Source organism: Amnibacterium sp. CER49, from assembly GCF_029846255.1.
GTDB lineage: Bacteria > Actinomycetota > Actinomycetes > Actinomycetales > Microbacteriaceae > Amnibacterium.
This window is the reverse complement of record NZ_JARVWQ010000001.1, coordinates 1,955,595-2,010,867: the sequence shown is the minus strand read 5'-3', so window position 1 is coordinate 2,010,867 and position 55,273 is coordinate 1,955,595. Positions and strand designations below refer to the sequence as shown.

The following is a 55,273-nucleotide window of genomic DNA, read 5'->3' as shown; positions in this document are numbered from 1 at the left end:
GGAGGGCGCCGCGGACCGGCACGACGGCGACGACGCAGCTCGCCGTTCGGCCGGCGTCGCGCTGCCCCGCGTCGCACCGCACCGGTGCGACGAGCGCACCACGTCCTCCGGAGGAAGGGATGCACATGAAGGTCACGGTCGTCGGTGGCGGGTCCACGTACACACCGGAGCTCGTCGACGGGTTCGCGCGGATGCGCGACATCCTCCCGATCGACGAGCTCGTGCTCGTCGATCCGGATCCCGAGCGGCTGCGACTCGTCTCGGGCTTCGCGCGCCGCATGTGGGCGCACGCCGGTCACCCCGGCACCATCACCGCGACGGACGACGTCGTGCGCGGGGTCAGCGACGCCGACGTCGTGCTGCTGCAGCTGCGCGTGGGCGGGCAGGCGGCTCGGCACGGCGACGAGACGTTCCCCCACGAGGTCGGCTGCATCGGCCAGGAGACGACGGGTCCGGGCGGGTTCGCGAAGGCGCTGCGCACCGTCCCGGTCGTGCTCGACATCGCCGACACGGTGCGCCGGCACGCGAAGCCCGACGCGTGGATCATCGACTTCACGAACCCGGTCGGCATCGTCACGCGCGCCCTGCTCGAGGCGGGCCACCGCGCGGTCGGGCTCTGCAACGTCGCCATCGGCTTCCAGCGGCGCTTCGCGAAGCTGCTCGACGTGGCGCCCGGGGCCGTCTCGCTCGGCCACGTGGGGCTGAACCACCTCACGTGGGAGCGGTCGATCACGGTCACGCGCGACGGGGTCCAGGAGGACGTGCTGCCCTCCCTGCTCGCCACGCGCGTCGACGAGCTCGCCGACGAGGTCGGCTCGCCGCGCGCCCTGCTCGAGCTGCAGGCGGCGGTGCCGTCGTACTACCTCCACTACTTCTACGCCCACGACGAGGTGCTCGCCGAGCAGCTCGTCGCCCCCACCCGCGCGGAGGCGGTGCAGGACGTCGAGCGGCGGCTGCTCGCCCAGTACGCGGACGAGTCCGTGGTCGAGAAGCCCGCCGAGCTCGCGCTCCGCGGCGGCGCCTTCTACTCGGAGGCCGCCGTCGACCTCATGGCGTCGCTCATCACCGACCGCGGCGACGCGCAGGTGGTGAACCTCCGCAACGACGGCGCCCTGCCGTTCCTGCCCGACGACCACGTGATCGAGGTCCCGGCGACCATCCGCACGAGCGGTGTGGAGGCGCTGCCGATCGCGCCGCTGTCGGCCGAGATGGAGGGGCTCGTCGCGCACGTCGCGGCCTACGAGCGCCTCGCGCTCGACGCGGCGGTCCTGGGCGGGGTCGACCGGGTGCGGCGCGCGATGCTCGCGCACCCGCTCGTCGGGCAGTGGGACAAAGCGGTGCGGCTCACCGACCTGCTGATCGCGCGCAACGCGCAGCACCTCGCGTGGGCGCGATGAGCGCACCCGTGATCGTCGCCGTCGACGGCGGCGGCTCGAAGACGGACGTCGTCGCGGTCGGCCTCGACGGGAGCCTGCGCGCCCACGTCCGCGGCCCCGGCTCGCAGCCGCAGGTGATCGGGCTCGAGCCGGCGCTCGCGATCCTCGATCGGCTCGTCGGCGAGGTGCTCGCCGCGGCGGGCGACGCGCCCCTCGCCCGTGCGGGCGTGTACCTCGCGGGGCTCGACCTGCCCGCCGAGTACGCGGCCGCTCGCGCGGGCATCGCCGCGTGCCCGGCGTTCGGCGACGCACCGGTCGAGGTCGAGAACGACCTGTTCGCGCTGCTGCGCTCGGGGGCGGCGAACCCCGACGCGGTCGCCCTCGTCTGCGGCACGGGCATCAACGCGATCGCCCGGCGCTCCGACGGCGCGACCGTGCGCTACCCGTCGCTCGGCACCATCTCGGGCGACTGGGGCGGCGGCGGCGACCTCGGCCCGCAGGCGCTCTGGCACGCGGCGCGGTCCGCGGACGGCCGGGGGCCGAAGTCGCTGCTCGAGGAGCTCGTCGCCGAGGCGTTCGGCCTGCCCGACATCGCCGCGGTCATCGAGGGGCTCCACTTCGGCCGGATCCCCGAGCGGTCGCTCGTGCACCTCACGCCCGTGCTCTTCGAGGCCGCGCACCGCGGCGACGCGCCGGCGCTCGGCGAGGTGCGGCGCCAGGCCGAGGAGATCGTCGTCATGGCCGCAGCGGCGATGCGGCGCCTCGGTCTCGAGCAGCTGGCACCGCAGGTGGTGCTCGGCGGCGGCGTGCTCGCGGCCGCCGACCCGCTGCTGCTCGACCCGGTGCGGGAGGGTCTGCTCGCGGTCGCCCCGAGGGCCACCGTCGACCTCGTCCACGTGCCGCCGATCCTCGGCGCCGTGCTCCTCGTCCTCGAGGCGGCGGACGCCGAGCAGGCGGTGCTCGACACCGCACGGCGGGCGGTCCTCGAACGGTTCGCGGCGGGGATCACCGACTACGCGGACAGCGCCCCGCTGGCGCGCTAGCGCTCAGGCCGGCAGCGGCTCGACCCGCTGCCACGACGGCTTGTGCTCCCACACGAACCGGTAGTAGTCGGCGAGCTCCAGCTCGGCGGCGGCGGCCTCGTCGACGACGACCGTCGCCGCCGGGTGGTGCTGCAGGATCGACCCCGGCCAGCGGGCCGAGACGGGTCCCTCGACGATCTGCCCGATCGCGGTCGCCTTCGCGGCGCCCTGCGCGACGAGCACGACGCGGCGCGCGGCGAGGATCGTCGCGAGCCCCTGCGTGAGGCAGTGCGTGGGCACCTCGTCGGGAGAGTCGAAGAACCGGGCGTTGTCGGCCCGCGTGCGCTCGGCGAGCGTCTTGATCCGGGTGCGCGAGCCGAACGACGACGTCGGCTCGTTGAAGCCGATGTGGCCGTTCGCGCCGACACCGAGGATCTGCACGTCGACGCCGCCGGCCGCGGCGATCGCCTCCTCGTACTCGCGGCAGGCCCGCTCGAGGTCGTCGGCGCGGCCGTCGGGCACGCGCACCCGCGCGGGGTCCATGCCGAGCGGCTCGACGACCTCGCTGCGGATCACGGCCGCGTAGCTCTGCGGGTGGTCCTCGGGGATGCCGACGTACTCGTCGAGGGCGAACCCCGAGGCGCGGGAGAGGTCGAGCGCGCCCGACTCGACGAGCCGCCGCAGCTCGCGGTAGGTGCCGAGCGGCGAGGAGCCGGTGGCGAGCCCGAGCACGGGCTCGGCCTTGCCCCGCACGGCGTCGGCGACGAGCGCCGCCGACAGGCGGGCGACGGAATCCGGGTCGGGCAGGACGACGATCTCCACGAGAGGAACCTATTGGGCTCCCGGCTAGAAGTGCGTCTGCACCAGGTCGACCACGCGGGGGTCGGGCAGGGCGGTGGACTCGAGCACCGGCACGAGGCGCCACTTGTCGAAGGCGGTGCACGGGTGCGAGAGCCCGAACCGCACGACGGCGCCGACGGGCAGGGCGGCCCGGCCGGGCTCGAGCCGGAGGAAGGCGTGCTGGTCGTTCAGCGCGACGACCGCGGCGCCCGCGACCGCCTCGTCCGGCGCACCGAGCACCGCCTGCGGCACCGGCAGGCCGAGGTCGAACGGCACGTCGCGGCGGCCCGCGTCGAGGATCGCGAGCCCCGGCTCGGGCCGCGACAGCACCCGGGCCCAGGCGTGGATGCCGGCCTCGAGCCGCATGCCCGTGCCGGCCGCGCCGAACGGCGAGAGCGCGGCGTAGTGGCCGTCGTCGTGCACCTGGTAGGCCCCGGAGCGGAGGATCGCGCGGGCCGCACCGGCCTCCGGCGCGAGCGCGTCGGCGACGAGATCGGGGTAGGTGCTGCCGCCCGCGGTGAGCAGCGGCACGCCGTCGATGCGCTCGCGCAGCCGGGAGTGCAGCGCGACGAGGTCGGCGAGGAACGCGCGGACAGCGTCGACCGAAGCGCTCCCGCGGTCGGAGCCCGCGGGTCCCTCGTACCCGGCTGCGCCCGCGAGCCGCAGGGCGGGCGCGGCGGCGACCGCGTCGGCGACGTCGAGCGCCGCGTCGAGGCCGCGGGCACCGGCGCGGCCGCCCGGCACGCCGAGCTCGACGAGCACGGGCAGCGGGCGACCGGGCCCCAGCCCGGCGGCGAGCAGCGCGACGCCCTCCCGGCTGTCCACCCAGCAGGCGATCTCGAGGTCGGGGTGCGCATCGAGCGCGGCCCGCAACCAGCGGATGCCGACCGGGTCGGTCACCTCGTTCGCGATCAGGATGCGCCGCACCCCGGCCTCGACGGCGACCTGCGCCTGCCAGGCCGTGGCGAGCGTGACGCCCCAGGCGCCCGCGTCGAGGAAGCGCCGCCACAGCGCGGGCGCCATCGTCGTCTTGCCGTGCGGAGCGAGCAGCAGGCCGCGCTCCGCCGTCCAGGCGGCCATCGCCGCGGTGTTGTGCCGGACCGCTTTGTCGTCGACCGTGAGCAGCGGGGTCTGCAGGTCGGACAGATGCGGCCCGGTCGCGAGGAACGCGGCGACGGTGCTCCCCCACGCGGACGGCGGCAGCGACTTGTGCTGCGGGCCGAGGACGAGGTCGGCGGGGTCGGGAAGCGGCATCCGGCCATCCTGCCGCCGGTAACGTGCGAGCCATGACTGAGAAGCAGCGGATCGTCCCGCCCGGCACCGGATCGGCCCTCCCGTTCAGCGCGGGCGTGCGGAAGGGGCCGCTGCTGCAGGTGTCGGGCCAGGGCCCGACCGATCCGGACTCCGGCGAGTACCTGTTCCCCGGCGATGTGGCCGGGCAGACCACCCGGGTGCTGCAGAACGTGCAGGCCGTGCTCGAGGCGGGGGGCGCGACGTTCGACGACCTCGTCATGCTCCGCGTCTACCTGACGACGCGCGACCACTTCGCGCCGATGAACGAGGCGTACGGCGCCTTCGTGCGGGAGCACAGCACGAGCGGCGTGCTGCCCGCGCGCACGACCGTGTTCGTCGACCTGCCGCACCCCGCGATGCTCGTCGAGATCGACGGGCTCGCGGTGACGGCCACGTCCTAGGCTGCGGCGATGGACCGCGGTCGCTTCTACGAGATCGTCGAGACGGCGCGCGAGGGCATCGTCCCCGAGTCGCCGAGCGCCGACGGCGAGTCGCTGCGCACCGCGCTCTCGAACCTGTCCGACGACGAGGTCGCCGACTTCGTGCGCACGTTCGAGGAGGAGCTCGTGCGGCTGAACCGCTGGTCGGTGCGGGGCGCCGGCGCCGCGGCGAGCGGCGGGATGAGCGACGACGCGTTCCACTGGTTCCGCTGCTGGCTGATCGGCAAGGGCGCCGACGCCGTCGACACCGCGCTCGACGACCCCGACGGCCTCGTCGCGTACCTCGACACCCGGATGGAGAACGAGCCGCTCGAGTACGCGGCGCTCGAGGAGCTCGACGAGCGCGGCCTGCCCGACCCGCGCACCGAGGACGGCCCGCGCCCCGACGACGAGCCCGAGGGCGAGCGCATCGACCCCGACTCCGTCGAGGAGCGCTACCCGCGGATCACGGCAGCGGTCACCGGCTCGGGTCTGTGACCCCGTCCGCCAGGATGGGATCGTGACCGCCATCCAGAGCACGCTGCCGCCCGTCGCCGCCGACGTCCCCGCCGCGGTGGTCGAGGAGAACGTCGCCGAGCTCGACGAGATGAACAGCGACAGCTGGTCGTCGCTCGAGTCGAGCGGCATCGACGCCGAGACCGAGCTCGAGCTCGAGTTCGCCTTCTCCGCGCCGAACGAGGCCGCCGCGCGGGAGCTCGCGGAGTACCTGGAGAACGCCGACTACGACGTCGAGGTCGGCGAGCCGGGCGGCGAGCTCGACGAGTGGGCCGTCACCGGCACCACCCCCGACGTGACCGCCGACGAGGACGGCCTCGTCGAGTGGGTGCGGCGCATGGTCGCGATCGGGTGGGAGCACGGCGAGTGCCGCCTCGACGGCTGGAGCGCCGCGGTCGTCTGACAGCCTGGGGCGCGTGTGGATCGGCTGGATCGAGTTCGACCTGCTGCTCGGCGACGTGCACTCCCTGAAGGGCAAGCGCTCCGTGGTGCGCCCGCTCGTCGCGGAGCTCGACCGTCGCTTCCCGCTGTCGGTCGCCGAGGTCGGCGACCAGGATCTCCACCGCAGGGCCCGGATCGGCGCGTCCGTCGTCTCCGGCGACGGTGGGCGCGTGCAGCAGGTCCTCGACGAGGTGGAGCGGTTCGTCGCCGCGCGGCCCGAGGTCGACCTGCTGTCGGCGCGCCGCGGACTCGCCTCGAGCGACGACTGAGCGCGGGCGCGCTAGGGCCGCAGGTACGCGTCGACGAGCAGCCCGCCGCGGATGGCGCGCAGCTCGTCGAGGATGCGCCCGGTCAGCCGCGCTGAGACGCCGGCAGCCTCGACGTCGTGCGGGCCGATCGCCGGCAGGTGGCCCGTGCGGATGCGCACGACCTCCCAGCCCGCCTGCCGCAGCAGCCGGTCCTTGCGCGCGTCGACCTGCTCCCGGCGGCCCGTGTGCTCGAGGCCGTGTCGCCCTGTGGTGTCGTACTCGATCGCGACCCGCAGCTCGGGCAGCAGGATGTCGGGCCACGCCTCGAGGTGATCGAAGAACGGCTGCCGCAGGCGCACCGCCGTGAAGCCCTGCTCGAACTCGAGCCGCTCGACGAGCCCGGCGCGCAGGTCGGCCTCGGCGGCGGAGGCGGGCGCGGGCGCACAGGTGCTGACGAACGGCTCGCCGACCGGCAGGTCGGGCGTCCTCGGGCAGAGGTCGCGCGGCTTCCTGGGCTTCCGCGGCGGGGGCTGGACCCGGACCGCCTCGCGGACGACCGGTCCCTCGGCGAGCGGCGTCGGCACCATGGGCAGCGCCCGCGGTCGCCTCCCGTTCGCCTGGTCGGAGCAGGTCGGGCACCAGGAGGAGCGACGCCGCTCGCGGCCCGGCCGCATGCGCTGCTCCTCGGGCGTCGCGACGAAGTGGTGGCCGGCCTCGCACTCCCACTGCAGCCAGACGTCGGCGGCGAGAGGCACCTGGCTGAGCACGATCCCGCGGTTCAGCTCGGGGTGGTACTGCTTCACGAGCGCCGGGTAGCGCGCCCACTGCTCGCGGTATGCGCCGACCGCGTAGGGCACGTCGCGCCCGGTGGAGGCGCGGCGGCGCTCCCACCAGGCGTCGATCGGCTCGGGCACCGCGGCAGGCTACGTCGCCGCACCGTCACCGGTGCGCGGGCGGATCCTCGCGGTGCCCGCCTACCGGCCGGCGTCGCGCGCCTGCGCCGCGAGCACCCGCTCGACGTCGGCGAGGTGCTCCACCACGATGCGGCGGAGCGGGGTCGCGTCGGGGTGCGCGTCGAGCCAGCTCCGGGTCGCCTCGACGAGCCGCGGCGACGCGGCCGCGCCCGGGTAGAGCCCCTCGGCGAGCGCCTCGGCGATCGCGAAGCTGCGCGTCTCCCACAGCCCGTCGACCGCGCTGAAGTAGCGCTCGACGTACGGCTCGAGCAGTCCGGGATCGCTGCCGCGGCCGAGGCCCGTCGTCACGGCGCGCACCTGGCTGTTCGGCAGGGCGTCGGAGTCGACGACCGACGCCCAGGCCGCGGCCTTCGCGTCCGCGGTGGGCCGCGCCGCGCGCGCCGCGAGCGCGGACTCCCGCCCCTTCGCGGTCGCGTCCCGCGCGAGCTCGGCGTCGACCGCCGCGTCGTCCGCCCGGCCGCCGGCAGCGAGGCCGGTGAGGAGCCGCCAGCGCAGGTCGGTGTCGACGTCGAGCCCCGGCAGGATCGCGGTGCCGTCGAGCAGCCCGGCGAGCACATCGAGCTGCGCGGCGCTGCGGGCGGTGCGCGCGAACGCGCCGACGAGCTGCAGCTGCGCGTCGGATGCCGGCTCGGCGGCGCGGGCGAGCCGCAGCAGGCCGTCCGCGAGCGCCTCGAGGGTCGCGGTCCGGTGCTCGGGGGCGACGAAGTCCTCGGCGGCCGTCACGACCTGCCCGAGCAGCGACTCGAGCACCGGCGACGACGTCTCGACGCCGGCGTGGTCGAGCACGAGCGCGACGAAGTCGCGCGCGGGCAGCTCGGCGTCGCGGGTGGCGTCCCACACCGCGCCCCAGACGAGCGCGCGGGCGAGCGCCGAGTCGATGCGCGAGAGGCCGGCCGTGGCCGCCTCGAGCGACGCGGGGTCGAGCCGGAGCTTCGCGTAGGCGAGGTCGTCGTCGTTCAGCAGCAGCAGCGCCGGGCGCTCGCGGCCGGCGAGCTGCGGCACCTCGGTGCGCTCCCCGTCCACGTCGAGCTCGATCCGATCGGTGCGGACGAGCCGGCCGTCGCGCTCGTCGTACAGCCCGACGCCCACGCGGTGGGGCCGCAGCGTCGGCTGCGCCGCCGAGGCCTCCTGCCGCACCGCGAACCGGGAGATGCGGCCGTCGTCGCCGACCTCGAGCTCGGGCCGCAGCGTGTTCACCCCGGCGGTCTGCAGCCAGACCCGGCTCCAGGTGTCGAGATCGCGCCCGCTGGAGCTCGCGAGCTCGGCGAGCAGGTCGGCGAGCGTCGCGTTGCCCCAGGCGTGCCGCTTCAGGTACGCGGCGACACCGGCGAAGAACGGGTCCCGCCCGACGTAGGCGACGAGCTGCTTCAGCACGCTCGCGCCCTTCGCGTAGGTGATGCCGTCGAAGTTCACCTGCACGTCCTCGAGGTCGCGGATCTCCGCGACGATCGGGTGCGTCGAGGGCAGCTGGTCCTGCCGGTAGGCCCAGTTCTTCTCCGTGACCGTGAAGGTCGCCCAGGCGTCCCGCCAGGCCGTGACCTCGGCGGTGGCGAGGAACGACATGAACGTGGCGAACGACTCGTTCAGCCACAGGTCGTCCCACCAGCGCATGGTGACGAGGTCGCCGAACCACATGTGCGCGAGCTCGTGCAGCACGACCATGGTGCGGGCCTCGCGCTGCGCGTCGGTCACCTTCGAGCGGAAGACGTACGCCTCGTTGAAGGTCACCGCCCCGGCGTTCTCCATGGCGCCCCAGTTGTACTCGGGCACGAAGATCTGGTCGTACTTCCCGAACGGGTAGGGGATGCCGAAGGCGCTCTCGTAGAAGGCGAAGCCGCGGCGGGCGGCCTCGAACATCGCCTCGGGCTCGACGAACTCCGCGAGCGACGCCCGCGCGAGCACCCCGAGCGGCACCGCGCCCCCGGCGCTCTCGAGCTCGCCGTCGAACCGCACGTACGGCCCCGCGATCAGGGCGACGAGGTAGCTCGACAGCGGCGCGGTCGGCTCGAACGCCCAGGTCGCGGCGCCCTCCCCCGTCGGCCGCGGCTCGGGCGTCGGCCGGTTCGAGACGATCGTCCAGCCCGCGGGCGCCGTGACGGTGAGACGGTAGGTCGCCTTGAGGTCGGGCTGGTCGAACACGGCGAACATGCGCCGGGCGTCCGGCACGGCCATCTGCGTGTAGAGGTACGTCTCGCCGTCCGCGGGGTCGACGAAGCGGTGCAGCCCCTCACCCGTGTTCGTGTAGCGCATGTCGGCGACGACCGTCACCTCGTTCTCGGCCTCGAGGCCGTCGAGGCGGATGCCGGCGGCGTCGGCGACCTCCGCCGGGTCCAGGTCGCGGCCGTTCAGGCGCACGGCATGCACCTGCGCGGCCAGCGCGTCGAGCACGGTCGACGCACCCGCTTCGGCGCGGAAGCGCACGGTCGTGGTCGAGCCGAACAAGGCGTCGCCGCGGGTGAGGTCGAGGTCGATGTCGTAGCCGTCGATCGAGAGCAGGCGCGAGCGCTCCTCGGCCTCGTCGCGGGTGAGGTTGGTACCGGGCACGGGATCAGTAGAGCACCACCGCCGCGGCTGCCCGGAATCGGGCGACCGCCGGACGCGAGGGGCAGAATGCGCCGGTGACCCTCGACTACGCAGCCGCCCGCGACCTGCTGCTGCGCACCCGCACCGACTACGCCGCGGCGCGGACGGCGTTCGCGTGGCCCGAGCTGCCGGACCGGTTCGACTGGGCGGTCGACTGGTTCGACCGGCTCGCGGAGGGCCCCGCCGGGCAGCGGCTCGCGCTGCGGATCCTCGAGGCCGACGGCACCGAGGAGCGCCGCACCTTCGCGGAGCTGTCCGCGTCGTCGGAGCGGGTCGCCGCGTGGCTCGCGGCGCAGGGCGTGCGGCAGGGCGACCACGTGCTCGTCATGCTCGGCAACCGGGTCGAGCTGTGGGAGTCGATGCTCGCGCTGATGAAGCTCGGCGCGGTCACCTGCCCGACCTCGACGATGCTCGGCCCCGCCGACCTCGAGGACCGCATCACGCGCGGCGGCATGCGCCACGTGATCGCCGAGATCGCCGACACCGGCAAGTTCGACGGGCTGGATGCCGCGCTCACGCGAATCGTGGTCGGCGGCGACCGGGAGGGCTGGCGCTCCTACACGGACGCCGAGGTGGCGACGGGTGCGCGGCCCAGGGTCTCGGTGCACCCGGACGACCCGTGCCTCATGTACTTCACCTCCGGCACGACGAACCGGCCGAAGATGGTCGTGCACACCCACCGCTCCTACCCCGTCGGGCACCTGACGACGCTCTACTGGATCGGGATCCAGCCCGGCGACGTGCACCTCGCCATCAGCTCTGCCGGCTGGGCGAAGCACGCCTGGAGCTGCTTCTTCGCGCCGTGGATCGCCGAGGCGACGGTGCTCGTCGTGAACAGCCCGCGGTTCGAGGCGGCCGCGCTGCTCGCCGCGCTCGACGCCGCAGCGGTCTCCACGTTCTGCGCGCCTCCGACGGTGTGGCGGCTGCTGCTGCAGGCGGACCTCGGGCGGCGGCCGAGGGCGCTCCGCGAGGTGGTCTCGGCGGGCGAGCCGCTGAACCCCGAGGTGATCGCCCGCGTCGAGGAGGCGTGGGGGCTGACCGTGCGCGACGGCTACGGGCAGACCGAGATGACGGCGGTGATCGCGAACCCGCCCGGGCGGCCGCTCGTCCCCGGTGCGATGGGCGTGCCGATGCCGGGCGTCGCGGTGACGCTCGTCGATCCGATCACGGGCGAGGAGGCCGACGAGGGCGAGGTCTGCATCGACCGGCGGGGACGCGCCGACAACCTCATGGCGGACTACCGGTCCGGCCCCGGCGACCTCGATCCGATGCCGGACCGCGACCTGTTCCACACGGGCGACGTCGCGGTGCGCGACGCTGACGGCTCGCTCACCTTCGTCGGCCGCACCGACGACATCTTCAAGTCGTCGGACTACAAGGTCTCGCCGTTCGAGGTCGAGAGCATGCTGCTCACGCACCCGGCGGTCGCCGAGGCCGCGGTGGTGCCCGCGCCGGACCCGACGCGGCTGTTCGCCGTCAAGGCGTACGTCGCGCTGGCCGGGGGCTTCCCACCGGACGCGGACACGGCGCGCGCGATCCTCGCCCACGCCCGCGAGCACGCCCCGGCGTACCAGCGGGTGCGCCGGGTCGAGTTCTTCGAGCTGCCGAAGACGATCTCGGGCAAGATCCGCCGCGTCGAGCTGCGCGAGCGCGAGCAGGCGGCCGCGTCGCGTTTGCCCGACGAGTTCCGCGACGACGACTTCCCCGAGCTGCGGGGCGCCGGCCGGGGCTGAGCCCGGCCGGCGCCCCGGCACGACGGCTACTTCGCGAGGAAGCGGAGCAGCACCTCGTTCACCTCGGCGGCGTGCGTCGTGAGCATGCCGTGCGGGGCGCCCTCGATCTCGACGTACTCGGCGGCGGGCAGCGCCTTCGCGAACCGGCGGCCGGTCGCGTCGATCGGCAGGATGCGGTCCTCCGTGCCGTGCACGATGAGCGCCGGGACGTCGATCTTCGCGATGTCGCCGCGGAAGTCGGTCGGCCAGGTGAGGGGCGCGGCGGCCGAGGCGATCGCGCCGCTGCCCGCGGCGATGTTCCAGGCGTTGCGGACCGCCTCCTCGCTGATGCGCGAGCCGAGGTACGTGTCGAGGTTGTAGAAGTCGTTGTAGAAGGCGCTGAAGTACGCGTAGCGGTCCTTCTTCACGGCCGCGACGATGCCGTCGAAGAACGCCTGGTCGCCCGCGCCGTCCGGGTTGTCCCCGGTCTTCAGCAGGTAGGGCTCGAGCGAGCCGAGGAAGGCGGCCTTCGCGACGCGGCGGGAGCCGTGGGTCGCGAGGTAGCGCGCCACCTCGCCGGTGCCCATCGAGAAGCCGACGAGCACCGCGTCGGTGAGGTCGAGGGTCTCGAGCAGCGTGTTCAGGTCGCCCGCGAACGTGTCGTAGTCGTAGCCGACCGCGGGCGTGCTCGACCGGCCGAAGCCGCGGCGGTCGTAGGTGATGACGCGGAAGCCCGCGTCGAGCAGCGCCGCGGTCTGCGCCTCCCACGAGCTGCCGTCGAGCGGGTAGCCGTGGATGAGCACGACCGGCTGCCCTGCGCCGTGGTCCTCGTAGTGGAGCTCGATGTCGGTGCTGTTCTCGGTGCCGACCGTGATGGAACCCATCGGAGTCCTTCCTTCCCGAATGGGAGAACGATCGTTCTCCCCCGTCTGCCGCTACGCTAGAGAACGATCGTTCTCGGCGCAACCGGCGCTGAGGGTATGCTCAGGCGAGGAATGGGAATGGTTCAGCAGGAGGCGGATCCGCGCACCCGGGTGATCGCCGCCGCGGACGAGCTGTTCTACCGGCGCGGCATCCAGGCGACCGGGATGGACGAGGTGCGCGCGGCCGCCGGCGTCTCGCTGAAGCGCCTCTACGCCGAGTTCCCCGGCAAGGAGCAGCTCGTGCTCGCGGTGCTCGCCGCTCGGCACGAGATGTGGGAGCAGGGCATCGCGGGAGCGGCGGCGCACGCGCACGACGCGCGCGGCCGGCTGCTCGCGATCTACGACTTCCTCGAGACGTGGTTCGGCGACGACTCGTTCCGAGGCTGCGGGTTCATCAACGCCTTCGGCGAGCTCGGCGCCTCCTCGCCCGCGGTCGCCGATGCGGCGCGGGAGCACAAGGCCTCGTTCCAGCACTACGTGCAGGGGCTCGCCACCGAGGCGGGCGGCGACGCGGAGCTCGCGGCGCAGCTCGCGCTGCTCGCCGAGGGCGCCCAGACGACGGCGGCGATCGCGGGCATCGTCGAGCCCGCGCTGCACGCCCGCCGCGCGGCCGAGGTGCTGATCCGCGTCGCGACCGGCCGCTAGGTCCGCGCGGCCGCGAGCGCGGCCATCTGCGCCGCGAACAGCGTCGCGCCGCCCTGCGCCGGATGCCGCACCGCGACCGCCTCGATGCCGGCCGCCGCGAGCGCGCCCTGCGCCTTCCGGCCGACGGCGACGACGTCGCGGATGCCGAGGGCCGCGAGCAGCTCCAGCGCGACCGGGGCTCCCCCACGCACCTCGGCCGGTCGCGGCGTCCGGTTGGTGCGCGGGTCCCCCGAGACGAACGGGTGGTGCGGGTAGGCCCCCCAGCAGACCGGCGGGCGGCCCGGCCAGGCGGCGAGGGCGCGCTGCACGAACGCGGCGGACGCCTCCCACTCGGCGGCGGGCTGCGGCGGCACGAGGAAGCCGTCGCCGTCGGCACGCCCGGTGAGGCGGCCCGGTCGCACCGTCAGCTCACGGACGCTCACGAACGGCACGCCGGTCACCGTCGCGCCGCGCCAGCCCGGCGCCTCCGCGATCAGCGCGGTGCCGGTGCCCGCGACGAGTGCGAGGTACCGCTCGAGGTTCGCACGCCGCAGCGCACCCTGCGGCGTGGTCGCGTCGTAGAGCGCCTCCGCGTCGGCGGGCGCCGGCAGCGCGTCGAGCAGCGCCCAGAACCGGGTGAGATCCATCCGCGGCAGTCCACCACGTCGAGCGCGGCAGGATGTGGACGTGAGCGACGTCCTGCCCGCCCCGCGCTTCCCCGACCCGCGCCGGGCGCCGTCGCTGCGCTGGGGCGTCCTCGGTCCCGGCGGGATCGCCGCCGACTTCACCGCGGCCCTGCAGCGTCACACGGGTCAGCGGGTCGTCGCGGTCGGATCGCGCAGCGCGGACCGGGCGACGGCGTTCGCGGAGCGCTTCGGGATCGAGCGGGCGCACGGCTCGTACGAGGCGCTGCTCGCCGACGACGAGGTCGACGTCGTCTACGTCGCCTCGCCGCACACGGAGCACGCCGCGCACGCGCTCGCGGCGATCGCCGCCGGGCGGCACGTGCTCGTCGAGAAGCCGCTGGCCGTCACCGCCGCCGAGGGGCGCCGCATCGCGGAGGCCGCGCGCTCGGCGGGCGTGCTCGCGATGGAGGCGATGTGGACGCGGTACCTGCCGCAGACCGACGTCGTGGCGCAGCTGCTCGAGCAGGGCGCCATCGGCGAGCCGACCCTCGCGCTCGCCGACTTCGCGGGCGGACCGGCGACGGATCCGGGGAGCCGCCTGCTCGACCCCGCGCTCGGCGGCGGCGCCCTGCTCGACGTCGGCGTCTACACGGCCTGGTGGGCGTGGTTCGCACTCGGGCGCCCCGAGCGGATCACGGCCACCGGCGTCCTCGCCCCGTCCGGTATCGATCTGCAGGCCGCCGTCGCGCTCGTCACCCCCTCGGGCGCCCTGGCGCACCTCACCACCGGCATCCGCGGCCGCACCGCGTGGCGGGCGACGGTCGCCGGCACCGAGGGGCGCATCGAGATCACCCCGCCGTTCTGGGGTCCGAGCGGCCTCACCGTGCTCGACGCGGCGGGCGACGAGCGCGCAGCCTGGACGGACCCCTACGGGCGCCCGGGCCGTGACGGCCTCTGCTACCAGGCGGCCGCGCTCGCGCGTCTCGTGCACGACGGCCGCACCGACTCGCCGCTGCACTCCCTCGACGACGCGGTCGGGGTGCTCGAGGTGCTCGACGAGGCGCGGCGGCAGCTCGGCTACGTCGAGGGGTGGGGTCCGCGGGCGTGACGGACGACGACACGGTCGCCGCGGCCCGCGCGGCCTTCGCCCGGGCCGCCGGCCGGCTCGCCGCCGAGGGCGGGCGGGTGGAGGCCGTGGCGGAGTTCGTGCCCGCCCGACGGGTGCTCGGCATCCAGCGCAAGGCGGCGATGCGGCCGCTCGGGCACGCGTGGCACCTCGGCGTGCTGCTGCTGCAGCCCGACCTCGTGGTCCGCGCGGTCGGAGGCATCACCCGCGCGGTCGAGCCGGGGCACCCGGGCCACGTCGCGCTGTCCATCGAGGACCGGCGCGACCACCGCGCCGCGGCGTTCCGCGGGCCGTTCGAGCGCGGGGCGACCGTGCACTACGACGCCGCCGTGGTCCCGCTCGACGCCGACGCGCTGCGGGCCTCCGACGGCCCGCTGCTGCTCCGCGACGGGCGCGTGCTCGTGGTGTGGAGCGCGGCGATCGGCGCCGCGGGAGCCCGCGACCTCGAGCCGTACCTCGACGAGCGCGTCGAGCTGCTGCTGCATCCGCCGCAGGGCGCGACCTGACGGCGCTCAGCCGACCGCGCGGATCCAGTCGAGCGCGACCGGCAGCGCCCGCAGCACCGAGATGTGCCCGTCCCGGGGGCGGAGCCAGAGCTCGGCCGCCGGCAGCCGGTCGAGCAGCCGCCTGGCGTGGTGCTCGGGGATGACGCGGTCCTCGCCGCCCTGCACGAGCAGCACCGGGCAGCGGACGTCCTCGAGCGCGACGCCCCACGGCGTCACGAAGGCGACGTCGTCGTCGACGGCGCCGTCGGCACCGTCCGCGCTCGCCCGGCCGGCGTCCTCGCCGAGCGACGCCCAGTCGTGCTCGAGGGCGTCCCAGTCGGCCGCGATGAAGACCGACTCGTCGAACGCCTCGACCTCGGCGTAGCGGGCCCGGGCGTCCCGGCCCTCGAGGGAGGCGCGGAGCCCCCGCGGATCCCGCATCCCGGCGAACCAGCCGTCGGTGCCGTCGAACGGGGCGACACCGGCGAAGGTGACGACCGCAGCGACCCGCCCGGGCAGCAGCGCGGCGCAGGCGAGCGCGTGCGGGCCGCCGCCCGAGCTGCCGAGCACGGCGAACCGATCGATCCCGAACGCGTCGGCGACCGCGGCGAGGTCGGCCGCAGCCGCCGCGACGTCCCGGCCGGGCAGCGGCGTCGAGCCCGGGTACGCCGGCCGGGCGGCCGACAGCCACCGGATCCCGCGGGGCGCACCCGCCTCGAGCAGCGGCGGCAGCACCGCGCCGGTCTGCGGCGAGCCGTGGTGCCAGATCGCGGGAACCGGCCCGTCCCCCGCCGCGAAGGCGTGCACCATGCGGCCGTCGGGGAGCGCCACGTCGCGTTCGGTCGCGTCCATCCCCCGATTGTGGCCCCCCTCGCGGCGACCTCCCGAGCGGGCCGGGCGGAGTGGCCCGGTGACCAGCGACAGCGACCAGGGGCGTCCGGCGAGCTGCGCGACGCTGCGGTCGTGCTCGTGCTCGTCGTCGGCGCCACCCGCGTCGTGCTCGGCGCCCACTGGTTCACCGACGTGCTCGCGGGCTGGCTGCTCGGGGCCGCCTGACTCGCGGTCGTGATCACGGCGCATCGGCTGGACCTGACCGCGCGGCACCGGGGAGCGCCCCGGCGTCATCGCGCGGCCGGCCGCCGTCGCCTACCGGCGGCGCTGACTCACGCCGCGGCCGCAGTCCGCTTGCGGATGCGCCGCAGCTGCGCGTCGAGGTGCGGCCGCGCACGGCGCTGCCCGCCGCGCTCCCCGATCGCGGCGGCGAGCGACTCGAGCACCCCGCGCACGCGATCGGCGTCGGGCGCCCAGCCGCGGCGCTCGCACTCCTCGAGCCACTCGACGGCGCCGCGGTGCCCGCGCTCGCCGTTGCACCGTCGGCAGGCCGGCACCTCGTTCTCGAGCCACGAGGGCCCGCCCTTCACCTTCGGCACGAGGTGGTCCGTCGTCGCGCGCGTGCGGTCGGAGAAGGCCTGCCCGCACCAGATGCACGCGTCCCCGTCGCGTCGCCGCGCGACGACGAGCCGTTCGCTGCGCCCCAGCTGCACCATGTCGCCCTGATCAACCGCCTGCTGCGGTGAACTCTTCCGCCTCCTCTTCCGTTGCAGGGGGTGGACGGGCAGGATCCGTGCACGCGAGACAGGAGGCGCCATGGCGGCCGAGACGCACGGCGCGCCCGCGCTGCTCGCCGCGCTGCAGGCGGAGCATGCCGCGGACCTCCTCCGCTACGCCCTGCGGCACACCCGCGACACCCAGCTCGCCGAGGACGTGGTGCAGGAGACCTTCGCTCGCGCCTGGGCGCATCCGTCGCGGGTGCAGGGCGACCGCGACCGGACCCGCGCGTGGCTGTTCACCGTCGCGCGCAACCTGCTCGTCGACGACCTGCGCAGCGCCCGCTTCCGGCGCGAGCAGGCCGTCGAGGCGGTACCGGAGCGGGCGCGCGGCGACGACACCGACCAGGTGCTCGACCGGATCCTGCTCACCGACGCGCTCGCCGGGCTCTCGCCCGAGCACCGCGCGGCCGTCGTCGACGCGTACTACCTCGGGCACTCGGTGCGTGAGATCGCGGAGCGGCAGGGCGTCCCCGAGGGCACCGTGAAGTCGCGGCTCCACTACGGGCTGCGCGCGCTGCGGCTCGCGCTGCAGGAGCGCGGGGTGACGCGATGACGCACGAGCAGTACCGGGATTGGGACGGCGCCTACGTGCTCGGCGCGCTGTCGCCCGAGGAGCGGCTCGAGTTCGAGGCGCACCTCGCCGCCTGCCCCGCCTGCGGCGAGCAGGTCGCCGAGCTCGCCGGTCTGCCCGGCCTGCTCGGCCGGCTCGACGCCGCGACCGCGCTCGCGGTCCGCGACCTGCCTGCGCTCGAGCCGGTGCTCGAGCGGGCCGCTCCGGCCCCCGACTTCGTCGCGCCGCTCGCCCGACGGCTCGTCCGCCGCCGCCGGCTCACGGCGCTCGCCGCTGCCGCTGCGGTCGTCGGCGCGCTGGCCGGTGGCACGGCCATCGGGACCGCGCTGCAGCCCACCGCCCCGGCGGCGGCGGCGACCGTGCTGCAGCCGGTGTCGGGCTCGAACGTGCGCGCCACGCTCACGGCGATCGGGGTGCGCTGGGGCACAAGGCTCAGCTGGTCGTGCAGCTACCCCGCCGGCCACGGGCGATACGCCCCCACCGGGTACCGGCTCGTCGTCACCACCCGGGAGGGCGTCGCGCACGTCGTGGCGACGTGGGCCGCCGGCGGCGAGGGCGCCAAGGGTCTGAGCGCGGCGACCGAGGTGCCACGGAACGACATCGCCACGGTCGACATCAGGACCGCCGGATCCGACGTCCCGCTCGCGGCGGCGCGCCTCGACGGGTAGGAACGGGGGCATGGCCGTCGTCGTCTGCCCCGCGACCACCGTGCCCTTCTCCGACGTGGAGCACGCGCTCACCGGCGGCGGCGACGGCGGAGGCTGCTGGTGCCAGTGGTTCCTGCTGCCGCGCCGCGACTTCGACGCCGCCGGACGCGAGGGGCTGCGCGAGCGCCTGCGGGTCGAGCTCGCGGAGGCCGAGGTCGCCCCGGCGCTCGTCGCGCATGTCGCGGGTGAGGCGGCGGGCTGGGTGCGGGTCGCCCCCCGTACGACGCAGCCGGTGCTCGCCCGCTCGCCGATCGTCCGCCGGGGCAGCGTCGAGCCACCGACGGCGGCGGACGTCTGGGCGATCACCTGCCTCGTCGTCCGGCGGGAGCACCGCGGGCAGGGACTCGCGCACCGCCTCGTCGAGGCCGCGACGGAGCACGCGGCGGCCTCGGGCGCGCGGACGATCGAGGCGTATCCGATCGACACCGGCGTCCGGGCGCCCACGAGCACCGCGCTGTACCACGGCTCGATCGACCTGTTCGAGCGCGCCGGCTTCACGGTGGTGGCCCGGCCGACGCCGGGTCGGGCGGTGATGTCCCGCCCCGCCTCGCCCTCCCCCTCCTGACCCGGGCCGGGTGTCGCCACTGCGTGCGGGTCAGTAGCCGAGGAAGCGGTCCGTGCGGATGCGGTGCACGCCCGCCGAGCGGGCCAGCCGGCGCGCGGCGGCGACGACGCCGGGCGAGCCGGCGAGGTACGCGGTGCGGCGGGCGGCGTCGGGCACGAGCGAGGCGAGGTCGAGCCGATCGAGGCGGTCCGCGACGAGGGTCCATCCGGGCGGCAGGGACTCCTGCAGCCGCGGCGGCCCGACGACCAGGGCGCGCACGCCCGCGCCCGTGAACGCCGGCGCGAGCAGCAGGTCCCCCGGCGTCGACGCCACGTGCACGAGCACGACGTCGCGATCCTCCCCGCGGGCGCCGAGGTCGTCGGCGAAGCTCGCGAACGGGGTGATGCCGATGCCGCCCGCGATCCAGAGCAGCGGCACGGCGGCCGAGCGCGGCAGCACGAAGTCGCCGCCGACCGCGCTGCCGGCGACGACCGCGCCGGGCTCGAGCGCCGCGAGGGACCGCTTGAAGGAGCTGCCCTTCGTCGCCCAGCGGGTGACGACGCGGACCTCGTCGGTCCCGGGCCGGTTCGCCGGGCTGAACATCCGGCGGGCGCCGCGGCCGTCCTGCCGCCGGTGCGGCAGGCTCAGCTCGACGTACTGCCCTGCGCGCAGGTGCAGCGGGTGCTCGGCGCGGAAGACGAGGTCGCCGATCCCGCCCGTCACGGTCCGCCGGTCGTGCAGCACGAGGCGGACGCGACGCCTGGGCCCGAAGGCGAAGGCGACGGCGTTGCCGACGACGAGCGCGATCTCGGGCGCCATGGCGATGTAGGCGACGTGGAGGGGCACGAGCGCGACCACCCCGACGATGACCCCGACGAGCAGCCGCTGCCATCGCCGCGGCGGCAGCGTGAGCGGCTCCGTGGCCATGAACGCGGCGAGGAAGAGGTAGGGGTAGGAGGCGATCGCGCTGCCGGCGGCCGGCAGCAGCGGCGTCCCGAGGCCGGCGAGCAGCGCCGTCGTGCCGGCGACCGGGATCGCGGCGACCGGCAGGGCGACCTCCGGCGTGCGGGTGCGGAGCACGACGAGCGCACCGCCGACGAGGATCAGGGGCAGCAGCGCCGGCGTCGCCACCCACCAGGTCGCGCCGCCGAGGTGCAGCACCGTGACGAGCACGGCGCCGATCGCGACGGGGTTGAAGACGTGGCGGCCGCGCCACGCGAGCAGCACCTTCGACGCCGCGGCGAACGCGGCGGCGGCGACGAGCGCCACGAGGTCCGGCGCATCGAGCACCGGCAGGAACAGCAGGAACACGAGCAGGCCGGTGATCAGGCTCGACTCGGTGTGCGGCCGGATGCGCACCACGAGCGCGAGCAGCCGGGTGACCGCGACGACGACCCCGACCGCGAGCAGCGCCGTGACCGGCAGCGCCAGCGGGTCGAACGCGATGGCTCCCACGACCGCGGCGATCTCCGCGGCGACCGCGATCGCGAGCAGCACGAGCAGCACGAGCCGGTACATCGTGACCCGGCCGAGCACCGCGTCGAGGCGGTGCACCTGGCGTCAGCCCTTCGCGCGGGCGGCGATGGCCTCGACCGCGCGATCGAAGCCCTGGCTCGTGAGCGACGAGCCGGAGACCTTCGTCACGTTCAGCTCGTCGAGCCGCCGTCCGACCACCTGCGCGGAGACCCCTGAGGCGAAGCGGGACTCGTAGGACTGCGCCGTCGAGTTCTCCGCCTTCGGCACGACCTTCACGGCCGAGACGACGTTCTTCTTCAGGGTGAGCGTCACGTCGACCGCGGAGGGACCGCCGGGTGAGACGTACTTGCCGAGCGCGCTGTACGTGCCGTCCTTGAACGACGCGGCGGCGGGGCTCGACGCGGGGGCCGGGGCCGACGGGGTGGTCGAGTCGGCCGCGCTCGAGGAGGCCGAGGCGCAGCCGGCGAGCGCGAGCGCGGTCAGCGAGGTGCCCGCGAGGGCGAGGACGGTCTTCGGCACGGTCGGCTCCTTGTCGGGAAGGGGCCCGACGGGCCCGCACCTTGGTATACGGAGCGGACGCCTCCGCGGTTCAGCGCAAGGGCAGCGGCGCCCCGAGGCGCAGCGCCGACTCCTGCGGCAGCAGCCCGAGCGGCGCCGGCCGCCAGGCGGTGCGGAACGTGTCGCCGCCGGCGGCGAGCTGCAGCCGGAGCCGGTGCGGCGCCTCGAGGAAGACCAGGTCGAGCAGGAGCTCGTCGCCCTCGAACCCGCCGCTCACGGCGAGCGGCGCCTGCCCGTCGCCGCCCTCGACGACGGTCCAGCCCGGACGCCCGATCGGCAGCGCGACGCGGTCGGCGCCCGCCTCGACGGTCGCGGTCCACCCCTCGACGCCCGGCTCGAGCACGACGGCCGAGAACGCGGCGTCGGCGTGCGCGGGCCGGTAGCGCCCCTCCCCACGGCCCCCGCGGGGCCGCGCTTCGCCGCCGGACGCGGGCAGCTCGAGCGCGGCGAGCCGCCGCCGCAGCGGTTCCTCGAGCGGGCTGTCGACGGGCCCGTCCGAGAAGGCGGGCAGCAGGTGCTCCCACACCGCGTCGAGCACCACCTGCGCGGTCTCGGTCGCCTCGGTGATCGCGACGACCGCGTCGTGCTCGGGGATCACGAGGCTGAACTGCCCGAACGCGCCGTCGGCGCGGTAGCCGTGCCGCGAGCGCCACACCTGGAAGCCGTAGCCCTGCGCCCAGTCGACGCTCTCCTCGTCCGGGGTGTCGACGTGCTTCGTGCGCACCTGCTCCGCCCAGCCCTCCGGCAGCAGCTGCCGCCCCTGCCAGCGCCCCTCGTCGAGGTAGACCTGGCCGAGCTTCGCCGCCGCCTCGGTCGGCGCGTGCAGGCCGGTGAAGCCGACGTCGCGGCCGGCGGGGAACTGCTGCCACCCGACGGGGCCGATGCCGAGCGGGTCGAGCAGCCGCGGGCGGAGGTAGTCGACGAGCGTCGCGCCCGACTCGCGCTGCACGATCGTCGCGATCGCGTAGGTGCAGGGCTGGCTGTAGGCGAAGACGCTGCCGGGCTCCTCCTCCGGCGGGTTCAGCAGGAACCCGCGCACGGGCTCGGCGGCGTCGGTCTGCAGCGCGAGCTCGAGCTGCTCGCCGCGATGGCCGCTCGCCATGGCGGCGACGTGCCGGACGAGGATGCCGCGGCTGCGCTCGGGCAGCTCCGCCGCGAACTCGGGGAAGTGGTCGGCCACCGGGTCGTCGAGCCCGACGAGCCCCTCGGCGATCGCGAACCCGAGCGCGGTGATCGTGAACGTCTTGCTGAGCGAGTAGTAGAGGTGCAGCCGCTCCGCCGTGTAGGGCCGCCACCAGCCCTCGGCGACGACGTGCCCGTGCCGCAGCACCATGAGCCCGTGCGGCTCGATCGCCGGATCGCCCTCGAGGGCGTCGAGGAGCGCGAGGAGGCCGGCGGGGTCGACGCCCTGCTCGCCGGGGGTGCTGCGCGGAAGACGGGGAACGGTCACGGCCGCACGCTACCCACCGCGATCGCGGCCCCGCCGTGAGGTTCCGGAGGCGGGCGTGCCGCCCTCCGCCGGAAGGGACGGCCCTAGAAGGATGGAGGCATGACGGCCCCCTCCTCCGAGCTCTCCGACCTCGCCGCCGCCCTCGGCGTCGCCACCTCGTTCACCGACTGGCAGGGGACGACCGTCGAGGTGCCCGCGGAGTCGATCGAGGAGATCCTGACCGCGCTCGGGGTCGACCCTCAGGACCCGGCGGCCGCCCTCGCCGAGCACGCCCTCGGTCCGTGGCGGCGCATGCTGCCGCCCGTCGTCGTCACGACCACGGGCGCGGAGCGCGACGTGCCGGTGCACGTGCCCCACGGCGACCCGGTCGAGGTCGAGGTGCGGCTCGAGACCGGCGGGTCGTGGGTGCTGCCGCAGGTCGACCGCTGGGTCGACCCGCGCGAGGTCGACGGCGCGCTCGTCGGCGAGGCCACCTTCCGCGTGGCCGGCGACCTGCCGCTCGGCTACCACACGCTCGTCGCGACCTCGGGGTCGACCGTCGCCGAGGCGGCCCTCATCGTGACGCCCGCCCGCCTCGAGCTGCCCGAACGCGGGTGGGGCGTCGCCGCGCAGCTCTACAGCGTGCGATCGCAGCGCTCCTGGGGAGTCGGCGACCTGACCGATCTCACCGACCTCACGGTGTGGGCGGGCGCCGGACTCGGCGCCGACTTCGTGCTCGTGAACCCGCTGCACGCCGCCGAGCCGGTCGCGCCGCTCGAGCCCTCCCCCTACCTGCCGTCGTCGCGCCGGTTCTTCAATCCGCTCTACCTCGACGTCGAGGCGGTGCCGGAGTTCGGCGAGCTGCCCGCGGCCGACCGGGCCCGCATCCGGCGCCTCGGCAGGACCGTGCGCGACCGTGCCGCGCACGCCGAGCGGATCGACCGCGACCGCGCCTGGACCGCGAAGCGGAAGGCCCTCGAGCTGGTCGCGAGCGTGCCGCGCCGGGCCGGCCGCGAGCTCGATCTGCAGGCGTACCGCCGTCGCAGCGGCCGCGCGCTCACCGAGTTCGCGATCTGGAGCGTGCTCGCCGAGCAGCACGGCAACGACGCGCGCGCGTGGCCGACCGAGCTCCGCGACCCGCGGTCGCCCGCCGTCGCCGCCTTCGCCGCGGAGCACGCCGACGGCATCGCGTTCGCCGAGTGGCTGCAGTGGCTGCTCGACGAGCAGCTCTCGGGCGCACAGGCGAAGGCGCTCGACGCGGGCATGCGGATCGGCACCGTGCACGACCTCGCCGTCGGGGTCCATCCGGGCGGCGCCGACGCGTGGCGCCTCGGCGACGCGTACGCCACGGGCATCACGGTCGGCGCGCCGCCGGACCCCTTCAACCAGGTCGGCCAGGACTGGCTGCAGCCGCCGTGGCGACCCGACCGGCTCGCCGAGCTCGGCTACGCGCCGTTCCGCGACCTGCTCGCCGCGGTGCTGCGGCACGCGGGCGGCGTGCGCGTCGACCACGTGATCGGGCTGTTCCGCCTCTGGTGGGTGCCCCAGGGCCGCCCGGCGTCCGAGGGCACCTACGTGCACTATGACCGCGAGGCGCTGATCGGCATCCTCGCGCTCGAGGCGCAGCGCGCGGGCGCGGTCGTCGTCGGCGAGGACCTCGGGGTCGTCGACCCGGACGCCCGCCGCTACCTCGGCGAGCGCGGGATCCTCGGCACGTCGATCCTCTGGTTCGAGCGGGGCGAGGGCGGCGGTCCGCTGCCCGCCGAGCGGTGGCGGGAGGCCTGCCTCGCCACGGTGACGACGCACGACCTGCCGCCGACGGCGGGCTACCTCGCGGGCGCGCACGTGCAGCTCCGCGCGGTGCTCGGGCTGCTCACGCGCCCCGAGGAGGAGGAGCTCGCCGCCGACCGCGCCGAGCAGGACGTGTGGCTCGCGGAGCTGCGCCGCCGCGGCCTGCTGCCGGAGGGCGCGGACGTCGAGGCGACCGTCGCCGCGCTGCACCGCTACCTGACGCTGACGCCCGCCCGGCTGCTCGGTGCGTACCTCACCGACCTGGTCGGCGACACCCGCACGCAGAACCAGCCGGGCACGCGCGAGCAGTACCCGAACTGGCGGGTGCCGCTGTCGGGGCCGGACGGCGAGCCGATGCTGCTCGAGGACGTCTTCGCGTCCGCGCGGGCCGCGGCGCTCGCCCGCGTGCTCGGCGGGTAGCGGTCAGGCCGTCGGGCTCCCGACGCCGCCGGCGGCCTCGTTCACGACCGCGGTGCACGACTCGACGAGCTCGACGATGCGCCGCGCCTCGTCGGCGGGGATCGAGGTGAGGACGTCGTCGAGCCGGTGCTCCGTGTCGCCGACCGCCTCGTCGATGCGGCGCCGCGCGTCCTCGGTGAGGCGCAGGACGCGGGCGCGGCGGTCGGCCGGGTCGCGCGGCTTCTCGATGAAGCCGGCGGTGGTGAGACGGTTCGTGATCGTGGTCGCCGCCGCGCTCGAGACGCCGAGGCGGCGGCGCAGATCGGTGGCGCGGGCCGGCTCGCCCTGCTTCTCGCGGCTGCGGATGTAGCGCAGCGCGGCGAGGTCGGTGGCGCCGACGCCGAGCAGCGCGCGGAAGCGGCCGCGCATGAGCGCCTCGGCCTCGTCGAAGTCGCGGAGCGCCCGCACGATCTCGGCGGCCTGCGGCTCGAGGGCGTCGGCGAGGAGGTCGACCGAGGTCGCGGACGCGTCCTGCATCGCGGCTCCTTCCGCCGGGCGGCGAGGCTACCGGACGCTCCCCGAACGTGCGCTGGTCCAGGTCTGGGAGCGCGTGTCAAGCCCCTGCGACGGAGCCACGCGGCACCGGCGATTCGCTCGAAAAGGGAGACAATTCCGTTACCATGACCTCACCAGGTCGTCACGTAGCGTGGCACCGTCGGTCCGCACTCGAGCCATAGGTGGTCCATGTCCGACCAGGTGCCCGTCACGCCGCTCCCCGCGGTGCTGCAGGGGCGCTACCGGCTCGGCCCCGTTCTCGGCCGCGGAGGCGCCTCGATCGTCTACCGCGCGCACGACGACCTGCTCGGTCGCGATGTCGCGATCAAGGTCTTCACGGCTCGCGCCGCCGATCCGCAGAACGTCCGCGCGCAGGAGGCGGAGGCCCGTCTGCTCGGCGCGCTCACGCACCCGAACCTCGTCACGCTGCTCGACGCCGGCATCGACTTCACCGACCTCGAGAGCCCGCAGGCGTTCCTCGTGATGGAGCTCGTGCGCAACCCGGACCTCCGCGAGCGCATCCGCCGCGACGGGCCGATCGACCAGCACCAGGTCGCCTACCTCGGCTTCGACCTCGCGGGCGCCCTCGAGTACGTGCACGAGCACGGCATCATCCATCGCGACATCAAGCCCGCGAACGTGCTGCTGCTGCCGACGGGCGTCGAGCGCCCGTCGCGCGGCAAGCTCGCCGACTTCGGCATCGCCATGCTGCGCGCCCAGAGCGACATGCCCGAGGAGTTCACGACCGGCACGGCCGCCTACCTCTCCCCCGAGCAGGTCGAGGGCCGCGAGGTGATCACGCCCGCGACCGACGTCTACTCGCTCGGTCTCGTGCTGCTCGAGGCGCTCACCGGCCGCGTCGCGTTCCCGGGCGGCGTGCTCGACTCGGCGCTCGCCCGCCTCGACGCGGACCCCGAGATCCCCGACTCCGTGCCACCGGCGCACGCCGCGGTGCTCCGCGCGATGCTCGCTCGCAAGCCGGAGGACCGGCCCACGCCCGCCGAGTGCGCCCTCGCCTGGCGGCAGATCGTCGTCGACAACCTCGGGGCCAAGCCGACCGCCCACGACACCGAGACGGCCCGCCTCGAGGCGCTGCGCCGGTACAACCTGCTCGACACCCCGCCCGACGGCGCGTTCGACCGCATCACGTCGCTCGCGGCGCGGATCTTCGACGTGCCGGTCGCGCTCGTCAGCATCGTCGACGCCGACCGCATCTGGTTCAAGTCGCACTTCGGTGTCGAGGTGACTGAGGTGCAGCGCACGCAGGGCATGTCGCAGACCGGCGGCCTGCACGAGAAGACGCTCGTGATCGAGGACGTCGACTCCGACCCGCGCATCGCGAACAACCCGTACTTCGAGCGCCCGGACGGTGTGAAGTTCTACGCCGGGGTGCCGCTCAAGACCTTCGACGGGCACAACCTCGGCAACCTGCAGATCTTCGACTACCAGCCGCGCACCTTCACGTCCGAGCAGGTCGCGATCCTCGAGGACCTCGCCGCGATGGTGCAGCACGAGATGGAGCTGCGCCTCGCCGCGCGGCGGGTGGTGCTGCAGCGCGACAGCTGAGCGACACGGGACGTCACGGACACCTCCGGCACCGGCTGCGCTCGGTACGGTCCCCGCGTGACCCCGCTCGCCGCCGCTGGAGTGCTCGCGGCCCTCGTCGTGCTCTGCACGGCGGCCGGCCTCGTGGCGCGGGCGCGCGGCGGCCGGGTGCGCTCGGCGGACGCGCTCGTCGTCGCGGTGGAGGACGTCGCGCCGCAGTCGCTCGGCGCGCGGGCGACGCTGCTGCAGTTCTCGACACCGACCTGCTCACCGTGCCGGGCCGCGGGACGGCTGCTCGCGGGCGTCGCCGCCGGCGCGGACGGCGTCGCCCACGTCGAGCTCGACCTCGCCGCGCGACCCGCCCTGGCCGCGCGGTACCGGGTCCTCAGCGTGCCGACCGCGTTCCTCCTCGACGCGCAGGGCGTCGTCCGCGCCCGCATCACCGGCGTGCCGCGCGAACCCGAGCTCCGTTCCGCCCTCGCCGCCCTGGAGGCCGACCATGCCCGCTGACCGTCCCGGCATCGACCCGCGGGGGCCGCGCTTCGGCGCGGCGATCACCGCCGTCCTCCTGCTCGCCGACGCGCTCCTCGGCCTCGTCGGTGCGGGCGCGGCGGCGCTCGTCCTGCTCGCTGTCGTCGCGCTGGTCTTCGCCTGGGGCGCGTTCGCCGGCATCGAGCGGCACCCGTACGGCGCCCTCTACCGCGCACTGGTCCGCCCGCGGCTCGGTCCGCCGGCCGAGCTGGAGGACCCGGCGCCGCCGACCTTCGCGCAGGGCGTCGGCCTGCTCGTCACCGCCATCGGCGTCGCGCTCGGCCTCGCCGGTGTCGCGGCCGCGGTGCCGATCGCCGCCGCCGTCGCGTTCGTCGCGGCCTTCCTCAACGCCGTCTTCGCCTTCTGCCTCGGCTGCCGGATCCACGCCCTGCTGATCCGCGCGGGCCTGCTGGGGCGGCGCGCGGCCGCCTGAGCCCTAGGCCTCCGCGGGCTGCGGGGTCGGGCGGCCGAGGAGGAGGATCGGCGCGCTCGCGATCCACGGCAGGGCCGCGAGCGCGAGCAGCAGCGGCGCCGGCAGCCCGGTGAGCGCGCCGGCGAGCGCGGAGCCGATGCTCGAGGCCGCCACCCGCAGGCCGGAGCCGACGACGAACACCTGCGCGCGGACGGCGCCCGGGCTCTCCTCCTGCCGGATGCGCAGCATCGCGGCGACCGCGGGCGCGTCCCAGAGCCCCGCGAGCACGAAGGCCGCGAACGTGAGCGGGTAGCCCGGCACGACCGCCGCGACGAGCTGGAACAGGCCGGTCAGCGTGAAGCCGACCGCCATGGTCAGTCTCGCGGGGATCGCGGCGAGCCGGGCGGAGATCCTCGGCACCGTGACCAGCACCGCGCCGGTGATGCCGCCGATCGCGAAGGCGGTGAGCAGCCAGCCGCCGCCGGCCGCGCTCGTGCCGCGGGCGAGCGCGATCAGCACGGCGATCACGGGCAGGCCGCCCGACCCGAGCTGCGACAGCGTGCCGGCCGCGGTCGCCCGGGTGAGCGGGCCGTGCCCGAGCAGGTGCCGGGTCGCGGCCGCGATGCCGCGGGCGAGGTCGGCCGGGTGCGCCGAGGCGCCGCGCGCCGGCATCGGCAGCGTCTGCAGCAGCAGGCCGCCCGCGAGCGCGACGACCGCGAGCGCGAGCAGCGCCCCGGTCGGGCTGAGGAGGGCCGCCGCGACCGAGACGAGCGCCGGTCCTCCGATGCCGGCGATGTTGTAGGCGAGGGCGTCGACCGCGAAGCCCCGTGGCCCGCTGCCGGGCATCGCGTCGTCGACGAACGACGAGAGGCCGCCCATGAACACGGGCAGGGCGCAGCCGCCGGCGAGCAGCGCGACGAACACGAGGGGCAGCGGCACGACCGGCAGGAACGCCGCGACGGCGAGCACCGCGGCGGTGAGCACGGAGGCACCGAGCATCGCGCGCTTCGGCGACGGCACCGCGTCGATGAGGGCCCCGATGAGCGGCGCGGCGACGACGGAGGGCGCCGTGAACACCGCGATGAGGGCCCCGGCGATCGCGACGTCGTGCAGGTCGATCGCCGCCGCGAGCGCCAGGGCGACGTTCGTGCCCTCGGTGACGAGCCGCACCGGCACCGCGGCCGACAGGTACCGCACCTCGTCCCGCCGCCCGCTCACGTGGAGCAACGATCCCAGGTTCCGCCTCCACGCTTCGCCTACGCTGCTGCGGCCATGCTCGGATCCGTCGCCGTCTTCTGCGGATCGAGCCCGGGACTCGACGAGGTGTACCTCGACGCGGCACGCGCGGTCGGGCGCTCGCTCGCCGGGCGCGGCATCACCGTCGTCTACGGCGGCGGCGGGGTCGGGCTCATGGGCGCGGTGGCCTCGGCGGCGGTCGATGCGGGAGGCCGCGTGATCGGTGTGATCCCCGAGGCGCTGGTCGACCGCGAGGCCGCCTCGCCCGAGCTCGCCGAGCTGCACGTCGTGCAGACGATGCACGAGCGCAAGGCGATGATGGCGGACCTCGCCGACGCGTTCGTCGCGCTGCCCGGCGGCCCCGGGACGCTCGAGGAGATCGCCGAGCAGTGGACCTGGGCGCAGATCGGGGTGCATCGCAAGCCGTGCGGCTTCCTCGACGTGGCCGGGTACTGGTCGCCCCTCGAGGCGATGGTCGCGCGGATGGTCGACCAGGGCTTCGTCCGCCCGCATCACGCCGGGCTCGTCACCTTCTCCGACTCGCTCGACGCGCTCCTGGAGGCGTTCGCGCAGGCGCCCCCGGCGCCGCCCGCGGCGCCGCCGCCGCCCGTATGAGCGCACCCGTCGTCCGCGTCGTCGCCGCCCTCGCCGCCGATGCGGACGGACGCCTGCTGCTCGTCCGCAAGCGCGGCACCGAGCGCTTCATGCAGCCGGGCGGCAAGCCCGAGGCCGGCGAGACGCCTCGCGCCGCGCTCGTCCGCGAGCTCGAGGAGGAGCTCGGGCTCGTCGTCGCCGAGGGTGCGCTCGAGCCGGTCGGCGCCTACGTCACCGACGCCGCGAACGAGCCCGGGCACCGGCTCGAGGCCGACGTGTTCCGGCTGCGCGTCACGGCTCCGGTCGCCGCGGCGAGCGAGATCGCCGAGCTGCGCTGGGCGACGCCCGCCGAGGCGGACGCGCTCGGCGATCGCCTCGCGCCGCTCGCGCGGCTGCTGCTCGCGGTGCTCTGACCCCGGCTGCTCCGGATCCTCGCCGCTTCGGCATCCGCAGAGCGGCGAGGATCCGGAGCACGCGGGCGGGTCAGGGGGTCTCGGGCAGCTCGCGGGTGCGGATGACCTCGGCGAACCAGTCCGCGCTGTCCTTCCGCGTGCGCTCGAGCGTGTCGTAGTCGACGCGGACGATGCCGAACCGCTTCGTGTAGCCGAACGCCCACTCGAAGTTGTCCATGAGCGACCAGACGAAGTAGCCGCGCACGTCGACGCCGCGGGCGATCACGTTCTGGACCGCCTGCAGGTGGCGCCGCACGTAGTCGATGCGGTCGGCGTCGTGCACGCGGCCGTCCCGCACCTCGTCGGGGAACGCGGCGCCGTTCTCGGTGACCATGAGGGGCAGGCCCGGGTAGCGCTCCGACAGCGCGGTGAGCAGGTCCTCGAGCCCGGCGGGGTCGATGTTCCAGCCCATGTCGGTGTGCGGGCCCTCGGTCGGCAGGAACTCGACGTCCTCCGCGCCCGGCCACGGCGTGGCGGTGCCGGCGTTGTGGCCGTCGGCGCGGGACCGCTCCCCCGCGCCGTCCCACAGCCGCACGTTGCTCGACGAGTAGTAGTTGACCCCAAGCACGTCGATCGGCTGGTTGATCGTCTCGAGGTCGCCCTCCTCCACGAACGACCAGTCGGTGATCGACCTCGTCACCTCGAGCATGTCGGTCGGGTAGACGCCCTCGAGCATCGGACCGAGGAACGCGGCGTTGCCGAGCGCGGCGACCCGGCGCTGCGCGTCGAGCCCCGTGTCGCCGACGGGGCGGAAGACGTGCAGGTTCAGGGTCACCGAGAACTCGGCGTCGGGCTTCACGACCTCGCGGAGCGCCTTCAGCGCGAGCCCGTGGGCGAGGTTCAGGTGGTGCACCGCCTTCAGCGACGCGAGCCGGTCGGTGATCCCGGGGGCGTGGACCCCGGCCGCGTAGCCGAGGTAGGCCGCGCACCACGGCTCGTTCAGCGTCGTCCAGGTGTGCACCCGGTCGCCGAGCGCCTGCCCGACGACACGCGCGTAGTCGGCGAACGCCTCCGCCGTGCTGCGCACCGTCCAGCCGCCCTCGTCCTCGAGCACCTGCGGGAGGTCCCAGTGGTAGAGCGTCGCGACCGGCCGGATGCCGCGGGCGAGCAGCCCGTCGACGAGCCGTGAGTAGAAGTCGAGCCCCGCCTGGTTCACGGCCCCGCGGCCCTCGGGGATCACGCGCGGCCAGGCGATCGAGAACCGGTAGGCCTCGAGGCCGAGCGAGGCCATGAGGTCGAGGTCCTCGTCGAGCCGGTGGTAGTGGTCGTCGGCCACGTCGCCGGTGTCGCCGTTCACGACCTTGCCGGGCGTGCGGCTGAAGGTGTCCCAGATGCTCGGGCGCCGGCCGTCCTCGTCGACCGCGCCCTCGATCTGGTACGAGGCCGTCGCCGACCCGAAGAGGAACCCGTCGGGGAACGCCATCGCTGCTCCTTCGCTCGCCCGGCCGCGCCCGCCGCCGCCGCGCTCTCACCCTAGGACGGCGCCCCGACCGCCTCCCTCGGGGCCCCGCCTCCCCGCCTGCTCCGGATCCTTGCCGCTCTGCGCGCGCCGGAACGGCCAGGATCCGGAGCAAGACGGCGGAGGAAGCGCGGGCTGTGCACAACCACCGACGGCGACAGCCCCGACGCGCCACCATCCCCGGCCATGCGACGACCGCGGCCCCTCCCCGACGACCTGAGCACGCGTCCGTTCGACCGGGGCGCGGCCGACCGCGCACGGGTGTCCCAGGGCCGGCTGCGGCGTCGCGACGTGACCCGCCCCTTCCACGGCGTGCAGGCGGTGGCCGAGCCGAGGACGATCGACGAGCGGTGCACGGCCTACGCCGTGCGCCTCAAGCCCGGCCAGGCGTTCAGCCATGCGACAGCGGCGCAGCTGTTCCGGCTGCCGTTGCCCGCGCGGCTCGAGAAGGCCGTCGAGCTGCACGTGTCCGCGACGATGCCGGCGCCGGCACCGCAGACGCGCGGCGTCATCGGGCATCGCCTCCGCATCGCCCCGCCGCTCGTGACCGTTCGCGGCTTGCCCGTGGTGCGGGTCGACGAGGTCTGGTGCCAGCTCGCCGGCGTGCTCGACCTCGACGAGCTCGTGATCGTGGCCGACGCGCTGCTCAACCGCTCGGAGGGGCGCCTCCTCGCGGCGCTGCAGCACGCGGCGGGAGCGAAGCAGCGCGTCGGGCAGCGGAAGCTCGCCCGAGCGCTCACCCTCGCCCGCGTCGGTTGCGCCTCGCCGGGCGAGACCCGCGTCCGGCTCGTGCTCATGCGCGCCGGTGTCCCGGAACCGCTGCTGAACGCCCCGGTCACCGATGCGGACGGCCGCGTGCTCGGCCGCGGCGACCTCGTCTGGCCCGAGGCGCGCGTCGTGCTCGAGTACGAGGGCCTCGACCACGGCCGCGACGACGGGCAGTTCATCTACGACGTCGGACGGTACGAGCGGTTCCGCGACGCCGGGTGGGTGGTGATCCGCGTCACCGTCGACGACCTCACCGGTGCGCTCGCGGAGGCGCTGATCGCTCGAGTACGCCGGTACGTGCTCGCCGCCTGATCCTGCTCCGGATCCTCGCCGCACAGCCCACGACGAAGCGGCAAGGATCCGGAGCACGCAGCCAGGAGGAGGAGAGCGCTTGGCGAGGTCGTAGGAATCACCCCTTCCGCTCCCACCCCCGCTCGATACGCTGCGGTCCTCTTTCACGAAGGGACCAAGAGGAGCGATGAGACTTCGCCGGATCACGGCGGGCCTCGCCATCGGAGCGCTGCTCGCCCTCGGCGGTGCGACCGCCGCCGACGCCACCGCCCCGCTCGACACGAACGGCAGCGCCGTCGTCGACCAGGCGAACGCGCTCTCGTCGAGCGACGAGAGCCGCATCCAGAGCGCCCTGACCACGCTGCACGACGACACCGGCGCGACCATGTCGGTGGTCTTCGTGCCGACGTTCACCGGCGCCTCGAGCAGCGAGGACTGGGCGATCCGGACCGCGAAGGCGAGCGGAGTCGGCCAGGGCGACCTGCTGCTCGCCGTCGCCGTGCAGGACCGGCAGTACGGCTACGCCCGCTCCAAGAGCTTCCCGCTCGACCGCACCGAGGTGCAGAGCCTGAGCCGCAGCGACCTCGTCCCGGACCTCTCCGCGAAGCGCTACGCGGATGCCGTGGTCTCGTTCGCGAACGCGCTCGACAAGGCGGCCGGGAGCACGGCCGGCTCCTCGCAGAGCAGCGACGGCAGCAGCACCGCGGACTCGCCGCGCACGACCGCGTTCACCGGTGTCATCACCGTCCTCCTGCTGATCGCCCTCGTCGTGGTCGGCCTCGTGCTCTGGCGCGTGCTGCGGCGGCGCCGCGCGGTCGCGGCCGGCGCCGGGCCCGCCCCGGTGGGCGGTCCGGTGACGCCGCCGGTCGACCAGAAGGAGCTCGACCAGCGTGCGAGCCGGGCGCTCATCGCGCTCGACGACGAGCTCACGACGAGCGAGCAGGAGCTCGGCTTCGCGGAGGCGGAGTTCGGCGGCGACACCGTCGGCGCGTTCCGCAGCGCCCTCGAGTCGGCCCGGGGCAGAGCGAAGGAGGCCTTCGCCATCCGGCAGCAGCTCGACGACGACAAGCCCGAGACGCCCGATCAGCGCCGCACGATGACGGAGCGGATCCTCGCGCTCTGCGAGCAGGCCGACAAGGTGCTCGCCGACCAGAAGCAGTCGTTCGACGACCTCCGCAGGCTCGAGGCGCAGCTGCCGAGCGGCGTCTCCGCCGCTGAGGCGGAGCGCACGCGGCTCACCGCGCAGGCCGACCAGGCAGGAGCGGCCCTCGCGGCGCTCACGAAGCAGTACGGCGACGAGGCGGTGCGCGGCTCCGCGGACGACCTGACGCAGGCCCGCTCGCTGCTCGGCTTCGCTCAGGAGGCGATCGGACGGGCCGCGAACGCGGGTGACAAGCCCGGCGAGGGCGCGGTGGCGCTCCGCGGCGCCCAGCAGGCCCTCGGCCAGGCGAGCACGCTGCTGACCGGCATCGTCGCGGCTCCCGGCGCGTTCCAGGCCGCCAAGCAGCGGCTCGACGCGACCCTCGCCGACACGCGCAGCGACGCCGACGAGGCACGTCGCCTCCTCGCGCGCGCCGGCGCCGACCGGCCCGCGCTCGAGCAGGCCATCACGAACGCGGAAGCGGCTGTGGCCACCGCGGCCACCCGAGCGCCGACGGCCGCCCTGCCGCCCCTCGAGAAGGCGAACGCCGAGCTCGACGAGGTGGCGGGCCGCGTGCGCGACCGCGCCGATCGGTTGAAGCGCGCCCAACAGTCGCTTCCCCGCACGCTCGACTCGGCGCAGCAGTCCGTCGAGGCGACGCGGCGCTTCATCGACACCCGACGCGGCGGTGTCGGCGCCGAGGCGCGGACCCGCATCAGCGAGGCGCAGCGCCAGCTCGACCTCGCCATCGCGGCGGAGCAGGACGACCCGCCCGCCGCGCTCACCGCGGCGCAGCGCGCCCAGGTGCTCGCGAACGAGGCGTACGAGCTCGCGCAGCAGGACGTCGACGACTTCCGCTCCGGTCCCTGGGGCGGTGGCGGCGGCTACGGCAGAGGGGGCTACGGGGGCGGTGGCTTCGGCGGCGCCCTCGGCGGTGCCGTGCTCGGCGGCGTGCTCGGCGGCATCCTCACCGGAGGCGACCGCGGGTGGGGCGGCGGCTGGGGCGGCGGTCCGTACGACGGCGGCTGGGGTGGCGGCGGCTGGGGCGGCGACGTCGGTGGCGGGGGCGGCTTCGACGGGGGCGGGGGCGGCTTCGACGGCGGTGGCGGCGGCTTCGGCGGCGGCGACTCAGGCGGAGGCGGAGGAGGCTTCTAGATGATCTGGAGAAGGAAGAACGGAGCGAACCCCATGGTGAAGCAGTCGATCCTCGGACGGATCTCGACCCTCGTGCGCGCGAACGTCAACGCGCTCATCGACCAGGCCGAGGACCCGCAGAAGATGCTCGATCAGCTGGTGCGGGACTACTCGAACAGCATCGCGGAGGCGGAGGACGCCGTCGCGGTGACGATCGGCAACCTGCGCCTGATGGAGCAGGACCACGAGGAGGACGTGGCGGCCGCCGCGGACTGGGGCCGCAAGGCGCTCGCCGCGAGCTCGAAGGCCGACGAGCTCCGCTCGGCGGGCAACGCCGCCGACGCCGACAAGTTCGACAACCTCGCGAAGGTGGCGATCGGCAAGCAGCTGCAGTCCGAGCGCGAGGCGAAGACCGTCGAGCCGACGATCGCGTCGCAGAACGAGGTCGTGGAGAAGCTGAAGTCGGGCCTCGAGCAGATGCGCGAGAAGCTCTCCGAGCTGACGGCGAAGCGCAACGAGCTGATCGCGCGGTCGAAGACGGCGCAGGCGCAGTCGCAGGTCCACGACGCGATGAAGAGCATCGACGTGCTCGACCCGACGAGCGAGATCGGCCGGTTCGAGGAGAAGGTGCGCCGCGAGGAGGCCCGCGTCGTCGGGCAGCAGGAGCTCGACGCGTCGAGCCTCGACCGGCAGTTCGAGAGCCTCGAGGACCTCGGCAAGCAGTCCGAGATCGAGGCGAGGCTCGCGGCGATGAAGAACGGCGGCGAGCTGACGGCGACGCCGCGACGCGCGCTGTCCGAGTAGCCCTGACCCCGACGACCCGCCCGCGGCGCGCGCCGCGGGCGGTTGCGCTGCCGTGACCCTGCTCACCCGGGTCCGGGACACGGACGACTACCGGTCGCTCGACTACCGGCCACCGCCGGAGGTGCGATGGGGGCTGCTCGCCGCCGCCGTGCCGATCGCGTTCTTCGTGCTCGAGCCGGTGCTCATCGGCGCGCTCGCCGTCGCCGGCGTGCGCGTCTCCGGGATCCCGTCGCTCGTGCTCGGCGTCGGCGCCTACCTGCTCACCGTGGTGTGGGCGGTGCTCGTGTCCCGCCGGCGGGGGCTCGGCAGCCTCCGCCGCGACTTCGGCTTCGCGTTCCGGTGGATCGACCTCGCGATCGGGCTCGGCGCGGCGATCGCGGTCGAGATCATCCGGGTGATCATCGGCATCGTCCTCGTGTCGGTGACCCCGGCGCGGCCGACGACGAACGTGCACCTGTCGTCCGACCCGCTCGCGAACGTGGCGCTCGGCGTCGTCGCGGTGATCGTGGCCCCGGTCGTCGAGGAGCTGCTCACCCGCGGACTGCTCATGCGCGCGATCCGCAACGCGATCCTCCGGCGCCGGCCGGAGCCGTCGGAGGGCCGGCGGCACTGGGCGGCGGACGCGAGCGTGCTGCTCTCCGCCGCGATCTTCACGGCCCTGCACCTGCACGAGGCGCCGGACCTCGTCTCGGCGGTGAACCTCGTGCTCGGCATCTTCCCGATCGGGCTCGTCGTGGCATGGCTCGCGACGCGGACCGGCCGCCTCGGGCCGGGCATCGTCACGCACGCGCTCGTGAACGGGCTCGCGCTCGCGGTCGCGCTCGCCGTGCAGCGGTGATCGGCGGGTGACGCCCGCCGCGCCCGCTAGCGTCGGGGGTGTGAACCGGAAGGTCCTGATCCGCCTGCTGATCGTCGCCGCGGCGTTCTGGATCGCCCGCGTGCTCGCCTAGCGCTGCCTCCGGAGGCGGCCGCCTAGCGCTGCTTCAGGGGGTCGTGACCCCAGTTCATCAGCGAGTAGCGCCACTTCGAGTGCTCCTTGTCGTGCTCCGGACCGCCCTGGGCGAGGTGCCGGTGCACGTAGCCGACGACGCGGCGCATCGCCTTCACGTCCTCGTCGTCGAGGTCGTCCTTGCGCTTGCCCTGCAGCTCGAGGATGAGGCGGCCCTCCCTGTGCCCCGTCGACTCGCCCTCGCCGCCGGTGTCGCCCACCGACTTCGACTCGTCGGTGTCGAGCCAGCGCTTCAGCTCGCTGCCGGACATGTTGACCGCGTCGTGCCAGTCCTTCAGGACGTCGTCGACGCTCTCCTGCTTCGCCATCCCGGCACCCTGGCAACCGGGCCTGGGCGGCCTCGGTGCACCGCCTGAAGACGCATACGGCCGGCGGGGGCGCCCGGGACCGGGACATCGACCGCGTGTAGGTACTTCGCTCCGGCGTAGGTACGGAAGCCGCGTGTCGTACCTACACCGGGGCGGATCACCTACACGCGGTACGGGGGCCGAGGTCCGCGGATATCACGTTCGCGCCTGCTCGAGCAGCGCGGCGGGATCCGTGACCGGGAGACGGCAGACGAAGTCGCGGCAGAGGTACGCGGCCGGCGCGCCCGCGACGGTCGTCCGGCCCTCGAACAGCTCGAAGCCCGCCTCGGCGAAGGCGGCGACGGCCCGCTCGGTCAGCACCGCGGTGACGGACGTCGGCAGGGTTCGCGCGGCGGCGGCGAGCGGCGACGCCGGGTCGTCCGTGACCACGACGAGCTGCCGCACCGGCTCGAGCTGGGCGAGCGCGACGCCGAGCATCGCGCCCGAGCCGATCGGCCGCTGGGCCGCCTGCGGCAGCACGGGTGCGAGCGCGGCGGCCGCCGCCTCGCGGTACGACCGCTCGCCGGTGAGCAGGAACAGCCGCTCGGCCGCACGAGCCATCGACGACAGCCCGGAGGGCGCGGCGCCCTCGCTCACGTCGGCCTCCGCGGAGAGGCCGAGGCCGAGGCCGGCGAGCGTCGGATCCCCGCCGCCCGGCACCGCGAAGCGGCCGTCGACGAGGCAGCGGTCGACGAGGTCGCGCGCGGCGACCGCCAGGTCGGGCCGGCCGGCCGCGAGGGCGAGCTCGAGGAGCCCGTCGGCGAGGGCGCCGTAATCCTCGAGGGTCGCGGCTGCGGTCGAGGGGCGCCCGTCAAGCGAGGCGCGCAGCAGCGTCCCGTCCGGACGCCGATGGGACGCCAGCAGGAACTCCGCCGCCTCCTCCGCGAGCACGACCCACGTGGGCTCCCCCAGCAGCGCGCCGGCCCTGGCCAGCCCGCCGATCGCGAGGCCGTTCCAGCTCGTGAGCACCTTCGCGTCGACCGCGGGCGGCGGCTGGTGGCGACGCTCCTCCGCGGTCAGCCGGTAGTAGCCGCCCTCGCTGCGCTGCCCGTCGACGAGGCTCTCGGAGTCCTGCGCCGAGGCGAACCCGCCCTCGGGACGGCGCAGCACCCCGCGCAGGAACGCGGCGATGCCGGCGGCGGTGTCGCGGTCGCCGACCTCGGCGTAGGCGCGGAGCAGCAGCGCGTTGTCCGACAGCATCCGCTCGTAGTGGGGCTCGGACCAGTCGCGACGCGTGGCGTAGCGGAAGAAGCCGCCCTCGACGGCATCGCGCAGCCCGCCCTCGCGCATCGCGGCGAGCGCCCGCTCGGCGACGCCGCGGATGCGGTCCGCATCCTCCGGCTGCAGCAGGGGCGACCGGCCGAGCGCGAGCATCGTGAGCAGCACCGTCGGAACGGGGAACTTCGGCGCTCCGCCGAAGCCGCCGTGCTCGCGGTCCTCGTAGGCGACGAGGGTGCCGGCCGCGCGGCCGAGGTCCTCGAGCCCGATCCCGCTCCCCCCGGAGGCGCCCTGCCTGGCCGCCTCCGCGAGCGCGTCCGCGAGCCGCCCCGCGGAGGACTCGACGTCGTCGCGGCGCGTGGTCCACGCGTCGACGACGGCCTCGAGCACCTGCCGGAACGACGGGTTGTCGGGCATCGGCCGCGGCGGCGAGTAGGTACCGGCGTGGAACATGCGGCCCTCGGGGGTGAGGAACACGTTGAGCGGCCAGCCGAGGTTCGGGGTGAACGCGCCGGCGCCCGCGAGGCACGCGGCGTCGACCTCGGGATGCTCCTCCCGGTCGACCTTGATCGCGACGAGGTGCTCGTTCAGATACCCGGCGAGCGCCGGATCGCTGAAGCTCTCGCGCGCCATGACGTGGCACCAGTGGCAGGTGGCGTAGCCGATCGAGACCAGCACGGGCACGTCGCGCCGCCGGGCCTCGGCGAACGCCTCGTCGCCCCACGGGTACCAGGCGACGGGGTTGTCCGCGTGGCTCCGCAGGTAGGGGCTGACGGCGTCGGCGAGCCGGTTCACCGGCCTCCGCTGGACCCCGGGTCGATGTCGTCGACGTCGGTGGTGAGCTCGGGGCCCTCGTTGTCGCTGATGTCCACCACGTCGTCGTCCGGCAGTCCCGTGTCGATCGGGTCGTCCTGCGACGCCTCGACCCCGGAGAGGTCGCCCGGGTCCTCCGGGCCGAGGTCGTCGGGGCCTGGGCGGTGCGGGTCGGTCGAGCTCATGCGGCGCCTCCTTCTCTGCGGCTCCCGGTCTACCCCGGCGAGGTGGGAGGCCGCAGGGGGCGCCGCTAGCGTGAGCAGGCGGGCGCGGACGGGCCCACGTCGACGGGGACGGAGCGGGCATGGACGAGCAGCCTCCGATGCTGCAGGATCCGGCGCTCGCCGGGCTGATCACGGTGATCGCGGGCGGCGCCGATGCCGGCGCGCTCGCGCACCTCACCCGCGTGGTGACCGTCGACCGGCCTGGCGACGCGGCGCGACTGGCCGCGGTCGTCGCGCGGCTCGCCGACGCGAGCGCCGACCCGTCCGCAGCGCTGGCGGCGCTTGCCGAGGACGACGACGTGCGCTGGTTCGTCGAGACCGTCGTCGAGGGGCTGCTCGCGAACCCGGAGGACCGTGGCGGCGAGCCGTCACCCGTGTGGCGGTCGATCGACTGGCGCCGCTGGCCCGACGGCGACCGGCCGCTCGAGCCGCTGATCCCGGAGCACCGGGACGCGGTCGTCGCGCCGGCGGACCTCGGCGACCGGTACGACGCGATCGTCATCGGGTCCGGGGCGGGCGGCGGGGTCGCGGCGGAGCAGCTCGCCCTCGCGGGGCGGCGGGTGCTCGTCGTCGAGGCGGGCGGCTGGCCGGCGCTCGCGGACACGACGCTCGACCATCTGCGCAACCCGCGACAGGTGCGCGGGCTGCAGCTCTTCTCCGGACCGCCGATCGGCACGCCGCGCGTCGTCGCGGACGCCGTCGTCGACGACCCCTCGGACTGGACCTGGAGCAACAACGCCGTCTCGTTCGGCGGCGGCACGCGCTTCTACGGCGCGCAGGCCTGGCGGTTCGCGCCCGAGGACTTCCGGATGCGAAGCGTGTACGGGCGCCCGGACGGCAGCGATCTGCCCGACTGGCCGTTCGGGTACGACGAGCTCGAGCCGTACTACGTGCGCGCGGAGCTCGGCATGGGGGTGAGCGGGGACTCGACCGGCGACACCGCCGCCGGGCCGCGCTCGCAGCCGTACCCGATGCCGCCGCTGCGCGGCGGCCGGAGCGCGGCCGTGCTCGCCGGCGGCGCGCGTCGCCTCGGCTGGAGCACGACCACGGTGCCGCTGCTCGTGAACTCGACGACCTACGACGACCGGCCGGCGTGCGTGCAGTGCGCGCAGTGCATCGGCTTCGACTGCCCGGTGCAGGCGAAGGCCGGCAGCCACAACACGACCATGCGCCGCGCCCTCGCGACCGGCCGCGTCTCCGTCGTGCTCGACGCCGCCGCGACCCGGCTGACCACGGACGCCTCGGGTCGCGTGATCGGCGTCGCGATGGCGGGTCGGCACGGGTCCGGCGTCTGGCGCCGGGAGGTGCGCGCCGAGACCGTCGTGCTCTCCGCGGGCGCGGTCGAGACCGCGCGACTGCTGCTGAACAGCCGCACCGAGCGCGAGCCGGACGGCATCGGCAACGGCACCGACCAGGTCGGCCGGCGGCTGCAGGGTCACCTCTACGGCGGCGCGCTCGGGATCTTCGACGACGCCGTGCAGGACCTGCTCGGGCCCGGACCGTCCATCGCGACCGGCGACTTCCGGCACGGCAACGAGGGGATCATCGGCGGCGGCATGCTCGCGAACGAGTTCGTGCCCACGCCGGTCTCCGCCTACTGGTACCTCCGCGCGGCCGGGCTGCTGCCCGAGTCCGGCAGCGCGATGCGCGACGCGCTCGCCGCCCTCTACCCGCGCATGCTCCGCGTCGTGGGGCCCATCCAGGAGGTGACGAGCGCCGAGAGCCGGGTGCGCGTCGACCCGGCGGTCGTCGACGCGCTCGGCACTCCGGTGGCCCGGCTCACCGGCGGTGTCCACCCGAACGACCTCGCCGCGCGCGCGTTCCTCACCGAGCGCGCGGGCGAGTGGCTGCGGGCGAGCGGGGCGACGACCGTGCGACACGACGTCGTCAACGGCTCCGGTCGGCAGACGACGCCGAGCGGCGGCCAGCACCAGGCGGGGACCTGCCGCATGGGCGACGACCCCGCCACGAGCGTCGCCGATCCGGAGGGCCGGATCTGGGGCCACGACGAGCTGCGCATCGCGGACGGCTCGCTGCACCCGACGAACGGCGGCGTGAACCCCGTGCTCACGATCGTCGCGAACGCGTACCGGGTGATGGACCTGCTGCTCCGCTGACCGCCCCGCGCGGGATGGGAGACTGGACGGCTCATGTCCCTCGCCGCCCCGGTCGTCGCGTACCCGCCCGAGCTGCCCGTCAGTCGCATGCGCGACGAGATCGCGGCGGCGATCGCGGCGAACCCGGTCGTGATCGTCGCGGGCGAGACCGGCTCCGGCAAGACGACGCAGCTGCCGAAGATCTGCCTCGAGCTCGGCCGGTCGGTCATCGCGCACACGCAGCCGCGGCGGATCGCCGCCCGCACGATCGCGGAGCGCGTCGCCGAGGAGCTCGAGGTGCCGCTCGGCGGCCTCGTCGGCTACGCCGTCCGGTTCACCGACCGATCCGGGCCCGAGACGCGCATCCGCGTGATGACGGACGGCGTGCTGCTCGCCGAGATCCGCCGCGACCGCGACCTGAAGCGCTACGACACGATCATCCTCGACGAGGCCCACGAGCGCAGCCTCAACATCGACTTCCTGCTCGGCTACCTGAAGCAGCTGCTCCCCCGCCGGCCCGACCTCAAGCTGATCATCACCTCGGCGACGATCGAGGTCGAGCGGTTCGCGGCGCACTTCGCGGCACCGGACGGCACGCCGGCGCCCATCATCGAGGTCTCCGGCCGCACCTATCCGGTCGAGATCCGGTACCGGCCGCTCGTCGCGGAGGACTCGGGCGAGGAGGACCCCGACGACCCGGACGACGGCCCCGGCGACCTGCGGCCGTCGGAGGACCGCGACCTCGCCGAGGGCGTCACCGCCGCGCTCGACGAGCTCGAGCGGGATCTCGACGGCGACGTGCTCGTGTTCCTCTCGGGTGAGAGCGAGATCCGCGACGTCGCCGACGTGCTCCGCGGGAGGTACGCGGGTCGCGCGCGGCCGGTCGAGGTGCTGCCGCTCTACGGGCGCCTCTCCGCGGCGGAGCAGCACCGCGTGTTCGAGCGCAGCGGCGTGGCCGGGGTCGCGCGCCGGATCGTGCTCGCCACGAACGTCGCCGAGACGAGCCTCACCGTGCCCGGCATCCGTGCCGTGATCGACGGCGGCACCGCCCGCATCTCCCGCTACAGCACCCGCGCGAAGGTGCAGCGGCTGCCGATCGAGCCGATCTCGCAGGCGTCGGCGAACCAGCGGGCCGGCCGCGCGGGCCGCACGAGCGACGGCATCGCGATCCGCCTCTACTCCGAGGAGGACTTCGGCAAGCGGCCCGAGTACACGGACCCCGAGATCCTCCGCACGAGCCTCGCCTCGGTGATCCTGCAGATGCTGTCGCTCGGGCTCGGCGACCTCGCGGCGTTCCCGTTCCTCACCCCGCCCGACCCGCGGGGCATCAAGGCGGGCACCGATCTGCTCGTCGAGCTCGGCGCGATCCGCGAAGGCCGCGGCGGCGCTCCCGCGACGCTCACCCGCATCGGCCACGACCTCGCGCGGCTGCCCCTCGACCCCCGCTTCGCCCGGATGCTGCTCGAGGCGCGTCGCCAGGGCGTGCTGCGCGAGGTCACCGCGATCGTCGCGGGGCTCACCATCCAGGACCCGCGCGAGCGGCCGGTCGAGAAGCGCGAGCAGGCCGACCAGTCGCACGCGCGCTTCACGGATCCGACGAGCGACCTGCTCACGCTGCTGAACCTCTGGCGCTACCTGGAGCAGACGCAGCGCGACCTCTCGTCGAGCGCGTTCCGCCGCCGCTGCCGGGCGGAGTTCCTGAACTTCGTGCGGATCCGCGAGTGGCAGGACCTCGTGCGGCAGCTCGAGTCGGTGCTGCGGGAGCTGGAGCAGCGCGCTGGAGCTCAGAAGCGGAGCCCATTTCTGGGCTCCGCCGCGACGCCAGCGCCGCGGTCCGTCCCGGACCGCGGTCGCCGAGACCGTGCAGGCGACCAAGAGCAGGACAGCGCGGAGCCCGGCCAGCGCGCCGACGCGATCCACAGGTCGCTCCTCGCGGGCCTGCTCTCGCAGATCGGCCTCCGCGACGACCGCACCGCAGCCCCCGCGGGCCGGGGCGGCAAGCCGACGCCGCGGCGCGGCGCCGTCGAGTTCCTCGGCGCGCGACAGCTGCGCTTCGTGCTCTTCCCCGGCTCCGCGCTCGCGAAGAAGCCGCCGCGCGCGGTGCTCACGGCCGAGCTCGTCGAGACCTCGCGCCTCTTCGCGCGGATGAACGCCGCGATCGACCCCGCCTGGGCCGAGCCGCTCGCCGGCGACCTCGCGAAGCGCACCTACGGGGAGCCGCGCTGGGAGCAGCGGCAGGGCTCCGCCGTCGCCGACGAGCGGGTCACGCTGTTCGGGGTGCCGATCGTCGAGAAGCGGCGGGTGCAGTATGCGCGCATCGACGCGGCCCACGCGCGGCACCTGTTCATCGAGCACGCGCTCGTGGGCGGCGAGTGGCCGCGCGACATCGCCCGCGACCGGAACTTCGACTTCGACCGCGCGAACCGGCGCCTGCTCGCCGAGCTCGACGAGGAGGCCGAGCGGCTCCGGCGGCCCTCGGTCGACGAGCAGGACGTGCTCGACTTCTTCGACGGCCTGATCCCCGCCGACGTGACGACCGTCCGCGGCTTCGAGACCTGGTGGAGCGACGCGCGCAAGGAGGCGCCCGACCTGCTCACCCTGCGCCGCAGCGACCTCGTGCCCGAGGACGAGGCGGCGGACGTCGACCCGCGCGACTACCCGCCGTTCTGGCAGCAGGGCGACCAGCGGCTGCGGCTGCGCTACCGGTTCGCGCCCGGCGCCGCCGATGACGGCGTCACCGTGCAGGTGCCGCTGCCGCTGCTCGCGTCGCTGTCGCCCGCCGGGTTCGACTGGCAGGTGCCGGGCTTCCGTGAGGACCTCGTCGCCGCGCTGCTGAAGACGCTGCCGAAGCCGCAGCGCCGCTTCGTCGTGCCGACGGGCGACTGGGCGAGACGGCTGCTCCCGGAGCTGCCGGCCGGACCGGAGACCGGCGCGACGCCCGGGCCGCTCATCGACTCGCTCGCCCCGCTGGTGCGCCGCGTCGCCGGAGCGAACCCCGCGCCCGCCGACTTCGACGCCGAGCGGATCCCGGCGCACCTCCGGATCGCGTTCGAGGTGCTCGACGCCCGCGGTCGCGCGGTCGGCCGCGAGACCGACCTCGCCGCGCTGCAGCGCCGGTTCGCCGACCAGGCCCGGACGTCGGTCGCGAAGGTCGTCGCCCGGCCCGCCGTGCGCCAGGCGATCGAGCGCACCGGGCTCACGACCTTCGACCTCGACGATCTGCCGCGCGTGCTCGACACCCGGCAGTCCGGCGGCGTCGTCCGCGCCTACCCCTCGCTCGTCGACACCGGGAGCGCGGTCGACGTGCGGCTGCTGGCGACACCCGAGGAGGCGCTCGCGTCGACCCGCGCGGGCGTGCGGCGCCTGCTGCTGCTCGCGACCCCGTCACCGGCCGGGTACGTGCGCGACCACCTCTCCGGCGCGGAGAAGCTCGCCCTCGGCGCGAGCCCCTACCCGTCGACCGAGGCGCTGTTCGACGACGCCCTCCGCGCCGTCATCGACCGGGTGATCGCCGAGCAGACCGAGGACGGCACCGTCCGCACCCGTGAGGAGTTCGAGCGGCTCCGCGACGCGCTCGCCGGTCGCGTCGTCGACGACCTGTTCACCACGGTGGGGGCCGCCGCCGCCGCGCTCGCGGGGGCGCGCGAGGCCGACCGCGCGATCCGCGCCGCGACGAGCCTGCCGCTCGTGCCCGCCCTGTCGGACGCCCGCGCGCAGCTCGACGCCCTGATCCACCCGGGGTTCATCGGCCTCGACGGCGCGACGCGCCTCCCGCGTCTCGCCGTCTACACGGCGGGCATCGTGCGCCGGGTCGAGCGGCTGCCGCAGCAGGTCAACCGCGACCGCGTGTGGATGACCGAGGTGCAGACGGCGACCGACCTGTACCGGCAGGCGGGCGGCCCGCTGCCGCTCGTCGCGGGAACCCCGGAGCGGCTGGTCGCGGTCCGCTGGCTGCTCGAGGAGCTGCGCCTCAGCCTCTTCGCCCAGGGTTTGCCGACGAGCGAGCCGGTGTCGCTGCAGCGCATCCGCCGCGCCCTGGCCTGACGTCCGGGATCGCCCGCATCGGCGGGGATCGCGCTCCTGGCGCTACGGTCCCGGCATGGCGGAGACGTGGCCCGGCACCGGTCTGCTGCTCCGCTCTCCGGCGGTCGAGCTCGCGCCGATGACCGCGGAGCTGCTCGACGCCCTGGCGCTGCTGCTGCCGGACGACATCGAGCTCGACCCCGCGGTCCCGCTGCCACCCGGTGAGGTGCGCGCAGCACGCCGCGAGGCCTACCGCACGGCCGTGCGTCGGGACCGGGAAGGTTTCGACCCCGACGGCTGGAAGCTGCACCTCGCGGTGCGCCTGCCGACCGGCGCGCTCGCCGGCGTGCAGACGATCGAAGCCGAACGGTTCGCGGCGGAACGCACCGTGGACTCCGCCTCGTGGCTCGTTCCGGAGGCACGTGGGCGCGGTATCGGCATCCGCATGCGCGAAGCGGTGCTCGCGCTCGCCTTCGGCCCGCTCGCCGCGGATGCGGCGATCACGTCGGCCTGGCGCGACAACGCCGCGTCGCTCGGCGTGAGCCGCCATCTGGGCTACCGGTACGAGCGGACCTCGAGGCTGGTCACGCCGGAGCGCGACGGCGAGCTCGTGCACCTCCGCCTCTCTCGCGCCGCCTGGCTCGCCTCCGGGTCCGGCCAGGACGTGCTCGTCACCGGCGCGCGGCCCGAGCTGTTCGGGACCGGGCCGTGAGGCGGACAGCGCGACGGCCCGGCTCCTGCGGGACCGGGCCGGACGGTCGCGATTCCTCCGCCCTTCGGTCAGGTGCGGGTCAGGGCTCGGCGCCGGTCGCGACCGGCAGGTCGTCGCGGTTCGACCACTGGCTCCATGAGCCCGGGTAGAGGGCCGGCTCGAAGCCCGCGATCATGAGCGCCGCGACCTCGTGGGCCGCCGTCACGCCGGAGCCGCAGTACGCGGCGACGGGTGCGTCGGGGCGCACCCCGAGGTCGAGGAACCGCTGCCGCAGCACCTCGGGCGGCAGGAAGCGGCGGTCGTGGCCGAGGTTGCCGGTGGTCGGCGCGCTCACCGCGCCCGGGATGTGGCCGGCGCGGGGGTCGATCGGCTCGGTCTCGCCGCGGTAGCGCTCCCCCGCGCGGGCGTCGACGAGCACTCCCTCGCCGGGCAGCGCCGCGGCCTGATCGAGGCGGAGCACCGGCATCGCGCCGTAGGTGAGCTCGACGTCGCCGGGCACGGGCTCGACGTCGCCCGTCTCCGTGGGCAGCCCCGCGTCGCGCCACGCGGTGAGGCCGCCGTCGAGCAGCTGCACGTCCTGCAGCCCGGCGTGCTTCAGCAGCCACCAGGCGCGGGCGGCGGACATGCCGCCGAGGTCGTCGTACGCGATCACGCGACTGGTGGCGCGGACGCCCCAGCGCTGCGCCGCCGCCTGCAGGACCTCGATCGGGGGCAGGGGGTGCCGGCCCGCCTGGCCCGAGGGCGGTGCCGCGAGCTCGCCGTCGAGGTCGACGTAGACGGCCCCGGGGACGTGCGCCTCGCGGTACGCGGGCCGGCCGTCCGGCGCATCGAGGCGCCAGCGCACGTCGAGGAGCACGAGACGGGGATCGCGGAGGTCGGCCGCGAGATCCGCGGCGGAGACGAGGACGCTCACCGTCCCATCGTCCCTCCGGCCCCCGACGACGTCAGCGGGCTGTCGATCGGCCCCGTGTCGACGCCGGTCAGCTCGGCCTGCGCGAGCAGCGCGAGGTCGCGCAGCACGTCGAGGTTCACCGCCTCGGCGGCTCGCGGCTCGGAGTCGTAGATGCAGAGCGAGCCGACGCGGTAGCCGTCGGCGCTCTCGATCGGGTACGCCGCGTAGAAGCGCACCGCGCGCGGCCCGCGCACCGCGGGCGCGAGACGGAGCAGGGGATGCAGCCGGGCGTCCTCGATGACGGTCGGCTCGGCCGACTGGATGGTGAGGTTGCAGAAGGACGTCGAGCGCGGCTGCTCGCCGCGCTCGGCGCCGGCGACCGCCATCTTCCACTGCCGGTCGCGGTCGAGGAAGTTGATCTCCGCCGACTGGGCGCCGAACGCCGTGCGGGCGAGCTCGACGAGGTCGTCGAACCGTGGATCGGGCGCGCTCTCGACGATGCCGAGGGCGTCGAGCGCCCGCTGCCGCTCGGCCTCGTCGTCCGGCCGGTCGCGCAGGGCTGCGGCGCTGTCGGGGGCGGGGGCTCTGTCGGGCGCGGGCAGGAGCGGCGCGAGCCGCTCGGCCACGGCGGCGGCCCAGGCGCGGGCGTCGTCGGCCTCGAGGACCGGGCAGGCCACGATCCGGTCGCTCGGTGCAGCACCCAGCAGCTCCTCCACCGGGAAGGGCTTCGCCGCGTGCCTCGAGCGCGGCACCGGCGAGGCGAGCACGAGGCTCGCGGTGCCGGCGGCGTCGGCGAGCACCTCGTCGAGCAGCTCCGACAGGTGGTGGCGCAGGCGCACGTGCTTCAGCGCCCCGGGCTCGGCGGGCAGCGCGATCACCACGGCGTCGTAGCGCCACAGCCGCCAGGCGTCGAACGCGCCCCGCACCGCGCGGAGCACCGGGGTGAGGTCGGTGAGCACGTCGAGGTCGACACCGCGGCGCAGGGTGAGCCACAGCCGGTCGACGAGGCGGTCGGCGAGCGTCTCGGCGTGCCGGGGCCCGGGATCGCCGACGACCGCGCGGTCGCCGAGCAGCAGCACCCGGAGCGGCCGGGGTCCGCTGTGGTGCAGGCGGCGCACGGCCAGGCGGCCGGAGCGGGCGGCGGGTGGACCCTCCAAGGCGACCTCCGGGTGCGGGATCCGCACAGTCTCGCCCCTGCGGCTGCGGAAGTCCCCCGGGTTCCGCCGCCGGGGTCGCGGCACTACGGTCCCGATGGCATGGGGTGGTTCGCGGCGACGGACGCGGAGCTCGCGCGGCAGGTGCTGCAGCGCGGCGTCGCCGCCGTCTTCATCGTGTCCTTCGTGAGCACCGCCCTGCAGTTCCCGGCGCTGCTCGGGGAGCGGGGCCTCCTGCCGGTGCCGTCCGCCGACCGGCGCTTCTGGCGCGGCTTCACGCTGTTCCGCTGGGGCTACACCGACCGCCGGCTCGCCGCGGTCTGCTGGACGGGCGTCGTCGTCGCCGCGCTCCTCGTGCTCGGACTGCCGCAGACCGGACCCGACTGGGTGCCGATGGTCGCGTTCCTCGCGCTCTGGTTCCTCGCCATGTCCGTCGTGAACGTGGGCGGCACGTTCTACGGCTTCGGCTGGGAGAGCCTGCTGCTCGAGGCGGGCTTCACGGTCGCGTTCCTCGGCGCGGACGGCAGCCCGCCACCGCGGCTGATCCTGCTCGCCGTGCTCTGGCTCGTGTTCCGGCTCGAGTTCGGTGCGGGTCTCATCAAGCTGCGCGGCGACGTCGCCTGGCGCGACCTCACGGCGCTCTACTACCACCACGAGACGCAGCCGATGCCGAACCCGTTCAGCCGGCTCGCGCACCTCGCGCCGAGGTGGTGGCACCGACTCGAGGTGCTCGGCAACCACGTCGCGCAGCTCATCGCGCCCGTGCTGCTGTTCCTGCCGCAGCCGATCGCGTCCGTCGGGGCGGCGGTGGTGATCCTCACCCAGCTCTGGCTCGTCGTCACCGGCAACTTCGCCTGGCTGAACTGGCTGACCATCGTGCTCGCCTTCGCGGGGATCGGCGACGCGCAGGCCCGCCTGCTCCTGCCGGTCGCCTCGCCGCCGGCGGGCACGGCGCTGCCGACGTACTGGCTCGTCGTCACGACCGCGGCCGCCGCCCTGCTGCTCGTCGTCGCCTACCGCCCGGCGGTCAACCTGCTCTCCCGGGACCAGCTCATGAACGCGAGCTTCAACCGGTGGCACCTCGGCAACGCCTACGGCGCCTTCGGCAGCGTGACGCGCGACCGCGACGAGGTGCTGATCGAGGGCGCCGCCACCTCCGAGCCCGGCGAGGGCGACTGGCGGGAGTACGAGTTCTTCGGCAAGCCCGGTGATCCGCAGCGGCGCCCCGGATGGTTCGCGCCGTACCACCTGCGGCTCGACTGGCTGCTCTGGTTCGTGCCGCTCGGCGCCGCCCGCGACCGCTGGTTCGCGGCGCTGCTGCTGCGGCTGCTCGAGGCCGATCCGCTGATCCTGAAGCACGTGCGCGTCGACCCGTTCGGCGGGCGTCCACCCGCCCTGATCCGGGTGCGGATGTTCCGCTACCGCTTCGCGAACCGGCAGGAGCACCGCGAGACCGGCGCGATCTGGATCCGCCGGCCGCTGTACACGCTGGTGGCACCGGTCGGGCGGCGGGACCTGGAACGGCTCGTGCGGTGAGCCGCCGCTGCCACGACGATCAGCAGCGCGAGGGGCGGCGCCGAGCGGACGGGCAGCCGGAGCGTCCGCCCCTGCTTGGATCGTGCGATGAGCCGCACGATCACCGTCCCCGCCGACCTCGCGGCGCCGAACGAGGACGCCTTCGCGCTCGGGAACGGGATCGGAGTCGTCGTCGACGGCGCCGGGCTGCCGAAGGAGCTGCGGGCCGGGTGCCGGCACAGCGTCGCCTGGTTCGCGCGTTTCCTCGCCGACGAGCTCGCCGCTCGGCTCGCTGAGCGGTCGGGGACGATGGGGGACGCGCTCGGGGACTCCATCGCGTTCGTGCGCGATGCCCACGCCGGCACCTGCGACCTCAGGGCCGGCTCCCCGAGCGCGACCGTCGCCGCGTGGCGCGTCAGCGGTGATCGTCTCGAGCACCTCGTGCTCTGCGACGCCTCGCTGCTGGTCGTGCCGCGGCACGGGCCGGTCGTGCCCATCACCGACGAGCGGCTCGAGGGGGTCGTGCGCGCCGCGGTCGCCGCCGAGGTCGCGGCCGGCATCGCGGCCCGCGGCCCCGCGGACCGACGGCATGCCGCACGGCGGGCGGTCGAGGCCTCGCGCAACCGGCAGGGCGGCTTCTGGTGCGCGCAGGACGACCCGGACGCGGCGCGGCACGCGCTGACCGGCGCTACCCCACTGACGGCACTCACCGGCGTGATCGCCTGCAGCGACGGCGCGACCCGCGCCTACGACCTGCTCGGCGTGGCGACGCCGCAGGACCTCGCGCGCCGATCCCTCGTCGGCGACCTGCGCGGGATCGCGGACATGGTGCGCGCGGCGGAGACGGAGCAGGCCGATCGGCTGCAGGACGCCGGCAGCAAGGTGCACGACGACCTCACCATCGTCGCCGCGCGGCTGTCCGCCTGACGCGTACCCAGGCGCTCGCCTCGGCGGTCCACGGTCGCCGGTCCCCCGCTCCCCTAGCGCCCGCTCCGTACTCGGGCAAGGCCCAGCCCGTTCCCCTCGAACATTCCTACGGTGGAACCATGCCCGCCACCTTGCTCCACGACGACGTGTTGCAGCAGCGCCCGATGCCGCTCCCCGCACCCCGGGGCGCAGCGAGCGGCGCGGTCCTCGACGCCCTGCAGGGCGAGGCGAACGGTCTCGACGACGCCGTCGACCGCGCCCTCGCCGACACCGCCGACATCCTCGGTGACGAGGACCTGCAGCTCGCCCTCCTCCTGCTCTACGAGCTCCACTACGGCGGTCTCGCGGGCGTCGACGACGGGCTCGAGTGGTCGCCGCAGCTGCTCGCTGCACGAGCCCGCATCGAGCGCGACCTCGAGGCCGCGATCCGCGCCGTCGTCCGCGTGCCCGAGCGGCCGGAGCCGACAGCCGCGGCCGTCGCCGAGGCGCTGTTCGCCCTCACCGGCGAGGACTCCGGCCCCAGCCTGTCCCGCTACGTCGCGCGCAAGGCCACGCTCGAGCAGCTGCGCGAGTTCCTCGTGCAGCGCTCCATCTACACGCTGAAGGAGGCGGACCCGCACAGCTTCGGCATCCCGCGCCTCACCGGCCGGGCGAAGGCGGCCCTCGTCGAGATCCAGTCCGACGAGTACGGCGGCGGCCGCCCCGGCCGCATCCACTCGGCGATCTTCGCCCGCACCATGCGCGCCCTCGGCCTCGACGACGCGGTCGGCGCCTACCTCGACCTCGTGCCCGCCGTCACCCTCGCGTCCCTGAACACCATGTCGCTCTTCGGGCTGCACCGGCGCCTCCGCGGCGCGAACGTCGGCCACCTCGCCGCCTTCGAGATGACCTCGTCGCTGCCGAACCGGCAGTACGGCAACGGCTTCCGCCGCCACGGGTTCGACGAGGAGGCGACGTGGTACTTCGACGAGCACGTCGAGGCCGACGCGGTGCACGAGCAGATCGCCGCCCGCGACCTCGCCGGCGGCCTCGTCGAGGGCGAGCCTGCGCTGCTCGACGACGTGCTCTTCGGCGCGGCCGCCTGCCTCGAGATGGACGGCCGGGCGGGCGCGTGGATCCTCGAGCGCTGGACGGCGGGCGAGTCGTCGCTGCGCGCACCCGTGCCGTGAGCGAGCGGCTGCGGGCGGAGGTCGTGGTGCCGCTCGCCTGGACCGACGACACGGCGCTCCGCGACCTCGTGGGGCACCTCGAGCGGCTCGTGACCATCGCGGAGGTCACCGTCGTCGACGGCTCCTCCCCCGCGCTGTTCGCCGCCCATGCCGTAGCGCTGCCGCCCGCGGTGCGGCACCTCCCGGTCGAGCCGTGGGCCGGCCCGAACGGCAAGGTCGCCGGCGTCATGACCGGCGTGCGCGCAGCCCGCCACGACGCCGTCGTGCTCGCGGACGACGACGTCCGCTACGACGCGGAGGGGCTCGCGGCCGTGGTGGGCGCGCTCGACCATGCCGATCTCGTCCGCCCGCAGAACGTGTTCGACCCGATGCCGTGGCACGCCCGCTGGGACACCGGCCGCACGCTGGTGAACCGCGCATTCGGCGGGGACTACCCCGGCACCGTCGGGATCCGGCGCGCGGTGCTGCTCGCCGCCGGCGGCTACGACGGGCACGCGCTGTTCGAGAACCTCGAGCTCATCCGCACGATCCGCGCCGCAGGCGGGCGGGAGGCCCGCCTCGACGGGGTGCCGGTCGTGCGGCGTCCCCCGACCCTGCAGCACTTCCTCGAGCAGCGGGTGCGGCAGGCGTACGACGACCTCGCGCAGCCGCCGCGGCTCGTGACGGAGCTCGCGCTCCTGCCGGCGGCGGTCTGGGCCGGCCGCCGGCCCGTCCGGCTCCTGGCGGGCGCGGTGGGGGTCGCGCTGCTCGCCGAGGCCGGCCGCCGCCGCGCCGGCGGCACCCGCTTCTTCCCTGCCACCGCGGCGCTCTGGGCGCCGCTCTGGCTCGCCGAGCGCGCCGTCTGCGTCTGGCTCGCGGTGCTCGCCCGCCTCCGCGGCGGCGTCCCGTACCGCGGCCGGCGCATCGTGCTCGCCGCGCACTCCGCCCGAACCCTGCGAGCAAGGAGCAGCCGTGCCTGACGTCCCCGTGCAGATCGTCGCCTGCCCGAACGGGCCGCTGCTCGTCCGCGGCGAGATCGAGATCCGGACCCCCGACGGCGCCCGCGTGCCGCAGCGCCGCCGCACGGTCGCGCTCTGCCGCTGCGGCAAGTCGACGATCAAGCCGTTCTGCGACGGCACGCACAAGGCGATCGGGTTCGTCACCGAGCCCGAGGGCGACGCCTAGTCCCGCACCGGACGAGCGAGCGCCTCGTCGAGCGCGGCCAGCGTGCGGGCATCGGCGAGGATGCGGAAGTGCCCGGCGACCGGCAGCCGCACGTTCGTCGCGTCCGGCAGCTCCGAGCCGCCCGGGATGTGCGGGTCGAACTCGCCGAAGACCGAGGTGATGCGCCGGTTCACGTTCCGGTTGGCGCCGAGCAGCACGGTGGTGGGGTCGTCGGGCGAGAAGGCGTGGAGGCTCTTCAGGGGCAGGTGACGGGCGTACGCGGAGCCGTTGAAGGGGGTGACGATCGCGACCATGCGGGCGAACCGGCTCTCCGGGTCGTCGAAGAGCATCGCCCACTTGCCGATGAGGCCGCCCTTGCTGTGCGCGACGACGATGACGTCGCGCAGGTCGTGCTCGCGCACGTAGGCGGCCGCGGCCCTGCCGCTCGCCTCGACGGTGGCGCCGTTCCAGCCGAGCGAGGCGAGCACGTGCACGGGGTGCCCGGCGGCGTTCAGGTGCAGCGCGAGCGGGCGGAGGAAGTGCCAGGTCTCCCAGATGCCGGGGATCAGCAGCACCGGGTCCTTCGCGCCGCCGAGGTAGCGGCCCGGGTCGGTGCGGTCGAGCAGCCCGGCGAGCTGCCATCGGACGGCGAAGACGTAGTCGAGCGCCCAGAAGCGCGCCTTCTGCAGCGGCGTCATGCGTCGCGCCCCAGGATCGCGGCCGCGACGGCCTCCGGCCGGACGAACATCGCGACGTGCGGGGCGCCCGGCACCTCGACCAGGCGACCGTGCGGCAGCAGGTCCGTGACGCGCTGCGCCCACGGCCGCGGGGCGATCGGGTCGCGGCTGCCGCGGATCACGACGGCGGGCGCCTGCACGCGCGGCAGCGTGCCGAGCATGTCGTACGTGAGCATCGACGGCAACGTCTTCAGATACCAGGACGGCCCGGTCCGCGCGTAGTCGCTGAACACGATCCAGTTCGCGAGCGGCGGCTCGCGGAGCGTGTCGCGCCCGAGCCGCAGGCCCTGCTGGACCGCGGTCGGCGCCACCGGGTCGGTGACCGGACCGATGAGGACGAGCCGCTCGACGAGCTCCGGACGGCGCGCCGCGACCTCGGTGACGATCTGCGTGCCCATGGAGTGCCCGACGAGCACCACCGGGCGACCGAGCGGCGCCACGAGGGCGGCGACGGTCTCGCCGTGGTCCTCGACCGACTGCACCCGGCCGGGCTTGGGCGCGTCGCGGAAGCCCGGCAGCTCGACGGTCAGCACGCGACCGGCTGTGGCGAGCACCGGCGCGAGCCGCCGGTAGTAGCGCGAGCCGACGCCGATGCCGTGGACGAGCACGAACACCGGACCGGGTGGCCCCTGGTCGTCCCACACGAGCATCGTCCGCCCGTCGTACCGGAACCGATCGGCCGCGCGGCGCCTGCGCCGCACCTCAGGCGTGGGCGACGGCCCCGGACGGCGCGTCAGCCGGACGGGTGATGAACAGCGAGAACACCGCCGTCAGGGCGAACACGATGGCCGCGAGCACGAAGGCGAGCCGCACCCCGGATGCGGCAGCCGCAGCAGCGGGCTGCCCGTCGAGCCGCGCCGCCGCCGTCTGCACGGCGAGCACCGTGACGACGAGCGCGGTGCCGGCCGCACCGCCGACCTGCTGGACCGTGGCGAAGATCGCCGATCCGTACGACGTGTAGCGCTGCGGCACCGCGCCGAGCCCCGCCGTGAACAGCGGCGTGAGGATCGTGGCGAGGCCGACCGAGAGCAGCATGTGCGCGCCGAGCACGAACCAGAGCGGGGTGGTCTCGGACACGAACGCGAGCAGGACGAGGCCCAGGGTGCCGATCGCCGTGCCGGGCAGCAGCAGCGCCCTGGGACCCACCGAGTCGTAGAGCCGACCGATGACGGGTCCGAGCACGCCCATCAGCACACCGCCCGGCAGCACGAGCAGGCCGGTGACGAGCGGCGTCGCGTGCAGCACGTTCTGCAGGTAGATGGGCAGCAGGATCGCGCTGCCGAGCAGCGCGAGGAACGACACCGCCCCGCCGGCCACGCTCGCGCTGAAGACGCGGGAGTGGAACGCCCGAAGATCGAGCAGCGCCCGGTCGGTGCGCTGCAGCCGCACCTGGCGCAGCAGGAACGCCGTGAGCGCGAGGGCCCCGGCCACGATCGGCACCCAGATCTCGAGCGGTGAGTGACCGCGGGAGCCGGCGCTCTCGCCGATGGCGTTCAGGCCGTAGACGAGGCCTCCGAAGCCGAGCGCGGCGAGCGGGATCGACACGAGGTCGATGGGCGCCTTGCGGGTCTCGCTGATGTCGTGCATGAGCCAGGCGCCGAGGATCATCGCCCCGACCGCGACGGGCAGCACGAGGAAGAAGATGAACCGCCACGGCAGCACGCTGAGGATCACGCCGGAGATCGTGGGCCCGAGCGCGGGCGCCACCGAGATGACGAGCGAGACGTTGCCCATCACCTTGCCCCGACTGCGCTCGGGCACGAGCGTCATCACGGTCGTCATGAGCAGCGGGAACATGACCGCCGTGCCCGTGCCCTGTACGATGCGGCCGAGGAGCAGCACGGCGAAGCCGGGCGCGAGCCCGGCGATGAGCGTGCCCGCGCTGAACAATCCCATCGCGAGCAGGAACGCCTGCCGTGTGCGGATGCGCTGCAGCAGGAACCCGGTGACGGGGATGACGACGGCGAGCGTGAGCACGAACCCGGTCGACAGCCACTGGCCCGTGCTCGCATCGACCGACAGGTCCTTCATGAGCACCGGGATCGCGACCGTCATGATCGTCTCGTTGAGCACCACCAC

The 55,273-nt window shown here is 75.1% G+C and carries 54 protein-coding genes (1 of these 54 running past the window's edge); 32 read left to right on the top strand and 22 right to left on the bottom strand.

Translation table 11 applies throughout. From position 1 onward, the window contains the following. Positions 1-125 precede the first annotated feature (125 nt). Both QDR37_RS09895 and QDR37_RS09890 read left to right on the top strand, forming a co-directional pair. The gene (locus tag QDR37_RS09895) at positions 126-1,397 is read left to right on the top strand and encodes a 6-phospho-beta-glucosidase (protein ID WP_279713484.1); all 1,272 of its coding nucleotides are present in this window, start codon (positions 126-128) and stop codon (positions 1,395-1,397) included. Beyond that, positions 1,394-2,419, top strand: coding sequence for a BadF/BadG/BcrA/BcrD ATPase family protein (locus QDR37_RS09890; RefSeq protein ID WP_279713483.1), 1,026 nt, complete (start codon positions 1,394-1,396; stop codon positions 2,417-2,419). Before QDR37_RS09895 ends, QDR37_RS09890 begins: the two co-directional genes overlap by 4 nt. 3 nt (positions 2,420-2,422) lie before the next feature. On the opposite strand, the gene nagB is transcribed toward QDR37_RS09890, so the two are convergent. Together nagB and QDR37_RS09880 are read right to left on the bottom strand one after the other, a co-directional pair. Then, positions 2,423-3,220: a glucosamine-6-phosphate deaminase gene (gene nagB, locus QDR37_RS09885; protein WP_279713482.1), complete on the bottom strand. Its 798-nt coding sequence runs from the start codon at positions 3,218-3,220 to the stop codon at positions 2,423-2,425. 24 nt (positions 3,221-3,244) lie between these two features. Then, on the bottom strand, positions 3,245-4,492 hold the full coding sequence (locus QDR37_RS09880; RefSeq protein WP_279713480.1) for an amino acid deaminase: 1,248 nt from the start codon (positions 4,490-4,492) through the stop codon (positions 3,245-3,247). A 32-nt stretch (positions 4,493-4,524) separates the two neighbouring features. Here QDR37_RS09880 and QDR37_RS09875 point away from each other — a divergent pair, with 32 nt between their 5' ends. From QDR37_RS09875 to QDR37_RS09860, 4 genes are read left to right on the top strand one after another with little or no spacing between them, the layout of a single operon-like run. Then, positions 4,525-4,932, top strand: a complete 408-nt coding sequence (locus QDR37_RS09875) for a RidA family protein (protein ID WP_279713479.1) — start codon at positions 4,525-4,527, stop codon at positions 4,930-4,932. A 9-nt stretch (positions 4,933-4,941) separates the two neighbouring features. Then, positions 4,942-5,448, top strand: coding sequence for a DUF4240 domain-containing protein (locus QDR37_RS09870; protein ID WP_279713477.1), 507 nt, complete (start codon positions 4,942-4,944; stop codon positions 5,446-5,448). Positions 5,449-5,470: 22 nt separating this feature from the next. Further along, complete coding sequence (locus QDR37_RS09865) at positions 5,471-5,869, top strand: ribonuclease E inhibitor RraB (RefSeq protein WP_279713476.1); 399 nt, start codon at positions 5,471-5,473, stop codon at positions 5,867-5,869. Positions 5,870-5,882: 13 nt separating this feature from the next. After that, positions 5,883-6,176: a DUF503 domain-containing protein gene (locus QDR37_RS09860; protein WP_279713475.1), complete on the top strand. Its 294-nt coding sequence runs from the start codon at positions 5,883-5,885 to the stop codon at positions 6,174-6,176. Positions 6,177-6,187: 11 nt separating this feature from the next. Here QDR37_RS09860 and QDR37_RS09855 read toward each other — a convergent pair whose 3' ends face one another. Both QDR37_RS09855 and pepN read right to left on the bottom strand, forming a co-directional pair. Beyond that, positions 6,188-7,069 carry a hypothetical protein gene (locus QDR37_RS09855; RefSeq protein ID WP_279713474.1) on the bottom strand — a complete coding sequence of 294 codons (882 nt, stop codon included), beginning with the start codon at positions 7,067-7,069 and terminating at the stop codon, positions 6,188-6,190. Positions 7,070-7,129: 60 nt separating this feature from the next. Further along, positions 7,130-9,673: an aminopeptidase N gene (gene pepN / locus QDR37_RS09850; RefSeq protein ID WP_279713473.1), complete on the bottom strand. Its 2,544-nt coding sequence runs from the start codon at positions 9,671-9,673 to the stop codon at positions 7,130-7,132. Positions 9,674-9,747: 74 nt separating this feature from the next. Here pepN and QDR37_RS09845 point away from each other — a divergent pair, with 74 nt between their 5' ends. Further along, positions 9,748-11,445, top strand: a complete 1,698-nt coding sequence (locus tag QDR37_RS09845; RefSeq protein WP_279713472.1) for an AMP-binding protein — start codon at positions 9,748-9,750, stop codon at positions 11,443-11,445. A 26-nt stretch (positions 11,446-11,471) separates the two neighbouring features. Here the strand turns inward: QDR37_RS09845 and QDR37_RS09840 are convergent, their stop codons facing one another. Then, positions 11,472-12,308: an alpha/beta hydrolase gene (locus QDR37_RS09840; protein ID WP_279713471.1), complete on the bottom strand. Its 837-nt coding sequence runs from the start codon at positions 12,306-12,308 to the stop codon at positions 11,472-11,474. Positions 12,309-12,425: 117 nt separating this feature from the next. Here QDR37_RS09840 and QDR37_RS09835 point away from each other — a divergent pair, with 117 nt between their 5' ends. Next, on the top strand, positions 12,426-12,992 hold the full coding sequence (locus QDR37_RS09835) for a helix-turn-helix domain containing protein (protein ID WP_279713470.1): 567 nt from the start codon (positions 12,426-12,428) through the stop codon (positions 12,990-12,992). On the opposite strand, the gene QDR37_RS09830 is transcribed toward QDR37_RS09835, so the two are convergent. After that, positions 12,989-13,618, bottom strand: a complete 630-nt coding sequence (locus QDR37_RS09830; RefSeq protein WP_279713469.1) for a uracil-DNA glycosylase — start codon at positions 13,616-13,618, stop codon at positions 12,989-12,991. The genes QDR37_RS09835 and QDR37_RS09830 overlap by 4 nt on opposite strands. A 40-nt stretch (positions 13,619-13,658) precedes the next feature. On the opposite strand from QDR37_RS09830, the gene QDR37_RS09825 reads away from it, so the two are divergent. Together QDR37_RS09825 and QDR37_RS09820 are read left to right on the top strand one after the other, a co-directional pair. Continuing rightward, on the top strand, positions 13,659-14,705 hold the full coding sequence (locus QDR37_RS09825) for a Gfo/Idh/MocA family oxidoreductase (RefSeq protein WP_279713468.1): 1,047 nt from the start codon (positions 13,659-13,661) through the stop codon (positions 14,703-14,705). Then, complete coding sequence (locus QDR37_RS09820) at positions 14,702-15,229, top strand: hypothetical protein (RefSeq protein ID WP_279713467.1); 528 nt, start codon at positions 14,702-14,704, stop codon at positions 15,227-15,229. The genes QDR37_RS09825 and QDR37_RS09820 overlap by 4 nt, the downstream gene beginning before the upstream one ends. A gap of 6 nt (positions 15,230-15,235) precedes the next feature. Here QDR37_RS09820 and QDR37_RS09815 read toward each other — a convergent pair whose 3' ends face one another. Beyond that, positions 15,236-16,060 (bottom strand): alpha/beta hydrolase, encoded by an 825-nt coding sequence (locus QDR37_RS09815; RefSeq protein WP_279713466.1) that lies wholly within the window; start codon positions 16,058-16,060, stop codon positions 15,236-15,238. Between the two features lie 9 nt (positions 16,061-16,069). Here QDR37_RS09815 and QDR37_RS09810 point away from each other — a divergent pair, with 9 nt between their 5' ends. Continuing rightward, the gene (locus QDR37_RS09810; protein ID WP_279713465.1) at positions 16,070-16,264 is read left to right on the top strand and encodes a phosphatase PAP2 family protein; all 195 of its coding nucleotides are present in this window, start codon (positions 16,070-16,072) and stop codon (positions 16,262-16,264) included. A gap of 107 nt (positions 16,265-16,371) precedes the next feature. On the opposite strand, the gene QDR37_RS09805 is transcribed toward QDR37_RS09810, so the two are convergent. Beyond that, positions 16,372-16,755: an HNH endonuclease gene (locus QDR37_RS09805; protein WP_279713464.1), complete on the bottom strand. Its 384-nt coding sequence runs from the start codon at positions 16,753-16,755 to the stop codon at positions 16,372-16,374. A gap of 100 nt (positions 16,756-16,855) precedes the next feature. On the opposite strand from QDR37_RS09805, the gene QDR37_RS09800 reads away from it, so the two are divergent. The 3 genes from QDR37_RS09800 to QDR37_RS09790 are packed head-to-tail and all read left to right on the top strand — an operon-like array spanning position 16,856 to position 18,661. Further along, positions 16,856-17,371 (top strand): sigma-70 family RNA polymerase sigma factor, encoded by a 516-nt coding sequence (locus QDR37_RS09800; RefSeq protein ID WP_279713462.1) that lies wholly within the window; start codon positions 16,856-16,858, stop codon positions 17,369-17,371. Further along, on the top strand, positions 17,368-18,057 hold the full coding sequence (locus QDR37_RS09795) for a zf-HC2 domain-containing protein (protein WP_279713461.1): 690 nt from the start codon (positions 17,368-17,370) through the stop codon (positions 18,055-18,057). Before QDR37_RS09800 ends, QDR37_RS09795 begins: the two co-directional genes overlap by 4 nt. A 10-nt stretch (positions 18,058-18,067) precedes the next feature. Beyond that, the gene (locus QDR37_RS09790; protein ID WP_279713460.1) at positions 18,068-18,661 is read left to right on the top strand and encodes a GNAT family N-acetyltransferase; all 594 of its coding nucleotides are present in this window, start codon (positions 18,068-18,070) and stop codon (positions 18,659-18,661) included. A 30-nt stretch (positions 18,662-18,691) separates the two neighbouring features. On the opposite strand, the gene QDR37_RS09785 is transcribed toward QDR37_RS09790, so the two are convergent. The 3 genes from QDR37_RS09785 to QDR37_RS09775 all read right to left on the bottom strand — a co-directional run bounded on the left by QDR37_RS09785 (position 18,692) and on the right by QDR37_RS09775 (position 22,124). Beyond that, positions 18,692-20,194 (bottom strand): FAD-dependent oxidoreductase, encoded by a 1,503-nt coding sequence (locus tag QDR37_RS09785; RefSeq protein WP_279713459.1) that lies wholly within the window; start codon positions 20,192-20,194, stop codon positions 18,692-18,694. Between the two features lie 6 nt (positions 20,195-20,200). Next, the gene (locus QDR37_RS09780; RefSeq protein WP_279713458.1) at positions 20,201-20,635 is read right to left on the bottom strand and encodes an FMN-binding protein; all 435 of its coding nucleotides are present in this window, start codon (positions 20,633-20,635) and stop codon (positions 20,201-20,203) included. Positions 20,636-20,705: 70 nt separating this feature from the next. After that, positions 20,706-22,124 carry a serine hydrolase gene (locus QDR37_RS09775; RefSeq protein ID WP_279713457.1) on the bottom strand — a complete coding sequence of 473 codons (1,419 nt, stop codon included), beginning with the start codon at positions 22,122-22,124 and terminating at the stop codon, positions 20,706-20,708. A gap of 99 nt (positions 22,125-22,223) precedes the next feature. Here QDR37_RS09775 and malQ point away from each other — a divergent pair, with 99 nt between their 5' ends. Next, the gene (gene malQ / locus QDR37_RS09770) at positions 22,224-24,314 is read left to right on the top strand and encodes a 4-alpha-glucanotransferase (RefSeq protein ID WP_279713456.1); all 2,091 of its coding nucleotides are present in this window, start codon (positions 22,224-22,226) and stop codon (positions 24,312-24,314) included. Between the two features lie 3 nt (positions 24,315-24,317). Here the strand turns inward: malQ and QDR37_RS09765 are convergent, their stop codons facing one another. Continuing rightward, a complete protein-coding gene (locus tag QDR37_RS09765) occupies positions 24,318-24,830 on the bottom strand; it encodes a MarR family transcriptional regulator (protein ID WP_279713455.1) in 513 nt (170 codons plus the stop codon). Between the two features lie 207 nt (positions 24,831-25,037). On the opposite strand from QDR37_RS09765, the gene QDR37_RS09760 reads away from it, so the two are divergent. Genes QDR37_RS09760 through QDR37_RS09750 form a run of 3 tightly spaced genes read left to right on the top strand, consistent with a single transcriptional unit; the run spans position 25,038 to position 27,357 of the window. Then, positions 25,038-26,414, top strand: a complete 1,377-nt coding sequence (locus QDR37_RS09760; protein WP_279713454.1) for a GAF domain-containing serine/threonine-protein kinase — start codon at positions 25,038-25,040, stop codon at positions 26,412-26,414. A 57-nt stretch (positions 26,415-26,471) separates the two neighbouring features. Continuing rightward, positions 26,472-26,903, top strand: a complete 432-nt coding sequence (locus QDR37_RS09755; RefSeq protein ID WP_279713453.1) for a thioredoxin family protein — start codon at positions 26,472-26,474, stop codon at positions 26,901-26,903. Next, the gene (locus QDR37_RS09750) at positions 26,893-27,357 is read left to right on the top strand and encodes a DUF4395 domain-containing protein (RefSeq protein WP_279713452.1); all 465 of its coding nucleotides are present in this window, start codon (positions 26,893-26,895) and stop codon (positions 27,355-27,357) included. Before QDR37_RS09755 ends, QDR37_RS09750 begins: the two co-directional genes overlap by 11 nt. Positions 27,358-27,360: 3 nt before the next feature. On the opposite strand, the gene QDR37_RS09745 is transcribed toward QDR37_RS09750, so the two are convergent. Then, on the bottom strand, positions 27,361-28,554 hold the full coding sequence (locus QDR37_RS09745; protein ID WP_279713451.1) for an MFS transporter: 1,194 nt from the start codon (positions 28,552-28,554) through the stop codon (positions 27,361-27,363). A gap of 54 nt (positions 28,555-28,608) precedes the next feature. Between QDR37_RS09745 and QDR37_RS09740 the strand changes: the two genes are divergently transcribed. Beyond that, on the top strand, positions 28,609-29,187 hold the full coding sequence (locus QDR37_RS09740) for a TIGR00730 family Rossman fold protein (RefSeq protein WP_279713450.1): 579 nt from the start codon (positions 28,609-28,611) through the stop codon (positions 29,185-29,187). Next, positions 29,184-29,579, top strand: coding sequence for an NUDIX domain-containing protein (locus tag QDR37_RS09735; RefSeq protein WP_279713449.1), 396 nt, complete (start codon positions 29,184-29,186; stop codon positions 29,577-29,579). Before QDR37_RS09740 ends, QDR37_RS09735 begins: the two co-directional genes overlap by 4 nt. Before the next feature lie 70 nt (positions 29,580-29,649). Here the strand turns inward: QDR37_RS09735 and QDR37_RS09730 are convergent, their stop codons facing one another. Continuing rightward, positions 29,650-31,041, bottom strand: a complete 1,392-nt coding sequence (locus QDR37_RS09730; RefSeq protein WP_279713448.1) for a GH1 family beta-glucosidase — start codon at positions 31,039-31,041, stop codon at positions 29,650-29,652. 222 nt (positions 31,042-31,263) lie between these two features. On the opposite strand from QDR37_RS09730, the gene QDR37_RS09725 reads away from it, so the two are divergent. From QDR37_RS09725 to QDR37_RS09710, 4 genes are all read left to right on the top strand, one after another. Beyond that, positions 31,264-32,157, top strand: coding sequence for a hypothetical protein (locus QDR37_RS09725; RefSeq protein WP_279713447.1), 894 nt, complete (start codon positions 31,264-31,266; stop codon positions 32,155-32,157). Between the two features lie 166 nt (positions 32,158-32,323). Beyond that, on the top strand, positions 32,324-34,432 hold the full coding sequence (locus tag QDR37_RS09720; RefSeq protein WP_279713446.1) for a TPM domain-containing protein: 2,109 nt from the start codon (positions 32,324-32,326) through the stop codon (positions 34,430-34,432). A gap of 33 nt (positions 34,433-34,465) precedes the next feature. Then, positions 34,466-35,215, top strand: a complete 750-nt coding sequence (locus QDR37_RS09715) for a PspA/IM30 family protein (protein ID WP_279713599.1) — start codon at positions 34,466-34,468, stop codon at positions 35,213-35,215. Between the two features lie 52 nt (positions 35,216-35,267). Beyond that, entirely contained in the window at positions 35,268-36,053 is a 786-nt protein-coding gene (locus QDR37_RS09710) for a CPBP family intramembrane glutamic endopeptidase (RefSeq protein ID WP_279713445.1), read from the top strand. A gap of 134 nt (positions 36,054-36,187) precedes the next feature. Here the strand turns inward: QDR37_RS09710 and QDR37_RS09705 are convergent, their stop codons facing one another. The 3 genes from QDR37_RS09705 to QDR37_RS09695 all read right to left on the bottom strand — a co-directional run bounded on the left by QDR37_RS09705 (position 36,188) and on the right by QDR37_RS09695 (position 38,787). Next, positions 36,188-36,532: a DUF3140 domain-containing protein gene (locus QDR37_RS09705; RefSeq protein WP_279713443.1), complete on the bottom strand. Its 345-nt coding sequence runs from the start codon at positions 36,530-36,532 to the stop codon at positions 36,188-36,190. Between the two features lie 195 nt (positions 36,533-36,727). After that, complete coding sequence (locus tag QDR37_RS09700; RefSeq protein ID WP_279713442.1) at positions 36,728-38,584, bottom strand: thioredoxin domain-containing protein; 1,857 nt, start codon at positions 38,582-38,584, stop codon at positions 36,728-36,730. After that, positions 38,581-38,787: a hypothetical protein gene (locus QDR37_RS09695; RefSeq protein WP_279713441.1), complete on the bottom strand. Its 207-nt coding sequence runs from the start codon at positions 38,785-38,787 to the stop codon at positions 38,581-38,583. Before QDR37_RS09695 ends, QDR37_RS09700 begins: the two co-directional genes overlap by 4 nt. Positions 38,788-38,906: 119 nt before the next feature. On the opposite strand from QDR37_RS09695, the gene QDR37_RS09690 reads away from it, so the two are divergent. Genes QDR37_RS09690 through QDR37_RS09680 form a run of 3 tightly spaced genes read left to right on the top strand, consistent with a single transcriptional unit; the run spans position 38,907 to position 45,657 of the window. After that, positions 38,907-40,943 carry a GMC family oxidoreductase gene (locus QDR37_RS09690; protein ID WP_279713440.1) on the top strand — a complete coding sequence of 679 codons (2,037 nt, stop codon included), beginning with the start codon at positions 38,907-38,909 and terminating at the stop codon, positions 40,941-40,943. A gap of 33 nt (positions 40,944-40,976) precedes the next feature. Further along, on the top strand, positions 40,977-44,966 hold the full coding sequence (hrpA, locus tag QDR37_RS09685; protein ID WP_279713439.1) for an ATP-dependent RNA helicase HrpA: 3,990 nt from the start codon (positions 40,977-40,979) through the stop codon (positions 44,964-44,966). Between the two features lie 55 nt (positions 44,967-45,021). Further along, a complete protein-coding gene (locus QDR37_RS09680) occupies positions 45,022-45,657 on the top strand; it encodes a GNAT family protein (RefSeq protein WP_279713438.1) in 636 nt (211 codons plus the stop codon). Between the two features lie 79 nt (positions 45,658-45,736). Here QDR37_RS09680 and QDR37_RS09675 read toward each other — a convergent pair whose 3' ends face one another. Next, positions 45,737-46,570 carry a sulfurtransferase gene (locus tag QDR37_RS09675; protein WP_279713437.1) on the bottom strand — a complete coding sequence of 278 codons (834 nt, stop codon included), beginning with the start codon at positions 46,568-46,570 and terminating at the stop codon, positions 45,737-45,739. Further along, positions 46,567-47,706, bottom strand: coding sequence for a hypothetical protein (locus QDR37_RS09670; protein WP_279713436.1), 1,140 nt, complete (start codon positions 47,704-47,706; stop codon positions 46,567-46,569). The genes QDR37_RS09675 and QDR37_RS09670 overlap by 4 nt, the downstream gene beginning before the upstream one ends. 99 nt (positions 47,707-47,805) lie before the next feature. On the opposite strand from QDR37_RS09670, the gene QDR37_RS09665 reads away from it, so the two are divergent. From QDR37_RS09665 to QDR37_RS09645, 5 genes are all read left to right on the top strand, one after another. Further along, on the top strand, positions 47,806-49,239 hold the full coding sequence (locus QDR37_RS09665; RefSeq protein ID WP_279713435.1) for a lipase maturation factor family protein: 1,434 nt from the start codon (positions 47,806-47,808) through the stop codon (positions 49,237-49,239). Positions 49,240-49,326: 87 nt separating this feature from the next. After that, complete coding sequence (locus tag QDR37_RS09660) at positions 49,327-50,145, top strand: protein phosphatase 2C domain-containing protein (protein ID WP_279713433.1); 819 nt, start codon at positions 49,327-49,329, stop codon at positions 50,143-50,145. A 119-nt stretch (positions 50,146-50,264) separates the two neighbouring features. After that, positions 50,265-51,314 (top strand): iron-containing redox enzyme family protein, encoded by a 1,050-nt coding sequence (locus QDR37_RS09655; RefSeq protein WP_279713432.1) that lies wholly within the window; start codon positions 50,265-50,267, stop codon positions 51,312-51,314. Then, positions 51,311-52,273 carry a glycosyltransferase gene (locus tag QDR37_RS09650; RefSeq protein WP_279713431.1) on the top strand — a complete coding sequence of 321 codons (963 nt, stop codon included), beginning with the start codon at positions 51,311-51,313 and terminating at the stop codon, positions 52,271-52,273. The genes QDR37_RS09655 and QDR37_RS09650 overlap by 4 nt, the downstream gene beginning before the upstream one ends. Continuing rightward, entirely contained in the window at positions 52,266-52,478 is a 213-nt protein-coding gene (locus tag QDR37_RS09645) for a CDGSH iron-sulfur domain-containing protein (protein ID WP_279713430.1), read from the top strand. The genes QDR37_RS09650 and QDR37_RS09645 overlap by 8 nt, the downstream gene beginning before the upstream one ends. On the opposite strand, the gene QDR37_RS09640 is transcribed toward QDR37_RS09645, so the two are convergent. The 3 genes in view from QDR37_RS09640 to QDR37_RS09630 are tightly spaced (at most 52 nt apart) and all read right to left on the bottom strand, a layout consistent with a single transcriptional unit that may run on beyond the window. After that, complete coding sequence (locus tag QDR37_RS09640) at positions 52,475-53,155, bottom strand: alpha/beta hydrolase (RefSeq protein WP_279713429.1); 681 nt, start codon at positions 53,153-53,155, stop codon at positions 52,475-52,477. The two genes, QDR37_RS09645 and QDR37_RS09640, sit on opposite strands and share 4 nt — an antisense overlap. Next, positions 53,152-53,844, bottom strand: a complete 693-nt coding sequence (locus QDR37_RS09635; RefSeq protein ID WP_279713428.1) for an alpha/beta hydrolase — start codon at positions 53,842-53,844, stop codon at positions 53,152-53,154. Before QDR37_RS09635 ends, QDR37_RS09640 begins: the two co-directional genes overlap by 4 nt. Positions 53,845-53,896: 52 nt before the next feature. Then, positions 53,897-55,273: the 3' portion of an MDR family MFS transporter gene (locus QDR37_RS09630; protein WP_279713427.1), read on the bottom strand. 153 nt of this gene lie beyond the right edge of the window; 1,377 of the gene's 1,530 nt are visible here — the last part of the coding sequence; its start codon lies beyond the right edge, outside the window; it ends in the stop codon at positions 53,897-53,899.

Bases quoted from the DNA above. Each gene is read 5' to 3' on its own strand.
- QDR37_RS09895 (WP_279713484.1), top strand. From the start codon at position 126: ATGAAGGTCACGGTCGTCGGTGGCGGGTCCACGTACACACCGGAGCTC.
- QDR37_RS09890 (WP_279713483.1), top strand. From the start codon at position 1,394: ATGAGCGCACCCGTGATCGTCGCCGTCGACGGCGGCGGCTCGAAGACG.
- QDR37_RS09880 (WP_279713480.1), bottom strand. From the start codon at position 4,492: ATGCCGCTTCCCGACCCCGCCGACCTCGTCCTCGGCCCGCAGCACAAG.
- QDR37_RS09875 (WP_279713479.1), top strand. From the start codon at position 4,525: ATGACTGAGAAGCAGCGGATCGTCCCGCCCGGCACCGGATCGGCCCTC.
- QDR37_RS09870 (WP_279713477.1), top strand. From the start codon at position 4,942: ATGGACCGCGGTCGCTTCTACGAGATCGTCGAGACGGCGCGCGAGGGC.
- QDR37_RS09840 (WP_279713471.1), bottom strand. From the start codon at position 12,308: ATGGGTTCCATCACGGTCGGCACCGAGAACAGCACCGACATCGAGCTC.
- QDR37_RS09835 (WP_279713470.1), top strand. From the start codon at position 12,426: ATGGTTCAGCAGGAGGCGGATCCGCGCACCCGGGTGATCGCCGCCGCG.
- QDR37_RS09830 (WP_279713469.1), bottom strand. From the start codon at position 13,618: ATGGATCTCACCCGGTTCTGGGCGCTGCTCGACGCGCTGCCGGCGCCC.
- QDR37_RS09815 (WP_279713466.1), bottom strand. From the start codon at position 16,060: ATGGACGCGACCGAACGCGACGTGGCGCTCCCCGACGGCCGCATGGTG.
- QDR37_RS09805 (WP_279713464.1), bottom strand. From the start codon at position 16,755: ATGGTGCAGCTGGGGCGCAGCGAACGGCTCGTCGTCGCGCGGCGACGC.
- QDR37_RS09800 (WP_279713462.1), top strand. From the start codon at position 16,856: ATGGCGGCCGAGACGCACGGCGCGCCCGCGCTGCTCGCCGCGCTGCAG.
- QDR37_RS09795 (WP_279713461.1), top strand. From the start codon at position 17,368: ATGACGCACGAGCAGTACCGGGATTGGGACGGCGCCTACGTGCTCGGC.
- QDR37_RS09790 (WP_279713460.1), top strand. From the start codon at position 18,068: ATGGCCGTCGTCGTCTGCCCCGCGACCACCGTGCCCTTCTCCGACGTG.
- malQ (WP_279713456.1), top strand. From the start codon at position 22,224: ATGACGGCCCCCTCCTCCGAGCTCTCCGACCTCGCCGCCGCCCTCGGC.
- QDR37_RS09765 (WP_279713455.1), bottom strand. From the start codon at position 24,830: ATGCAGGACGCGTCCGCGACCTCGGTCGACCTCCTCGCCGACGCCCTC.
- QDR37_RS09760 (WP_279713454.1), top strand. From the start codon at position 25,038: ATGTCCGACCAGGTGCCCGTCACGCCGCTCCCCGCGGTGCTGCAGGGG.
- QDR37_RS09750 (WP_279713452.1), top strand. From the start codon at position 26,893: ATGCCCGCTGACCGTCCCGGCATCGACCCGCGGGGGCCGCGCTTCGGC.
- QDR37_RS09740 (WP_279713450.1), top strand. From the start codon at position 28,609: ATGCTCGGATCCGTCGCCGTCTTCTGCGGATCGAGCCCGGGACTCGAC.
- QDR37_RS09735 (WP_279713449.1), top strand. From the start codon at position 29,184: ATGAGCGCACCCGTCGTCCGCGTCGTCGCCGCCCTCGCCGCCGATGCG.
- QDR37_RS09730 (WP_279713448.1), bottom strand. From the start codon at position 31,041: ATGGCGTTCCCCGACGGGTTCCTCTTCGGGTCGGCGACGGCCTCGTAC.
- QDR37_RS09725 (WP_279713447.1), top strand. From the start codon at position 31,264: ATGCGACGACCGCGGCCCCTCCCCGACGACCTGAGCACGCGTCCGTTC.
- QDR37_RS09720 (WP_279713446.1), top strand. From the start codon at position 32,324: ATGAGACTTCGCCGGATCACGGCGGGCCTCGCCATCGGAGCGCTGCTC.
- QDR37_RS09715 (WP_279713599.1), top strand. From the start codon at position 34,466: ATGGTGAAGCAGTCGATCCTCGGACGGATCTCGACCCTCGTGCGCGCG.
- QDR37_RS09705 (WP_279713443.1), bottom strand. From the start codon at position 36,532: ATGGCGAAGCAGGAGAGCGTCGACGACGTCCTGAAGGACTGGCACGAC.
- QDR37_RS09695 (WP_279713441.1), bottom strand. From the start codon at position 38,787: ATGAGCTCGACCGACCCGCACCGCCCAGGCCCCGACGACCTCGGCCCG.
- QDR37_RS09690 (WP_279713440.1), top strand. From the start codon at position 38,907: ATGGACGAGCAGCCTCCGATGCTGCAGGATCCGGCGCTCGCCGGGCTG.
- hrpA (WP_279713439.1), top strand. From the start codon at position 40,977: ATGTCCCTCGCCGCCCCGGTCGTCGCGTACCCGCCCGAGCTGCCCGTC.
- QDR37_RS09680 (WP_279713438.1), top strand. From the start codon at position 45,022: ATGGCGGAGACGTGGCCCGGCACCGGTCTGCTGCTCCGCTCTCCGGCG.
- QDR37_RS09665 (WP_279713435.1), top strand. From the start codon at position 47,806: ATGGGGTGGTTCGCGGCGACGGACGCGGAGCTCGCGCGGCAGGTGCTG.
- QDR37_RS09660 (WP_279713433.1), top strand. From the start codon at position 49,327: ATGAGCCGCACGATCACCGTCCCCGCCGACCTCGCGGCGCCGAACGAG.
- QDR37_RS09655 (WP_279713432.1), top strand. From the start codon at position 50,265: ATGCCCGCCACCTTGCTCCACGACGACGTGTTGCAGCAGCGCCCGATG.
- QDR37_RS09640 (WP_279713429.1), bottom strand. From the start codon at position 53,155: ATGACGCCGCTGCAGAAGGCGCGCTTCTGGGCGCTCGACTACGTCTTC.
- QDR37_RS09635 (WP_279713428.1), bottom strand. From the start codon at position 53,844: ATGCTCGTGTGGGACGACCAGGGGCCACCCGGTCCGGTGTTCGTGCTC.